Annotated in this window: 52 protein-coding genes and 1 riboswitch (2 of these 53 running past the window's edge); of the genes, 23 read left to right on the top strand and 29 right to left on the bottom strand. The window is 73.4% G+C overall.

The features are described from left to right. From ACFYXE_RS28005 to ACFYXE_RS27990, 4 genes are all read right to left on the bottom strand, one after another. Positions 1-3,132, bottom strand: partial view of a hypothetical protein gene (locus ACFYXE_RS28005; RefSeq protein WP_389316746.1) — the 5' portion only. It extends 1,497 nt beyond the left edge of the window; only the first 3,132 of its 4,629 coding nucleotides appear in the window; the start codon lies at positions 3,130-3,132; its stop codon lies off the left edge, out of view. A gap of 79 nt (positions 3,133-3,211) precedes the next feature. Further along, positions 3,212-4,105, bottom strand: a complete 894-nt coding sequence (locus tag ACFYXE_RS28000; protein ID WP_361170229.1) for a hypothetical protein — start codon at positions 4,103-4,105, stop codon at positions 3,212-3,214. Positions 4,106-4,229: 124 nt separating this feature from the next. Beyond that, a complete protein-coding gene (locus tag ACFYXE_RS27995; RefSeq protein WP_389316741.1) occupies positions 4,230-5,756 on the bottom strand; it encodes a hypothetical protein in 1,527 nt (508 codons plus the stop codon). Between the two features lie 58 nt (positions 5,757-5,814). Further along, positions 5,815-6,507 (bottom strand): GntR family transcriptional regulator, encoded by a 693-nt coding sequence (locus ACFYXE_RS27990; RefSeq protein WP_389316738.1) that lies wholly within the window; start codon positions 6,505-6,507, stop codon positions 5,815-5,817. Positions 6,508-6,724: 217 nt separating this feature from the next. On the opposite strand from ACFYXE_RS27990, the gene ACFYXE_RS27985 reads away from it, so the two are divergent. From ACFYXE_RS27985 to ACFYXE_RS27965, 5 genes are all read left to right on the top strand, one after another. Next, on the top strand, positions 6,725-8,026 hold the full coding sequence (locus ACFYXE_RS27985; RefSeq protein ID WP_389316735.1) for an MFS transporter: 1,302 nt from the start codon (positions 6,725-6,727) through the stop codon (positions 8,024-8,026). Further along, positions 8,023-8,796 (top strand): putative hydro-lyase, encoded by a 774-nt coding sequence (locus ACFYXE_RS27980; RefSeq protein ID WP_389316732.1) that lies wholly within the window; start codon positions 8,023-8,025, stop codon positions 8,794-8,796. The genes ACFYXE_RS27985 and ACFYXE_RS27980 overlap by 4 nt, the downstream gene beginning before the upstream one ends. Before the next feature lie 147 nt (positions 8,797-8,943). Next, the gene (locus ACFYXE_RS27975) at positions 8,944-9,708 is read left to right on the top strand and encodes a 5-oxoprolinase subunit PxpA (RefSeq protein WP_361170243.1); all 765 of its coding nucleotides are present in this window, start codon (positions 8,944-8,946) and stop codon (positions 9,706-9,708) included. Then, on the top strand, positions 9,705-10,361 hold the full coding sequence (locus ACFYXE_RS27970) for an allophanate hydrolase subunit 1 (protein WP_389316728.1): 657 nt from the start codon (positions 9,705-9,707) through the stop codon (positions 10,359-10,361). The genes ACFYXE_RS27975 and ACFYXE_RS27970 overlap by 4 nt, the downstream gene beginning before the upstream one ends. After that, positions 10,358-11,227 (top strand): biotin-dependent carboxyltransferase family protein, encoded by an 870-nt coding sequence (locus tag ACFYXE_RS27965; RefSeq protein WP_389316725.1) that lies wholly within the window; start codon positions 10,358-10,360, stop codon positions 11,225-11,227. The genes ACFYXE_RS27970 and ACFYXE_RS27965 overlap by 4 nt, the downstream gene beginning before the upstream one ends. Positions 11,228-11,245: 18 nt before the next feature. On the opposite strand, the gene ACFYXE_RS27960 is transcribed toward ACFYXE_RS27965, so the two are convergent. Then, complete coding sequence (locus tag ACFYXE_RS27960) at positions 11,246-12,664, bottom strand: HEAT repeat domain-containing protein (protein WP_389316722.1); 1,419 nt, start codon at positions 12,662-12,664, stop codon at positions 11,246-11,248. Between the two features lie 302 nt (positions 12,665-12,966). Further along, entirely contained in the window at positions 12,967-13,359 is a 393-nt protein-coding gene (locus tag ACFYXE_RS27955; RefSeq protein WP_389316719.1) for an ankyrin repeat domain-containing protein, read from the bottom strand. A 273-nt stretch (positions 13,360-13,632) separates the two neighbouring features. Here ACFYXE_RS27955 and ACFYXE_RS27950 point away from each other — a divergent pair, with 273 nt between their 5' ends. After that, on the top strand, positions 13,633-13,827 hold the full coding sequence (locus ACFYXE_RS27950; RefSeq protein ID WP_018534760.1) for a hypothetical protein: 195 nt from the start codon (positions 13,633-13,635) through the stop codon (positions 13,825-13,827). 37 nt (positions 13,828-13,864) lie between these two features. Then, on the top strand, positions 13,865-15,451 hold the full coding sequence (locus ACFYXE_RS27945; RefSeq protein ID WP_389316716.1) for an ATP-binding protein: 1,587 nt from the start codon (positions 13,865-13,867) through the stop codon (positions 15,449-15,451). A 40-nt stretch (positions 15,452-15,491) separates the two neighbouring features. Here the strand turns inward: ACFYXE_RS27945 and ACFYXE_RS27940 are convergent, their stop codons facing one another. Further along, positions 15,492-16,988, bottom strand: a complete 1,497-nt coding sequence (locus ACFYXE_RS27940) for a PLP-dependent aminotransferase family protein (RefSeq protein ID WP_389316713.1) — start codon at positions 16,986-16,988, stop codon at positions 15,492-15,494. Positions 16,989-17,090: 102 nt separating this feature from the next. Here ACFYXE_RS27940 and ACFYXE_RS27935 point away from each other — a divergent pair, with 102 nt between their 5' ends. The 4 genes from ACFYXE_RS27935 to ACFYXE_RS27920 all read left to right on the top strand — a co-directional run bounded on the left by ACFYXE_RS27935 (position 17,091) and on the right by ACFYXE_RS27920 (position 20,563). Further along, the gene (locus ACFYXE_RS27935) at positions 17,091-17,762 is read left to right on the top strand and encodes a YitT family protein (RefSeq protein WP_389316710.1); all 672 of its coding nucleotides are present in this window, start codon (positions 17,091-17,093) and stop codon (positions 17,760-17,762) included. Continuing rightward, positions 17,759-18,526 carry a glycerophosphodiester phosphodiesterase gene (locus ACFYXE_RS27930; RefSeq protein WP_389316707.1) on the top strand — a complete coding sequence of 256 codons (768 nt, stop codon included), beginning with the start codon at positions 17,759-17,761 and terminating at the stop codon, positions 18,524-18,526. The genes ACFYXE_RS27935 and ACFYXE_RS27930 overlap by 4 nt, the downstream gene beginning before the upstream one ends. A gap of 46 nt (positions 18,527-18,572) precedes the next feature. Next, a complete protein-coding gene (locus ACFYXE_RS27925; protein ID WP_389316704.1) occupies positions 18,573-19,931 on the top strand; it encodes an MFS transporter in 1,359 nt (452 codons plus the stop codon). Between the two features lie 257 nt (positions 19,932-20,188). Continuing rightward, positions 20,189-20,563, top strand: coding sequence for an RNA polymerase-binding protein RbpA (locus ACFYXE_RS27920; protein ID WP_030360404.1), 375 nt, complete (start codon positions 20,189-20,191; stop codon positions 20,561-20,563). Positions 20,564-20,896: 333 nt separating this feature from the next. On the opposite strand, the gene fxsA is transcribed toward ACFYXE_RS27920, so the two are convergent. The 4 genes from fxsA to ACFYXE_RS27900 form a co-directional block, all read right to left on the bottom strand. Beyond that, positions 20,897-21,472, bottom strand: coding sequence for an FxsA family membrane protein (fxsA, locus tag ACFYXE_RS27915; protein ID WP_389316700.1), 576 nt, complete (start codon positions 21,470-21,472; stop codon positions 20,897-20,899). 64 nt (positions 21,473-21,536) lie between these two features. Then, positions 21,537-22,328, bottom strand: a complete 792-nt coding sequence (locus ACFYXE_RS27910) for a polyprenol monophosphomannose synthase (RefSeq protein WP_361179526.1) — start codon at positions 22,326-22,328, stop codon at positions 21,537-21,539. Positions 22,329-22,855: 527 nt separating this feature from the next. Continuing rightward, a complete protein-coding gene (locus tag ACFYXE_RS27905; protein ID WP_389316696.1) occupies positions 22,856-24,499 on the bottom strand; it encodes an amidohydrolase in 1,644 nt (547 codons plus the stop codon). Between the two features lie 42 nt (positions 24,500-24,541). Next, a complete protein-coding gene (locus ACFYXE_RS27900) occupies positions 24,542-24,982 on the bottom strand; it encodes an Lrp/AsnC family transcriptional regulator (RefSeq protein WP_030789227.1) in 441 nt (146 codons plus the stop codon). A gap of 416 nt (positions 24,983-25,398) precedes the next feature. Here ACFYXE_RS27900 and ACFYXE_RS27895 point away from each other — a divergent pair, with 416 nt between their 5' ends. Beyond that, positions 25,399-25,827: a hypothetical protein gene (locus tag ACFYXE_RS27895; RefSeq protein ID WP_361179518.1), complete on the top strand. Its 429-nt coding sequence runs from the start codon at positions 25,399-25,401 to the stop codon at positions 25,825-25,827. A gap of 15 nt (positions 25,828-25,842) precedes the next feature. On the opposite strand, the gene ACFYXE_RS27890 is transcribed toward ACFYXE_RS27895, so the two are convergent. The 4 genes from ACFYXE_RS27890 to ACFYXE_RS27875 all read right to left on the bottom strand — a co-directional run bounded on the left by ACFYXE_RS27890 (position 25,843) and on the right by ACFYXE_RS27875 (position 30,073). Beyond that, positions 25,843-26,943, bottom strand: a complete 1,101-nt coding sequence (locus ACFYXE_RS27890) for a phosphotransferase family protein (protein WP_361179516.1) — start codon at positions 26,941-26,943, stop codon at positions 25,843-25,845. Positions 26,944-26,972: 29 nt separating this feature from the next. Continuing rightward, complete coding sequence (locus ACFYXE_RS27885; RefSeq protein ID WP_389316691.1) at positions 26,973-28,100, bottom strand: hypothetical protein; 1,128 nt, start codon at positions 28,098-28,100, stop codon at positions 26,973-26,975. Between the two features lie 439 nt (positions 28,101-28,539). Continuing rightward, positions 28,540-28,743 (bottom strand): hypothetical protein, encoded by a 204-nt coding sequence (locus ACFYXE_RS27880; RefSeq protein WP_389316688.1) that lies wholly within the window; start codon positions 28,741-28,743, stop codon positions 28,540-28,542. A gap of 154 nt (positions 28,744-28,897) precedes the next feature. Further along, complete coding sequence (locus ACFYXE_RS27875) at positions 28,898-30,073, bottom strand: acyl-CoA dehydrogenase family protein (RefSeq protein ID WP_389316685.1); 1,176 nt, start codon at positions 30,071-30,073, stop codon at positions 28,898-28,900. A gap of 347 nt (positions 30,074-30,420) precedes the next feature. Between ACFYXE_RS27875 and ACFYXE_RS27870 the strand changes: the two genes are divergently transcribed. Then, positions 30,421-31,665, top strand: coding sequence for a glycoside hydrolase family 18 protein (locus ACFYXE_RS27870; RefSeq protein WP_361179509.1), 1,245 nt, complete (start codon positions 30,421-30,423; stop codon positions 31,663-31,665). A 68-nt stretch (positions 31,666-31,733) separates the two neighbouring features. Here ACFYXE_RS27870 and ACFYXE_RS27865 read toward each other — a convergent pair whose 3' ends face one another. Further along, positions 31,734-32,357, bottom strand: coding sequence for a TetR/AcrR family transcriptional regulator (locus tag ACFYXE_RS27865; RefSeq protein ID WP_389316681.1), 624 nt, complete (start codon positions 32,355-32,357; stop codon positions 31,734-31,736). 141 nt (positions 32,358-32,498) lie between these two features. Here ACFYXE_RS27865 and ACFYXE_RS27860 point away from each other — a divergent pair, with 141 nt between their 5' ends. From ACFYXE_RS27860 to ACFYXE_RS27850, 3 genes are read left to right on the top strand one after another with little or no spacing between them, the layout of a single operon-like run. Then, positions 32,499-33,113, top strand: a complete 615-nt coding sequence (locus tag ACFYXE_RS27860; protein WP_361179505.1) for a DUF6230 family protein — start codon at positions 32,499-32,501, stop codon at positions 33,111-33,113. Continuing rightward, entirely contained in the window at positions 33,104-34,084 is a 981-nt protein-coding gene (locus tag ACFYXE_RS27855) for a DUF6114 domain-containing protein (RefSeq protein WP_389316677.1), read from the top strand. The genes ACFYXE_RS27860 and ACFYXE_RS27855 overlap by 10 nt, the downstream gene beginning before the upstream one ends. Continuing rightward, entirely contained in the window at positions 34,081-34,992 is a 912-nt protein-coding gene (locus tag ACFYXE_RS27850) for a hypothetical protein (RefSeq protein WP_389316674.1), read from the top strand. Before ACFYXE_RS27855 ends, ACFYXE_RS27850 begins: the two co-directional genes overlap by 4 nt. Here the strand turns inward: ACFYXE_RS27850 and ACFYXE_RS27845 are convergent. Continuing rightward, entirely contained in the window at positions 34,970-35,116 is a 147-nt protein-coding gene (locus ACFYXE_RS27845) for an SCO1431 family membrane protein (RefSeq protein ID WP_389316670.1), read from the bottom strand. The two genes, ACFYXE_RS27850 and ACFYXE_RS27845, sit on opposite strands and share 23 nt — an antisense overlap. 220 nt (positions 35,117-35,336) lie before the next feature. Between ACFYXE_RS27845 and ACFYXE_RS27840 the strand changes: the two genes are divergently transcribed. Beyond that, entirely contained in the window at positions 35,337-36,818 is a 1,482-nt protein-coding gene (locus ACFYXE_RS27840; RefSeq protein WP_361179497.1) for a M1 family metallopeptidase, read from the top strand. A 77-nt stretch (positions 36,819-36,895) separates the two neighbouring features. Next, the gene (locus tag ACFYXE_RS27835; protein WP_361179494.1) at positions 36,896-37,087 is read left to right on the top strand and encodes a CsbD family protein; all 192 of its coding nucleotides are present in this window, start codon (positions 36,896-36,898) and stop codon (positions 37,085-37,087) included. Positions 37,088-37,147: 60 nt separating this feature from the next. Here ACFYXE_RS27835 and ACFYXE_RS27830 read toward each other — a convergent pair whose 3' ends face one another. Continuing rightward, positions 37,148-38,584, bottom strand: a complete 1,437-nt coding sequence (locus ACFYXE_RS27830; RefSeq protein WP_389316665.1) for a peptidase C39 family protein — start codon at positions 38,582-38,584, stop codon at positions 37,148-37,150. A gap of 220 nt (positions 38,585-38,804) precedes the next feature. Between ACFYXE_RS27830 and ACFYXE_RS27825 the strand changes: the two genes are divergently transcribed. Both ACFYXE_RS27825 and ACFYXE_RS27820 read left to right on the top strand, forming a co-directional pair. Continuing rightward, positions 38,805-39,452: a uridine kinase gene (locus tag ACFYXE_RS27825; protein WP_389316662.1), complete on the top strand. Its 648-nt coding sequence runs from the start codon at positions 38,805-38,807 to the stop codon at positions 39,450-39,452. A gap of 457 nt (positions 39,453-39,909) precedes the next feature. Continuing rightward, on the top strand, positions 39,910-41,829 hold the full coding sequence (locus ACFYXE_RS27820) for an AAA family ATPase (protein ID WP_389316659.1): 1,920 nt from the start codon (positions 39,910-39,912) through the stop codon (positions 41,827-41,829). Between the two features lie 79 nt (positions 41,830-41,908). Here ACFYXE_RS27820 and ACFYXE_RS27815 read toward each other — a convergent pair whose 3' ends face one another. From ACFYXE_RS27815 to ribD, 10 genes are all read right to left on the bottom strand, one after another. Next, entirely contained in the window at positions 41,909-42,994 is a 1,086-nt protein-coding gene (locus ACFYXE_RS27815) for a hemolysin family protein (RefSeq protein ID WP_389316656.1), read from the bottom strand. Then, positions 42,991-44,367 (bottom strand): hemolysin family protein, encoded by a 1,377-nt coding sequence (locus ACFYXE_RS27810; RefSeq protein WP_361176951.1) that lies wholly within the window; start codon positions 44,365-44,367, stop codon positions 42,991-42,993. Before ACFYXE_RS27810 ends, ACFYXE_RS27815 begins: the two co-directional genes overlap by 4 nt. A gap of 218 nt (positions 44,368-44,585) precedes the next feature. Next, complete coding sequence (locus tag ACFYXE_RS27805; protein ID WP_361176949.1) at positions 44,586-45,041, bottom strand: PH domain-containing protein; 456 nt, start codon at positions 45,039-45,041, stop codon at positions 44,586-44,588. A gap of 21 nt (positions 45,042-45,062) precedes the next feature. After that, entirely contained in the window at positions 45,063-45,911 is an 849-nt protein-coding gene (gene hisG / locus ACFYXE_RS27800; protein WP_361176947.1) for an ATP phosphoribosyltransferase, read from the bottom strand. A gap of 56 nt (positions 45,912-45,967) precedes the next feature. After that, complete coding sequence (locus tag ACFYXE_RS27795) at positions 45,968-46,240, bottom strand: phosphoribosyl-ATP diphosphatase (protein WP_389316650.1); 273 nt, start codon at positions 46,238-46,240, stop codon at positions 45,968-45,970. A 35-nt stretch (positions 46,241-46,275) separates the two neighbouring features. Further along, on the bottom strand, positions 46,276-46,761 hold the full coding sequence (ribH, locus tag ACFYXE_RS27790) for a 6,7-dimethyl-8-ribityllumazine synthase (protein ID WP_361176945.1): 486 nt from the start codon (positions 46,759-46,761) through the stop codon (positions 46,276-46,278). Positions 46,762-46,798: 37 nt separating this feature from the next. Beyond that, positions 46,799-48,100, bottom strand: coding sequence for a bifunctional 3,4-dihydroxy-2-butanone-4-phosphate synthase/GTP cyclohydrolase II (locus ACFYXE_RS27785; RefSeq protein WP_361176943.1), 1,302 nt, complete (start codon positions 48,098-48,100; stop codon positions 46,799-46,801). Continuing rightward, positions 48,097-48,684 (bottom strand): nicotinamide mononucleotide transporter family protein, encoded by a 588-nt coding sequence (locus tag ACFYXE_RS27780; RefSeq protein WP_361176957.1) that lies wholly within the window; start codon positions 48,682-48,684, stop codon positions 48,097-48,099. Before ACFYXE_RS27780 ends, ACFYXE_RS27785 begins: the two co-directional genes overlap by 4 nt. Positions 48,685-48,740: 56 nt before the next feature. Beyond that, entirely contained in the window at positions 48,741-49,361 is a 621-nt protein-coding gene (locus ACFYXE_RS27775) for a riboflavin synthase (RefSeq protein ID WP_389316644.1), read from the bottom strand. 1 nt (position 49,362) lies between these two features. After that, positions 49,363-50,418, bottom strand: coding sequence for a bifunctional diaminohydroxyphosphoribosylaminopyrimidine deaminase/5-amino-6-(5-phosphoribosylamino)uracil reductase RibD (gene ribD, locus ACFYXE_RS27770; RefSeq protein WP_389316853.1), 1,056 nt, complete (start codon positions 50,416-50,418; stop codon positions 49,363-49,365). 213 nt (positions 50,419-50,631) lie between these two features. Next, a riboswitch (FMN riboswitch) is annotated at positions 50,632-50,762 on the bottom strand. Between the two features lie 272 nt (positions 50,763-51,034). Between ribD and ACFYXE_RS27765 the strand changes: the two genes are divergently transcribed. The 3 genes from ACFYXE_RS27765 to ACFYXE_RS27755 are packed head-to-tail and all read left to right on the top strand — an operon-like array spanning position 51,035 to position 54,561. Then, a complete protein-coding gene (locus ACFYXE_RS27765) occupies positions 51,035-53,362 on the top strand; it encodes a chitinase C-terminal domain-containing protein (protein WP_389316641.1) in 2,328 nt (775 codons plus the stop codon). 45 nt (positions 53,363-53,407) lie between these two features. After that, positions 53,408-54,301 (top strand): RNA polymerase sigma-70 factor, encoded by an 894-nt coding sequence (locus ACFYXE_RS27760; protein WP_389316638.1) that lies wholly within the window; start codon positions 53,408-53,410, stop codon positions 54,299-54,301. Beyond that, positions 54,298-54,561 carry a hypothetical protein gene (locus ACFYXE_RS27755; RefSeq protein ID WP_389316635.1) on the top strand — a complete coding sequence of 88 codons (264 nt, stop codon included), beginning with the start codon at positions 54,298-54,300 and terminating at the stop codon, positions 54,559-54,561. The genes ACFYXE_RS27760 and ACFYXE_RS27755 overlap by 4 nt, the downstream gene beginning before the upstream one ends. 355 nt (positions 54,562-54,916) lie before the next feature. On the opposite strand, the gene ACFYXE_RS27750 is transcribed toward ACFYXE_RS27755, so the two are convergent. Beyond that, positions 54,917-56,051, bottom strand: partial view of an ROK family transcriptional regulator gene (locus ACFYXE_RS27750; protein WP_361176935.1) — the 3' portion only. It continues 41 nt past the right edge of the window; the window shows 1,135 of its 1,176 coding nt (coding positions 42-1,176); the start codon falls outside the window, past its right edge; its stop codon occupies positions 54,917-54,919.

Below are 56,051 nucleotides of genomic sequence, written 5' to 3'. Positions count from 1 at the left end.
GCGGGTGCGGACCTTGTTGCTGAGCCGGTCGAGCTCGGCGAGGGCGGCGCTCTCGTCGCTCTCGGCACGGGCCTGTTCGGCGCGCAGGTCGGCGCCGACGCCCACCTTCTCGTAGAGCTGGGAGGCCGCGCGGTAGGCCTCGCGCAGGGCGGGCAGCGACGACTTGGGGGCCTCGCTGTCCGCCGGCACGTCCTCGGGGGCGCCGGCGATCTCGGCGCGCTCGGCGCGCAGCGCGCGGGCGGTGCGGCGGGCGTCGTCGGCGGTGCGCTGGGCGGCGCGGCGGTCCTCGTCGGCGGCGCGGGCGCGGTCCAGGCAGGTCTGGGCGCGGGCCTCGGACTCGACGGCGTCGTCGGCCAGTTCGCGCAGCTTGGCCTGCCAGCCGGCCCGCTCGCGCAGGCGGAAGGCGAGCCCCGCGAGGGCGTCGGCGGCGCGGCGGGAGCGCTGGGCGGCCTCCTGCCGCTCGTCCCGTACCCGGGTCGCTTCGCCCGCCGCCTCGTCGGCTTCCGCGCGCGCGGTGCGGGCCTCGGCGAGCTCGGCCTCGGCCTCCTCGGCGAAGGCGCGGGCTTCCTCGGCGGCGGTGGCCAGTTCGGCCAGGCGGCCGCTCGGGCAGCCGGTGCGCCAGGAGGCGAGGCGGGCGGCGAGCTCGCGGTCCTTGCCGAGCCGGACGGCCAGCGCCCGGATCTCCTCGTCGCGCTGCCCGGCCCGGGCGCGCAGTGCCTGGCGCTCCTCGTCGGCGGCGTGCTCGTCGTGCATGGCCGGATTCGGCGGTACGAGGAAGACGCCGGTGTCGGCCGCCTGCTCGCCCGGGGTGGGGGCGAGGAGGGCGGCGGCGGTGCCCACGGCGACGGCGGAGCGGGGCAGCAGGGCGGCGTCGGCGAGGGCGTCCCGCGCGCGGGCGTGCGTGTCGGGGTCGGTGATGACCACGCCGTCCACCAGCTCGGGCCGGGCGGCGAGCACGCGCGCATGGTCGGCGGGGTCGACGGCCTGGGCGAGGTAGCGCCAGCCGGGCAGGGCGGGGATGCCGTGCTCGCCGAGGAACTCGACGGTGGCGAGGACGTCGGGGCCCGGCGGGAGCAGGCCGCCGTCGCCGAGGGCGCCCAGGATGCGGGAGTCGTCGGCGGCCGCGGTGCGCAGGTCGAACAGCTGGCGCTCGGCGGAGGCCACGCCCTCGTCGAGCAGGGCCCGCAGGTCGTCCGCGCAGCGGTCGAGCTCCGCCACGGTCAGGGCGCCGGCGCCGGGCCCGGTGGCGTCGGCTCCCTGGCGGGGCAGCGGGACGGTGCCGCTGCCGGTGGGCAGGCTGAGCAGCTCGGCGAGCCGCTCCTCGCGGGCGATGGCCTCGGCGGCGCGGCGCTCGGCGTCGTGGGCGGTCCCGGCGGCGGTCGCGGCGTCCGAGGCGCGGGCGGCGGTCAGTTCGGCACGGGCCTCGGCCGCGGCCGCCTCCTTGGCGTGGTCGGTGGCGCGGCGGGCGGCCTCGCGCGCGGTGTCCCAGGCGGCGACGGTGGTCTTCTCGGCGTCGCTCGCGGCGAGGGCGGCGCGGGCCGGGTCGGCGTCGGGCGCGGTGTCGTCGAGCCAGCCCGCGCGGACGGCCTCCTCGGTCTCCTGCTCGACCTCGGCGAGGCGCTGCTTGAGGTGTCCCGCCTCGCTGCGGGCGCGCTGGGCCTCGGTGGCGGCGACGGTGGCGTCGCGGTGGGATGCCTCGCCGGTCTCCTGGAGGGCGGCGGAGCGCTCCTCCTCCTCGTTGGCGTGGTTCTCCGCGCCTTCGGCGGCGGTGTGCAGGGCGCGGACCAGGTCGGAGGCGGCCTTGGCACGGGCGGCGAGCGCGGGTGCCGCGTCCCGCTCGGCCTCGCGGATGGCGACGGCGACGCGCGCGGAGCGGTCGGCGGCGGCGCGGTGCCGCAGCACGGCTTCGGCGGCCTGCCAGGCGGAGTGCAGGGTGCGCGCGTCGGCGAGCTCGCGGCGCTGGGCGGCGGCGGCCTTCTCGGCGACGGTGAGGGCCAGGGAGGCGTGCCGGTAGGCCAGTTCGGCGGAGATGAGGGCGCTCTTGCCGCGGGCCCGCTCGGCCTCGGTGACGGTGTGGGCGGCGGCGGTGACCTGCTCGGCGAGGTCGGCGACGCGGCCCCGCTCCGCGACGGCGCGGGCGGAGAGCCTGCGGGCCAGGGTGCGGGTGCGGCGCTCGGCGCCCGCGTGCACGTCCCGCGCGCGGGCCCGGGTGTCGGCGGCGTCGACGATGCGGCCGAGCAGGTCGACGGAGCCCGCGGTGAAGTCCCGCTCGGCCATCAGCTCGGCGCGGCGGCCGAGTTTGTTGCCGAAGCCGTGCACGAGGTCGGCGAGGCCGTCCGTGTCGCGGGTGTCGGTGACCGCGCGCAGCAGCAGGTCGGTGAAGTCGGAGTCCTTCTTGACGGCGAAGAGGCCGGCGGCCTCACCTTCGTCGGCGTTCATCTCGCGCTGGTAGCGGAAGAGTTCGGGGTCGAGGCCGAGGTCGCCGAGGTGTTCGTTCCACCGGTCGTGGATCTCTTCCCAGTGGACTTCGAGGTGGGGGTACGCCTTGACCGCGTCGGTCAGGGCGTCGCGGAAGCCCTTCATGGTGCGCCGCCGCCCCTGGGCTCCGGAGGCGCCCTCCGCCGACGGGCGCACGGCGGTGGACTCGGCGACGGGCAGCGAATCCAGGCTGAGGCCGGGGCCGGGCCGGAAGGAGTACCAGGCCTCGGCGAACTTGCGGGGGTCGTTGGAGACCTGGCGGCCGCGCCACTCGCTGACCTTGCCGACGACGACGCACTCCCCGGTCAGGGTGTGCTGCCACTCCAGGGCGACGTGCCCGCAGTCGTCGGCGAGCAGGAACTTGCGCAGCACGCCGGAGCTGGCGCCGCCGAGGGTGTTGCGGTGGCCGGGCAGCATCACCGAGAAGATCAGCTTGAGCAGGACGGACTTGCCGCCGCCGTTCTCCAGGAAGAGCACGCCCGCGGGCGCGGGGCGGCGCGGCGGGCCGACCGGCTCCTCCTCGAAGAACTCCGCCTGGGTCGGGGCGGGGTCGGGGACCTCCGCGCCGACGCCGCGCAGGTCGAGCACGGTGTCGGCGTAGCGCGCACCGGCCGGACCGATGGAGTAGAGGCGGACCCGGGACAGCTCGTACATGGCGGCGGACTCTCGTCGTAAGTCGTGCGGGGAGGAAGGTGGGGGCGGGCCCGCGCGGTGGGGCCCGGGCGGGGCGGTGTCAGGAGTGGAACGGCAGCCCGGCGTCGGCGGCCAGCTCCAGGTCGTCGGGGTCCTCGGGCGGCAGCAGCGTCGCCGAGCCGTCCGTGACCGGGACGACGCCGAGCTCCAGGAGTTCCGCCATGGCCGCGCTGCCCGCCATGTCGCGGACCTGGAGCTGGTAGCGGGCCGTGGTGCGGTACGTCCCTCCGGAGTCGTCGCCGGTGCGCTGCAGGAATCCGGACTCGGTGAGGAAGGCGGCGGCCTTGCCGACGATGCCGGTGGTCGATCCGGCGAGGCGGCGGGCGTCCTTGGTGGCGCCGGTCGAGCTGCGGCGCGCCCAGATCCGCCAGGCCGCCTCGAGGCCCGGGGCGTCGGTGGCGGGGTCGGTGTTCTCGCCCTGCTCCTCGGCGCGCTCCTCCAGGCGGTGGCAGGCCTGGCGGACGAACGCGTCGACGCCGTTGACCGTGACGCGGCCGATGTAGCCGTCGTCGGCGAGGTCCTCCGGGCGCGGGAACGCCATGGCGGCGACGGCCAGGTGGGCGAGGCCGTGCAGGAAGCGGTCGGTGGAGTCGGTGGCCGCGCGGCGGGCGTAGTCGCCCATGCGGACGGCGAAGACGGAGTCCTCGGCGGCGGTCACGGCCATCCCCGCGCGCGGGGACACCTCGAGGACGACGAGCCCGAGGCCAGTGGCGACGGCGTCGGCGAGCCGGGCGAAGGGCGGGTCCTCGCGGTAGCGGCGGAGCAGCTCGGCGTACTCCTGGTCGCGGGCGGGCTGCAGCTTGGGCTGGAGGCCGAAGGCGACGAGCCGCGCGGCGTCGGCGGCGTCGGCCGGGGTGACGGGCGCGGGGGCGGCGGGCGCCGCCGTGGAGTCCGGCTCGCCCCACGCGGCGTGCTCTGCGGGGTGGTCGGTCACGGCGTGTGCTCCTTGTGGCGGTCGTGGGGCTTGTCGGGGTGGTGGGGGTGGTGCGGGTGGGCGCCGCGGGGGCGCGCGGGGGTCCGGGTCATGGTCACGCCGCTTCCGTACGGCCGGGTCATGGTCACGCCGCTTCCGTACGGCCGGCGGCCATGCCGGCGGCGTCCAGGAGGGCCGTGCCGACGATGAGGTCGGCGCCGCCGAACTCCGCGTCGTCGAGCTGGGTGCCGTCGTCCACGGCGAAGAGCAGCTTCTCCTCGCCCTGGCGGTAGGCGGTGCCGACCGGCGGGCTCGCCGCGTGCACGGACAGCAGGGCGACGAGGTAGGGCAGTTCGGGGTCGCGGCGGCGGGCGTCGGCGAGCAGGCCGGACAGGCGGCGGGGCGCGTCGGCCGGCAGGTCGAGCAGCTCCATGGCGCTCGCGAGCTGCTCCTCGCTGAAGCGGCTGTCGTCCGGGGTGGCGATGAGGTCGGGCTCGGGCATCTCCGCGCCGAGGTGCTCGCGCTCGACGGGCGGGGTGAGCAGTATGTCGACGAGGTCGCCCACGCGGACGGACACGGGGGTGCGCAGGCCGGTGCCGCGCGCGAAGAAGGCGTCGGTCACCTGGATCGCCTGCTCGGCGGGGAGCGGCAGGAGGGGCGCGACCAGCTGGCCGTAGAGGTCGAGGCCCGCGCGCGCGGTGGGGGTGGCGAAGGCCTGCCGGTCCTGTTCGGCGCGGAACAGGGGGCCGGCCTCCAGGAGGCGGGACTGCAGCTGGGTGTGGCGGCGGATGCAGTCCTTGACGATGTCGACGAGCTCGGCGGCGCGGCGCTTCTGCTCGGGGTCCTCGGACTCGTCGCGGGCCTTGCGGATGTTGGTCAGGATGGCGTTCTCGTGGCGGTAGCGGTCGGCGACGTGGTCGAGCGCCTCCGCGATCATGTCGGGGACGGCCTGGAGCCAGTCCACCGCGCGGACGTTGCGCCGGGTGGCGTCGAGGGCCTTGCGCAGGGTTTCCGAGTACTGCACGGTGCGGTAGCGGGCCTGCTCGGCGGCGAGCTGGGCGTCGGCGAGCCTGCCGCGGCTGATCAGGACCTCCAGCTTCACCTCGGCGGCGATCTGGGCGCTGGTGACGTCCGTGTCGAGGGCGCCCACCAGGACGTTGACCGCCTCGTCGGTGGTGCGCAGGTACACCCCGCCGCCGTAGCCGGCGACCTCTTCGAGCAGTTTGAAGTCGTAGTCCCTGCGGACGTAGGTGCCGTCCGGGGCGAAGGTGCCGTACACGGCGCGGAAGCCGCGGTCGACACTGCCCACGTTGATCAGGTTCTCCAGGACCCAGCGGGCCACGCGCTCGTGCTCGGCGGCGGGGCGGTGCGGGGCCTGGGCGGCCACGCGCGGGAGCAGCCTGGCGACGATCTGCTCGTGGTCGGCGCCGGTGTCGAAGTCCATGTTCAGCGTGACGAGGTCGATGGCGGAGAGCGCCACCTCCGCCATCGCGTACACCGTGTACTCACCGGCGAGGTTGGCCTTGCGCACGTCGAGGTCGTGCAGCGGAGCCGTGCAGGCGAGGGCGCGCAGGCGGCGCGCCAGGCCCTCGTCGGCAGCCGGGCCCGGGGCGGGCCGCGGCCCCGCGCTGAGCTGGGGCGGAGCGGTGTCCGTTGCGGCAGGCGAAGTCACGGTGCACAGACTAGGTCCTCGGTCTGACAACGGTCGAAACGGCGCAGAAGCGACCGGCTCAGCCACCCGCGCCGACGCGCCGTCCGTACACCTCGACGAGGCCTTCGAGCGAGTCTTCGAGGTAGTCGGCGAGCAGCCGTTCGGCCTGCGCGGCGTCGCCCGCCCGCAGCCGGGCCAGGATCTGCTTGTTGCGCTCCAGGTACGGCTCGTGGAGGCGGCGCGGATCGTCCACCACGTGGAAGGCCAGGCGCAGTTCGGCGAAGACGCTGCGCATCAGCTCGTCGGTGCGGGCGCTGCCCGCGAGGGCGACGAGCTCGCGGTGGAAGTGGATGTTGGCGGTGGAGACGGCCTTCCACTCCTGGTCGGCGGCGGCCCGTACGCCCTCGGCGACGGCGTCCGCCACCGTGTCGAGGGCGAACGGCGGGGTGCCGAGGCCGCGGACCACGGCGCACTCCACGAGCCTGCGGGTGCGGTAGATGTCCTGGACGTCCTCGACCGAGAGGACCCGCACGAAGACGCCTCGGTTGAGCTGGTGCTCCAGGAGGCGTTCGTGGGTGAGCAGCCGGAAGGCCTCGCGCAGGGTGTTGCGGGAGACGCCGAGCGCCCCGCCGATGCTGTCCTCGGAGAGCCGGGTGCCGGGCGGGAAGTAGCCCTCGGCGATGCGGCTCCGGAGGATGTCCGAGACGCGCTCGGCCGTGCTGGTGCGCCCCAGGAGCGCCCGGTCGTCGGAGAGTCCGCCCACTTCCGTCATGCCCGCAGTCGTCCCTCCGCCGTGCGCCCGGTCATGCCCGGATTCAATCGCAGAGCGAAGAACGAAACAACACGGGTATTGAGGGATCGTTCAACGATCCTCTACCTTGTCGGCACGGCGCGGCTCCGGCCCGCCGCTGCGGCTCGTCCCCCCACCCGCTCCGGCGGCCCGGAACCGCAGGCTCCAGCACCCCCCGTCCCCTTCCTGCGAGGTGCCCATGAGCACGACCCCACCACCCCGTACCGTCCCGCCCGGCATACGCCCCGACCAGGGCGAACACCCCGACGACAGCGGCGCGTTCGGCTGGCTGCGCGCCCTCGGTCCGCGCGGTCGCCGCGCCTTCGGCGGTGCGTTCGGCGGCTATGCCCTCGACTCGTACGACTACTTCACGCTGCCGCTGAGCATGGTGGCGCTCGCCGCGTACTTCGGCCTGGACAGCGGTCAGACCGGGCTCTTCACCACCGTCACGCTCGTGGTCTCCGCCGTGGGCGGCGCCGTCGCGGGCGTGGTCGCCGACCGGGTCGGCCGCGTCAAGGCGCTGATGATCACCGTCGTCACGTACGCGGTCTTCACCGTGGCCTGCGGGTTCGCGCCCAACTACGAGACGCTGCTGATCTTCCGCGCCCTCCAGGGGCTCGGTTTCGGCGGCGAGTGGGCGGTCGGCGCGATCCTGGTCGCCGAGTACGCCACCGCCAAGAACCGCGGCCGCACCCTGGGCGCGATCCAGAGCGCCTGGGCCGTGGGCTGGGGCCTCGCGGTGATCGTCTACACCGTGGTGTTCCAGTTCATGGACGACGACGTCGCCTGGCGCGTGATGTTCTGGACCGGCGCCCTGCCCGCGCTGCTGGTGATCTACGTACGCCGCAACGTGCACGACGCCCCGGAGGCGGCCGAGGAGCGCCGCCTGAGCACCGACAAGGGGTCGTTCACGGCCATCTTCAGGCCGGGGCTGCTGCGCACCACGTTCTTCGCGGTGCTGCTGTCCACCGGGGTGCAGGGCGGCTACTACACCCTGGCCACCTGGGTGCCCACGTACCTGAAGAGCGAGCGCGGCCTGACCGTCGTGAACACCGGCGGCTATCTGACGTTCCTGATCTCCGGTGCCTTCCTCGGCTACCTGACCGGCGGCTACCTCACCGACAAGCTCGGCCGCAAGCGCAACATCACGCTGTTCGCGTTCCTCTCCGCGGCCAGCATCCTCGCCTACACGAACATCCCGGACGGCGCCAACGGCCTCCTCCTCGTGCTCGGATTCCCGCTGGGCTTCTGCATGTCGGCGATCTTCAGCGGTTTCGGTTCGTTCCTCAGCGAGCTGTACCCGGCGGCCGTGCGCGGCACCGGGCAGGGCTTCACGTACAACACGGGCCGCGCGGTCGGCGCCGTGTTCCCCACCATGGTCGGGTTCCTCGCCGACAGCTGGGGCGTGGGCGGCGCGCTGGTCTTCGGCGCGGTGGGGTACGCGCTGGCCGTCGTCGCCCTCCTGGGGCTGCCCGAGACCCGGGGGAGGGAGCTGCCGTGAGCAGGTCCGCGAAGGCGGCCCGTGCGGCGTTCCGCGCGGGTGAGAGCGGCCCCACGGCGGGGCGGGCGGCCGGCTTCACCCAGGCCAACCTCATCTCCGTCCCCGCCGACTGGGCGTACGAGATGCTGCTGTTCTGCCAGCGCAACCCCAAGCCCTGCCCGGTGCTCGACGTCACGGACGCGGGCTCCTGGACCACCCCGCTCGCCCCGGGCGCCGACCTGCGCACGGATCTGCCGCTCTACCGGGTGTGGAAGCACGGCGAGTTGACCGAGGAGCCCACCGATGTCGTCGGGCACTGGCGCGAGGATCTGGTGACGTTCCTGCTCGGCTGCAGCTTCACCTTCGAGTGGGCGCTCGCCGCCTCCGGGGTGCCGCTGCGCCACATCGAGCAAGGGCGCAACGTCCCGATGTACGTGACCGCGCGACCCTGCCGGCCCGCGGGCCGCCTGCACGGCCCCATGGTGGTGTCGATGCGCCCGGTGCCGCCCCGGCACCTGGCCGACGCGATCAGGGAGAGCTCCCTGATGCCCGCCGTGCACGGCGCCCCGGTGCACTGCGGCGACCCCGCCGGGCTCGGCATCGCGCACCTGGACCGCCCGGACTTCGGCGACGCGGTGGCCCCGGAGCCGGACGACATCCCGGTGTTCTGGGCCTGCGGCGTGACACCGCAAGCCGCCGTCATGGCATCCCGGCCGCCCTTCGCGATCACCCACGCGCCGGGGCGGATGTTCGTCACCGACGCCCGGGACGAGCAGTACCGCGTCCTGTGACCGCCCGGCGGCCGCCCGCGCCGCCTCTTCCCCGAGCAGCACGTCCGCACCGCCAAGAGAACCGCACCGCCAAGAGAACCGCACCACAAGAGAACCCCACCGCAAGAGCACCGCGCCGCACCACGAGAGCCACGGGAGAACCACGCCATGAGCACGGCCCCCATCGACCTCAACGCCGACCTCGGCGAGGGCTTCGGCCGCTGGCACCTGACCGACGACGAGGAGTTGCTGTCCGTCGTCACCAGCGCCAACGTGGCCTGCGGCTTCCACGCCGGGGACCCGGCGACCATGCGCCGGGTGTGCGAGCGCGCCGCCGAGCGCGGGGTGCGGATCGGCGCCCAGGTCTCCTACCGCGACCTGGCGGGCTTCGGCCGGCGCGCCATGGACGTGCCGGCCGACGAGCTGGCCGCCGAAGTGGCGTACCAGATCGGCGCCTTGGAGGTGTTCGCGCGGGCGGCGGGCACGCGCGTGTCGTACGTGAAGCCGCACGGCGCGCTGTACAACCGTGTCGTCCACGACGAGGAACAGGCCCGCGCGGTCGTCGACGGAGTACGCCTCGCGGACGACACACTGCCCGTCCTGGGGCTGCCCGGGTCGCGTTTCCTGGCGACGGCGGGCCGGGCCGGACTGCCGGTCGTGACCGAGGCGTTCGCGGACCGCGCCTACACGGACGAGGGCACGCTGGTCCCCCGGAGCGGTGAGGGGGCGGTCGTCACGGAGGCGGACGCCGTCGTCACGCGGTCGGTGGGCCTGGCCAGGGACGGCGTCGTCACCTCCCGCGCGGGCAACGAGATCGCGGTCCGCGCCCGGTCGCTGTGTCTGCACGGGGACACCCCGGGAGCGGTGCGGCTGGCCCGCAGGGTGCGGGCGGCGCTCACGGCGGCGGGCGTGCGGGTGGAGGCCTTCGCATGAGGGTCCTGCCGGTCGGCGACCGCGCCCTGCTCGTCGAACTCGCCGACGGCACCGAGGCGCAGGCGCTGCACGCCGAACTGCTGCGCCGCCGTGCCGCGGGCACGCTGCGGGTACGGGAGATCGTCCCCGCGGCCCGCACGGTGCTCCTCGACGGCCTCGACGGAGCCGACGGCCCCGACGGGCCCGGCCGTCTCGCGGCGGAGCTGCCCGGCTGGGAGATCCCGCCGCTGCCCCCGCATGCCGGGGCGGTCGTGGAGATACCGGTGCGGTACGACGGGCCGGATCTCGCGGAGGTCGCGGCGCACTGGGGTGTGCCCGTGACCGAGGTGGCGCGGATCCACGCCGCGACCGAGTTCCGGGTCGCCTTCTGCGGGTTCGCCCCCGGTTTCGGCTATCTGACCGGTCTGCCGGAGCGGTGTGCGGTGCCGCGCCGGGCCACACCGCGGACCGCCGTGCCCGTGGGCAGCGTCGCCCTGGCCGGGCCGTACACCGGCGTCTACCCCCGGGCCTCGCCGGGCGGCTGGCAGCTGATCGGCTCGACGGACCGCGTGCTGTGGGACCACGCGCGCGAGCCCGCCGCGCTGCTCTCCCCCGGCGTACGCGTCCGCTTCGTGCCCGAGGACACCCGGGCCCCCGCCCAGGAGGCCCGATGACCGACCGCGCCTTCGCCGTCGTGCGGTCCGGAGCGCTGACCACCGTGCAGGACCTGGGGCGCCCGGGACACGCGCACCTCGGGGTGCCCCGCTCCGGGGCCCTGGATCCGCCCGCCGCCCGCCTGGTCAACCGGCTGGTCGGCAATCCGTCCGACGCCGCCGTCCTGGAGACCACCCTGGACGGCTGTGCCGTCCGGCCGCGCCGTGCCGTCACGGTCGCCGTCGGCGGCGCGCCGTGCCCGGTGACGGTGGGCGGCCGGCCAGCGCCCTGGGGCGCGCCGGTGCGGGTGCCGGCCGGGGCGGTCCTCGATGTCGGGGCCGCCGTCTCCGGAGTGCGCTGCTACGTCGCGTTCGACGGCGGCGTGGCGGTCGACCCGGTCCTCGGCAGCCGCTCCACGGATCTGCTCTCCGGGCTCGGCCCGCCCCCGCTCGCGGACGGCGCCGTCCTGCCGCTGGGGTGCCCGGTCCCGGCGCACGCGCGCGTGGACATCGTCCCGCAGCCCGCGCCGCCCCGGGAGCTGGTGCTCGGGGTGACGCCCGGTCCGCGCGCCGACTGGTTCACCGCGGCGGCGCGGGCGACGCTCACCACGCGCGCGTACCGGGTCTCGTCCGCGAGCAACCGCATCGGCCTGCGGACCGAGGGCCCCGCCCTTGAGCGGATGTCCGAGGGCGAACTGCCCAGTGAAGGCATGGTGCTCGGCGCCGTCCAGGTGCCGCCGGACGGCAGGCCCGTGGTCTTCCTGGCCGACCATCCGACCACCGGGGGCTACCCGGTGATCGCGGTCGTCCGCGCCCGTGACCTGGCCGCCGCGGCCCAGGCCCGGCCGGGCACGCCCGTGCGCTTCGTCCCGGCCGGGCGGCGCTGAGGCGGCGCGGCCCCGGGGTCACACCGCCGGCGCGTCGGGCCCGATCCTGCTGCGGACGGCGTCCTGTACGTCGTCCTCCTCGGCGGGGTCCGAGGCGAGCCTGCGGAGGCGGTTGACCACGCGGGCGTCACCGGTCTCGGCGTGCCGTGCGGCGACCTCGCGGGTGGACTCCTCGCAGTCCCACAGGCACTCGACGGCGAAGCCGGCCGCGAAGGAGGGGTCGGTGGCGGCGAGCGCGCGGGCGGCGCGGCCACGGAGGTGGGAGGAGGCGGTCTCGCGGTAGACGTGCCGCAGGACGGGGGCGGCGCAGGCGATGCCGAGGCGTCCCGCGCCGTCGACGAGGGTCCACAGGGTCGGGGCGTCGGGCCCTTCGCCGCGGACGGCCTCGCGCAGTGCGGCGAGGACGAGCTTGCTGTCCTGGGCGCCGCCCCGGCAGGCGAGCATCCGCCCGGCGGCGGCTCCCAGGGCGTCGGGGCGGTAGGCCCAGCACCGGGCGCGCTCGACGGCGGCGACGCTGCGCATCCGTTCGAAGGCGGCGGTCGCGGCCTCCACGACGACGTGGGAGGGGTCCTCGGCGGCGTACTCGATGAGGTCGAGGACGTCGGGGTCGTGGGCGTCGGCCAGGTAGCGCAGGGCGGTGCCGCGCGCCCCGTCCGAGCCGTGCCGGGCGGCCGTGAGGATCTCGGGCCGGTCCTCGGGCCCGGCGACGGCGGCCAGGCAGCGGGCGGCGGGCACGTAGAGCACGGCGCCGCGCTCCAGGCCTTCCTGGGCCCAGTCGAGGACGGCCTGGACGCTCCATTCGGGGCGTGGCCCCGCAGGTCGCATCTGGCGCTGCCATCGGTCGAAGGAGCCCTGCTCCCGTGCGGCGCGCACGCGGGCGCCGATGTCGGGGCGGGGGTCCGCCTCCCACAGGCTCCAGGGCCGTGGTTCGTAGGCGTCGCGGACGGCGGCGGCCAGGTCGGCCTCGCCCTCGGCGTCGGGGGCGAAGCGCGCGAGGACGGGGGCGGCGAGGGCGCGCAGGCCCGCGTCGTCGTCCCGCAGCGCCAGCTCGTCCAGGGCCCACGCCCAGTTGGAGCCGAACGCCGCGTACCTGCGCAGCAGTTCGAGGGCGTCCTGCCTGCCGTACGAGGCGAGATGGCCGAGGACGGCCAGGGCGAGGCCGGTGCGGGAGTCGTCCGTGTCCAGGACGTCCTCGGCACCGAAGAGGTGGCCCTCGATCTCACCGAGCCCGCCGTGCAGGTCCAGGTAGAGCCGGGCGTAGTACAGCGAACGGTTCTCCACCTGCCAGTCGTGGCGGGGGTCGTTCAGCACGCAGTGGTCGAGGGCGGCGAGCGCCTCCGAGCGTGGGGCGGTGAGTGCGTGCAGGGTGCCGTCACCGCGGCCCCTCTGCAGCAGGCCGAGCAGCGTACCGCTGGGCGCTATGACCGGATCGAACATGGGAAACAGCCTCACATCAAGCGTCGACGCAACCGGGAATCACGCAATTACCTGGCCGTGCGCCAACACGTCGGGCCGCCCGCCGTCTCTTGCTTGTCGAAGACCATCTTCCTCTGCCTCTCGTCGGTGGCCCAAGGGGTCCCGGACGGGAGGTCCGGGGGCGGGCCGCTCACGGTCCACGCGGTGCGGCACCAGCTGCCCCACCGTCGCGTCCGTGAATCACGTCGTCATGATGACCCGGCGGTCATGTCCGCCGCGACCACATTTCCAGCGCCCCCGTTGCTGCTGGTCAGGTACCCCGCTCAGGCGGTCCCGAACAGCTGAAGAAGCTCCACCTTTCCGAACATCCGTGCGGTGTCGACGGCCGACGGCGTCCCCGCCGACGGATCGGCGCCGCCGTCGAGGAGGGCGCGGATCACCGCGTCCTCCCCCTTGAAGACGGCCCCCGCGAGCGGCGTCTGCCCCCGGTCGTTGGCGCGGTTGGTGTCCGCACCCCGCTCCACGAGGGCCCGGACCGCGCCGGCGTGCCCGTGGTAGGCCGCGAGCATCACCAGCGTGTCGCCGCTGCCGTTCGTGAGGTCCACCGGGACGCCCGCCTCGACGTAGGCGGCGAGCGCCGCGGCATCGCCCTGGCGCGCCAGATCGAAGATCTTGGTCGCCAAGTCCACGACCTCCTGGTCGGGGGCTTCGCTCATGAGGGCGTCCGCCTTTCTGGGTGAGCCGTCGGCGCGGCCGTACGAGTGAATCGACAGGGTACTGCCCCCACGGGTACATGACCCGGTCCCCCCGCGGCAAAGATCACGCGGGGCGCGGGAGGCCCCCGGACCACTCCCCCATGGCCCAACAGGGCTCCGCCATTCGAGGGAAATCCCGCGAAATTAACCCATTTGCACCTTTTATCGTATGGATACATGCTGTGAGCCTGGAAGAACTCATGGTGACTGTCCCCATCAACCAGGAGAACCCTCATGATCCTGTCCATCTCAGGCGTCGTGCTGCTCGGAATCATCGTCTTCCTCTTCTTCCGCAAGGACGGGCTCAAGGCGTCGCACGCGCTGGTCTGCGCGCTCTTCGGCTTCTACCTCGCGGGCACCGCCATCGCCCCGAGCATCAAGGCCGGCGGCGCGAGCCTGGCGAGCCTCCTCGGCGGGATCAAGTTCTGACACCCCTGCCTTTCGTACGCACCTTCAGGAGACAGACGTGGCCAGGCGCCCACTCCCCCGCATTCTGAGCACCGGCACCGCATCCATCGCCAGGAGCCGGGAGCTGGCACGGTCGGCGGCCGACAACGCCACCGATGTTCTCCATCCGCTCATCACGATCACTCGTGGACTGCGCCGGCTGGCCGCCGCCGGGCGGCGCAAGTGGGCGGACACCCCGAAGGACAAGCGCGGGCCACTGCTGTTCCTGGTGGCCTCCGTGGTCCTCGTCGTGGCGCTCGTCCCCTACGGGCCCGTGCTCGCCGCCATCATCCTGATGGCGGCCGCGGCCTGGACCGGCCGCGAGCGCCCCGCACCCGAGCCCACCGGCCCGGACGACGCCCAGGTCCAGCGCCTGCAGTCCCTCTACGAGGCGCTCGTCCCGTACTTCTCCGTCCCGGAGGACCCCGCCCCGCTCTTCGCGCACGGCGGGGAGTGGGACAAGGCACTGACGGACTACGCCTTCGACGACTCCGGGCGGATCTCCCGGCTCGTGATCCACTACCCGGCCTACTTCACGGACGGCGAGGCCGAGTCCCGCGCGCGGATCGAGCAGTTGCTGCACGCCAAGTCGGGCCGCGGCCGCGAGTACCACTTCGGGTGGGACGAGGAGGGCAACCAGCTCACGATCACGGTGCTGTCCCCGCTGCCCACCGACATCGCCGCCCAGCGCTTCGTCACCGCCCCCGGCGAGACCGTCCTCGGCTTCACCGACGAGACCGGTGTCCAGCGCACCCTGCCGGTGACCGACGGCGAGGAGCAGCGCGACGTACCCCCCGTCGTGTGGCGCACCGGCATCCGCTCCACCGAGCCCCACCTGCTGATCGCGGGCGAGCCGGGCAGCGGCACCACCACGCTGCTGCGCTCCCTCGCGCTGCAGGCCCTGCGGTACGGCGACGTCCTGGTCGTCGAGGGCAGCGGCACCGGCGACTACGCCTGCCTGACCGGACGGGACGGCGTCCTGGCCATCGAGTGCGGCCTCGCCGGGGCGCTGGCCAGCCTCGAATGGGCCGCGCACGAGACGGAGCGCAGGCTCATCGCGGCGAACCGGGCCCGCCAGGCGGGCCACCCGCCGCCGGAGGACACCAAGCGCCCGCTCTGGATCCTCCTCGACCGCCCCAGCGCGCTCGGCCACCTCGCCGCGGCCGACGGCCGCAAGGACCCCCAGTCCCTGCTGCAGGTCCCGCTGCGGCACGGCAGGGCGGCCCATGTCACGGTCGTCGTGGCGGACCAGCTGGACAGCCTGGACGCGCTGAGCGACCCGGTCCACCAGCACACCCGCGCGCGCGTGGTGCTGGGTCCCGCCACACCCGACCAGCTGGAGGACGTCCTCGGCGTGCCGCCGCACACGACCCCCACGGCGGACGTCCCGCCCGGCCGTGGTTACGCCCGCCTGGGCACCGGCCCGGTGCACCGCCTCCAGGTGCCCGCGACGCCCGACCCCTACGACGACGCGACCAGCGAGGCACACCGCCGCGCCGTCATGGAGCTGCTGCCGGAACGGAGCACTCCGCCGGACGCCGCTGACACCGCGGTGGACACCGCCCCCGAAGCCACGGAGGCGGAACCGGTCCCCGCCGAGAGCTGACCCACCGAGCCCCGCGGCCGTCGCCCGCGGGGCTCGGGGCTCAGGCGACGAACGGGTGTGCCACCTGGGTGCCCGCGCCCGCACCCGTCTCCACGAGGCGGGCCGCGGCGGCCAGCCGGACCGCGGCCTCGTCCGCCACGGCGCCCCCCACGGTGAACGGCAGCCGCACGTACCCCTCGAAGGCCCCGTCGACCCCGAACCGCGGCCCCGACGGCACCCTGACCCCCACCCGCTCGCCCACCTCGGCGAGCCGCGATCCCGAGAGTCCGCCGGTCCGCACCCACAGGGTCAGGCCGCCCTTGGGCACCTCGAACTCCCAGCCGGGCAGCTCGCGCCGCACGGCGGCGACCAGGGCGTCCCGGTTCTCCCTGGCCTGCGCCCTGCGCACGTCGACGGCGGCCTGCCAGCCACCGGTGTTGAGCAGCCAGTTCACGGCGAGCTGTTCGAGGACGGGGGTGCCGAGGTCGGCGTACGCGCGGGCCGCGACGAGGCTGCGGATCACGTCCGGGGCGGCCCGCACCCAGCCGATGCGCATGCCGGCCCAGAACGCCTTGCTCGCCGAACCGACCGTGATGACGGTGGAGCCCGCGGGATCGAACCCGCAGACCGGGCGCGGCACGTCGAGGTCCGGGTCGAGGCCGAGCTCGCTCATCGTCTCGTCGACGACCAGGACCGTGCCCGCCGAGCGGGCCGCCTCGACGAGCTGCCGGCGCTGGTCCTCGGTCGCGAGCGCGCCCGTGGGGTTGTGGAAGTCCGCGACGACGTAGGCGAGGCGGGGCGCCGCGTCCCGCAGGACCTGCCGCCAGCGGTCCATGTCCCAGCCCCGCAGCCCCTCGGCCATGGCGACGGGCACGAGCCGCGCGCCCGCCTCGCGCATCAGCTGGAGGATGTTGGCGTACGAGGGGGACTCCACGGCGATGCGTTCGCCGCGGCCGGCGAAGAGGTGACAGATCGCGTCGATGGCGCCCATCGCCCCGGTGGTGACCATGATCTGTTCGGGCATGGTCGGGATCCCGCGCGCGGTGTAGCGCTCGGCGAGCATCTCGCGCAGCGCGGGCAGCCCCGCCGGGTAGTCGCCGTGCGTGTGGGCGTACGGCGGCAGGGCCTCCAGGGCGCCCTGGACGGAGCGGGTCAGCCACGGCTCGGGCGCGGGCAGTGCCGCGCAGCCCAGGTCGATCATGGAACCGAGGGCCTCGGGCGGCAGCGGTTCCAGGCCCCGCGCGGGCAGCGGGTTGCCGGCCGGGACGGCGGTCCAGCTGCCCGCTCCCCTGCGGGACTCCAGGAATCCCTCGGTGCGCAGTGCCTCGTAGGCGGCGGCCACGGTGGTGCGGCTGACGGCGAGGGCGACGGCGAGCTCGCGCTCGGCGGGCAGGCGCGCGGCGACCGGCACGCGCCCCTCGAGGACGAGCAGCCGGATGCCGTCCGCGAGGGCGCGGTAGGCCGGCGGGCGACGGCTGCCGGTGCCCGGGCGGTCCTGCTGGGAGGCGAGGAGGCGGGCGAGCTGCGTCGACCCCATCGCCGAAGTCCACTGAGCCATGATTCCCAGTCCACCTTCCTCGGATTGGCCATGGTTGGCTGCTTCGCGCAAGCCACACAGTGTCATGTGTCAGGCCACGACGACCACAGCAGGGGGCACCACTTGTCCGGCACCGCATCCGAGGCCACGAAGCGGCATCTGCCCCGCAGGCTGACGCAGCTCTACGTGGGCCTCGCTCTGTACGGCGTCAGTTCCGCGCTCCTGGTGGAGTCGGGCCTCGGCCTGGAGCCGTGGAACGTCCTGCACCAGGGGCTCGCGGAGCGCAGCGGCCTGTCGATCGGCACCGTGTCCATCATCGTGGGCGCCGCGGTCCTGCTGCTGTGGATCCCGCTCCGGCAGCGGCCGGGGCTCGGCACGGTCTCCAACGTCTTCGTCGTGGGCCTCGCGATGGACGGCGCGCTGGCCCTGCTGCCCGACGCGCACGGCCTGGCCTTCCGCATCCCGCTCCTGGTGGCCGGGATCGTCCTGAACGGCGCGGCGACCGGCCTCTACATCGCGGCCGCCTTCGGCCCCGGCCCCCGTGACGGCCTGATGACGGGCCTGCACCAGGGCACCGGCCGCTCCATCCGCCTGATGCGCACCCTGATCGAGGTGGCGGTGGTCGCCACCGGCTTCGCGCTCGGCGGCACCGTGGGCGTGGGCACCGTGCTCTACGCGCTCTCCATCGGCCCGCTCGCGCAGTTCTTCCTGCGGCTCTTCGCCGTCCCCGCGCCGCCCGCGCATGCCGCCGTGGCCTCCGGCGGTCCGTCGGAGCAGGCGATACTGCACCCGTGACCACGCGCGTACGCCACCCCTACCTCGATCACCCGGGCCCGCTCGCCCTCGCCCATCGCGGCGGCGCCGCGGACGGCCTGGAGAACACCGCCGCCGCCTTCCGGCGCGCCGCCGACCTCGGTTACCGCTACATGGAGACCGACGTGCACGCCACGGCCGACGGCCGGCTCGTGGCCTTCCACGACACGACGCTGGACCGGGTGACGGACGCGGCGGGCCGCATCACCGACCTGCCGTGGAGCGAGGTGCGCCACGCGCGCGTGGCGGGCGTCGAGCCGGTGCCCCTCTTCGAGGAGCTCCTGGAGTCCTTCCCCGAGGTGCGCTGGAACGTGGACGTGAAGGCGGAGCCCGCCCTCCTTCCGCTCGTCGACCTGATCCGCCGCACCGGCTCGTGGGACCGCGTCTGCGTCGGCTCGTTCTCCGAGGCACGCGTGGCCCGCGCCCGGCGCCTGGCCGGGCCGCGTCTGGCCACGTCCCTGGGCACCCGGGGCGTGGCGGCACTGCGCCTGCGGTCCTACGGGGTGCCCGCCGCCCCGCGCGCCTCCGCGGTCTGCGCCCAGGTGCCCGAGACGCACGGCGTGCTCCGGGTCGTCGACCGCCGCTTCGTGCGGGCGGCCCACGCGCGCGGACTGCAGGTCCACGTGTGGACGGTCAACGACGCCGAGCGGATGAGGGCGCTCCTCGACCTCGGCGTGGATGGCATAGTTTCCGATCACATCGAGACGCTGCGCGAGGTGCTGAAGGACCGGGGGACCTGGGTCTGACCGCCCGAGGGCGGCGGACGCACCACGGGGAACAGTGAGGTCACGGGTGGGCACCGACACCGTGAAGCCGGCGGCGGACGACGCCGACGTCACCGCACGACGACGCGAGCAGCGGGGCTGGTACTTCTACGACTGGGCCTGCTCGGTCTACTCGACGAGCGTCCTGACCGTCTTCCTCGGGCCCTACCTGACGGAGATCGCGAAGGCGGCCGCGGACCCCGAGGGATACGTGCACCCGCTGGGCGTCCCGGTCCGCGCGGGCTCCTTCTTCGCCTACACCGTGTCCGCGTCGGTCATCCTGTCGGTCTTCGTGATGCCGCTGGCCGCCGCGGCGGCGGACCGGACGGGCCGCAAGAAGCCGCTCCTGGCCGCCGCCGCGTACGTGGGGGCGGCCGCCACGGCGGGCATGTTCTTCCTGGACGGCGAGCGCTACCTCCTCGGCGGCTTCCTGCTGATCGTCGCGAACGCCTCGCTGGCCGTCTCGATGGTCCTCTACAACTCGTTCCTGCCGCAGATCGCCCGGCCTGAGGAGCGCGACGCGGTCTCCTCGCGCGGCTGGGCCTTCGGCTACGCGGCGGGCGCCCTCGTCCTGGTCGCCGACCTCGTCCTCTTCCTGGCCCACGACGGCTTCGGCGTCTCGGAGGGGACGGCGGTCCGCATCTGTCTGGCGTCGGCCGGAGTGTGGTGGGGCGCCTTCACCCTCGTACCGCTGAAGCGGCTGCGGGACCGCCGGATGCCGCCGTCCGGGGCGGGGGCGGCCCCGCGGGGCGGCCGGCAGCAGTTGCGGGCGACCGTGCGCGACATGCGCCGCCACCCGCACACCCTCGCGTTCCTGCTGGCGTACCTCGTCTACAACGACGGGGTGCAGACGGTGATCTCCCAGGCATCCGTCTACGGCTCCGAGGAGCTGGGACTCGGCCAGTCCACGCTGATCGTCGCGGTGCTGCTCGTACAGGTGCTCGCGGTGGCCGGGGCGCTCACCATGGGGCGGCTCGCCCGGACGTACGGGGCCAAGCGGACGATTCTGGGCTCCCTGGCGGCCTGGACGGTCACGATCGGCGCCGGATACTTCCTGCCGGCCGGCGCGCCCGCGTGGTTCTTCGTCCTGGCCGCCGGGATCGGCCTGGTCCTGGGCGGCACCCAGGCGCTGTCCCGCTCCCTCTTCTCGCACCTGGTGCCGCGCGGGAAGGAGGCCGAGTACTTCTCCGCGTACGAGATCAGCGACCGGGGCATGGCCTGGCTGGGACCGTTGATCTTCGGCCTCACGTATCAGCTCACGGGGAGCTACCGGGACGCGATCGTCTCGCTCGTGGCGTTCTTTTTGCTCGGTTTCGCCCTGCTCGCACGGGTTCCGGTGCGGCGTGCGGTGCGCGACGCGGGAAATCCCGTACCCCGTCGGATTTAGCAACTGAGGCCAAAGGCCGGTAGTGTACGCGTTTGGCCTGCCAGGCGGACCGTTACTGCGAGCTGAGGATTCAGAAACGCTGGGTGACATCTGCTGTTCAGATGTGACAAACCGGGCGCTGGTGGGTACAACAAGGGGCGGCATACGACGGCGACGCATGACCCTGAACGGGAATCTTTACCGCCGACCGGACGTTGACCGGATGACGACGACAGCGACACCTGTCCTGTGGGCGACAAGCCCGGGAGGCACGATTCATGAGTGAGCGAGCTCTTCGCGGCACGCGTCTCGTGGTGACAAGCTACGAGACCGACCGCGGCATCGACCTGGCTCCGCGCCAGGCCGTGGAGTACGCATGCCAGAACGGACATCGTTTCGAGATGCCGTTCTCGGTCGAGGCGGAGATCCCGCCGGAGTGGGAGTGCAAGGTCTGCGGGGCCCAGGCACTCCTGGTAGACGGCGACGGACCTGAGGAGAAGAAGGGCAAGCCGGCGCGTACGCACTGGGACATGCTCATGGAGCGCCGCACCCGTGAGGAGCTCGAAGAGGTCCTCGAGGAGCGCCTCGCGGTGCTCCGATCGGGCGCCATGAACATCGCGGTGCACCCGCGGGACAGCCGGAAGTCCGCCTGACGGCGACCTTCCGCGCTGGCCGCGCACCGCAACAGCGCAGCACAGCAGGACAAGAGGGCCGGGGGGGCGCGGCGCCCGGGGGGGGGGCCCGCCGCTCGAGGCCGGGCCTCGGCCGCGCGGGGGGCGCCGGACCCCCCCCCCCGCCCCCGCCGCCCCCCCCCCCCCCCCCCCCCCCCCCCCCCCCCCCCCCGCGGGGGGCGGCGCCCCCCCCCCCCCCCCCCCCCCCCGCCCCTCTTCTGCGCGGCCTGCGCGGCCCGCGCGCCTCTTCACGCGCCCCCCGCGCGGAACAGGTCCGTCCGCGAGCGGAGGGACCACTCGCGGACGGGGGTGGAATCAGTACGGCAGTTGCGGGTCGTCCGGGTGCGTGCGGCGCATCGGCGGCTCGTCGTCCCTGATGACCTCGCCCTGGACGACCTTGCCGTCGGGGCGGTGCATGCGCGCCTGCTGGAAGGCGTCACCGAGGCCGCCCGGCGTCGCCTCGCGCACCTTGCGCTCGAAGGTCCGCTCCGCATACCGCCCGAGGGCCTTCTGGACCGGCGGCACCAGCAGGACCAGCCCCAGGACGTCCGAGAGGAGACCGGGCAGGATCAGCAGCAGCCCGCCCAGCATCGTGAGCGCGCCGCCGCCCCCGCTCTCCCGGGACGGCGTGACGCCGCTCTGCTGCTCCCTGACCGCCTCGCTGAGCTTCTGGAAGGCCCGGCGGCCCGCGCGCTTGATCACGGCGGAGCCGAGCACGAGGCCGCCCACCAGGAGCAGGAAGACCACGAGCCCGCTCGTGGCCCCCGCCACGACGGTCAGCAGCCAGATTTCCAGGACCAGCCACGCGGCGATGCCGAGCGGCAGGAACCTCAGGGGCCCGGAGCGCCGGGGCCGGGCGGGTCTCATGGGAGGCGGTGCGCCAGTCGTCATGCTTCCAGTGTGCCTGGGACCGCCTCAGGCCGGGATAAGGGGATGATCAACAAGGAACCCGAGGTCAGGGCTGCTTGCGGCCGATGACCTTGCCGACCCGCTCGCCCACTCCCCAGGCGGTCACCCGCCACAGCGCCTCGACGACGATGTTCTGGCTCATCTTGCTGTCCCCGAGCTCCCGCTCGACGAAGGTGATGGGCACCTCGACGACGTGGTAGCCCGCCTTGACCGCGCGGCGGGCCAGGTCGACCTGGAAGCAGTAGCCCTGCGACTCGACCTCGCCGAGGCCGAGCCCTTCGAGGGTCTCGCGGCGGAAGGCGCGGTAGCCGCCCGTCACGTCGCGGATCGGCACGTCCAGCAGCAGCCGCGAGTAGGTGCTGCCGCCCCGGGAGATGAACTCGCGGTGTTTGGGCCAGTTGACGACCCGTCCGCCCGGCACCCAGCGCGAGCCGAGCACCAGGTCGGCGCCCTTGAGCGCGGTGAGCAGCCGGGGCAGCTCCTCCGGCTGGTGGGAGCCGTCGGCGTCCATCTCGACCAGGACGCCGTAGTCGTGGTCCAGGCCCCAGCGGAAGCCCGCGAGATAGGCGGCGCCGAGCCCTTCCTTGCCCTTGCGGTGCAGCACGTGGACCCGCTCGTCCTCGGCCGCGAGCTCATCGGCGATCTTGCCGGTGCCGTCGGGGCTGTTGTCGTCGGCGACCAGGACGTGCGCGTCCGGGACGGAAGCCCGCACCCGGCCGACGATGGACTTGATGTTCTCCGCCTCGTTGTAGGTCGGAATGATCACCAAGGCCGTGCCGAGCGGGCCGAACTGCCTCCCCTGGTCCCCTGCTTCGGGGACCCCTCCGCCGTCGTTCACTACTGCCCCTTCGTTCGTACGCAGAGGACCACCATAATGGCCGCGGCCTGCGGCTCAGCGGCGGCACGGAACTCGGGGCGCGCGTACCCGCCGGCGGACGGGACGCACCTGCTCGGGACGTACTGCGGATCGGGGCCCGGCGCCCTTCGGGCCGGCCTGGGACCCGCTGGCTGCGGATCGACCGAGAGCCGTTGTCTACTGAGCGTCCGGGCCCGACCCGGGTCACACCTGCCGATCCGGCTGATACGTTCCCTCGCCTCCGCGTCGCGGGCGCTGGACCTGGCTCCCAGTGGTGCTGCGCCGGTGCGGCACACCACCCGTGATCCAGCGGCATTCGACGACTGCGTGGAGGTTCGCCGGTCGGACGTCCTGTGGTGGACCCGGCCGAACCTACCGGCCCACGGCGGCTGTCTGTCAATACCCCTCTGATCTGCGGCTCCTTCACGGACCGCCAGGTCAGCGCCGAGGATTCGCAGGTCGTGCGACGCCGTGCGGGGCCGCGATCGGCGCCGCGCACCGCCGGGACATCACTCGTCCGGCCGCACGAACACGGGCCGTCCGGCCACCACCGTGCGCAGGCAGACGGGGAGTTCGGCGCCCGGCGACAGGTCGGGCAGCCCCGGCGTGCCGGAGCGCGGGTCGGTCGACCAGCGGGCCACCCGGTCGTCCGGCGCCTGCACCACCAGATCGGACGTGCGCCACACGGCGTAGTCCGCGGGCGCGCCCGGCACCAGGGTGCCCGCGTCGTCGCGTCCGACGGCCCGCCAGCCGCCGCGCGTGTGGGCGGTGAAGGCGGCGCGCACCGAGACCCGGTGCCCGGGCGTGCGGTGGAAGGCGGCGGCCCGCACGGTGCCCCACGGGTCGAGCGGCGTGACGGGGCTGTCCGAGCCGAAGGCCAGGGGCACGCCGGTGCGCAGGAGGGCCGCGTACGGGTTGAGGGTGCGGGCCCGCTCGGCGCCCAGGCGCTGGGCGTACATGCCGTCCTCGCCGCCCCACAGCGCGTCGAAGGCGGGCTGCACGGACGCGGTGAGGCCGAACTCGGCGAAGCCGGCGATCGTCTCGGGGGTGAGCATCTCGGCGTGCTCGACCCGGTGCCGGGCGGCCCGTACGCGGCCCAGGCCGACCTTCTCGGCGGCCGCGCGCATCCCGTCGACCACGGAGGCCACCGCGGCGTCCCCGATGGCGTGGAAGCCCGCCTGGAGGCCCGCCTGCGTGCACGCCACGACGTGCGCGGCGACCGCCTCGGTGTCCAGGTGCGCGGTGCCGGTGTGGGCGGCGTCGGCGTACGGCTCGTGCAGGCAGGCCGTGTGCGAGCCGAGGGCGCCGTCGACGAACAGGTCCCCGGCCGCGCCGACCGCGCCCAGTTCGCGGGCGCGCGCCACGTCCCGCTCCGCCCAGTAGCCCACGACGCGCGGCCCGGCCTCCTCGGCGGCGAGCCGCAGCAGCCCGGTGAAGTCGTCCTCGTCGGAGATCTCGGGGCCCGCGCACTCGTGCACGGAGCCGATGCCCAGCGAGGCGGCGTGCCGCAGCGCGGCGCGCTGGGCCTCGGTGCGCTGCGCCGGGGTCACGGCGGCGAGGGCGGCGGCGCGCACCCCGTGGTGGGCGTCGCCGGTCAGCGGGGCGTCCGGGTGGTAGCCGGCCCGCTCGGTGACGCCGGGCACCAGGTCGAGCAGCGCGGTGCTGACGACGGCCGAGTGGACGTCGATGCGGGAGAGGTAGAGCGGCCGGCCGCCGGCCGCCCCGTCGAGCTCCGCGCGCGTGAGGGGCCGGCCGCCGGGCCAGCGGGCGGCGTCCCAGCCGTGGCCGAGCAGGACGGTGTCGTGCGGGCGGGCGGCGGCGTGTTCGCGGACGAGAACGAGTGCGTCGGCGGCCGAGCGGGCCCCGGTGAGGTCCAGCCCGGTCAGCGCGAGCCCGGTGGCCGTGGTGTGCACGTGGGCGTCGGTGAACGCCGGGGTGACCAGGGCTCCTTCGAGGTCGACGATCTCGTCGACGCCGTCCGTGAAGGCGTCCGCGGCACCCTCGGAGCCGACCCAGGCGACATGCCCCCGTTCGACGACCATCGCGGTGGCGAACGGGTCGGCGGGGCTGTGGACGTCGCCGCCGCGCAACAGCACGGTGCGGTGGTTCTGGGCATCCGGGGCGTCGTTCCCGGGGGCGGTGCTCTGGCTCATGGGACCAGTCTCGCCCCTGTCGGCGGGCGGCCGACGCGGGGGTCACACCTGGGGCGGGCGCGCCTCGTACGGGGTGGACAGGACGACCGTGGTGCGGGTGGAGACGCCGGCGAGCGCCCGCAGGCGGCTGAGCAGGTGCTCCAGCTCCAGCGGGGTGGCCACGCGGACCTTGAGGATGTAGTTCTCGTCGCCCGCGACGCTGTGGCACGCCTCGATCTCGGGGACGCCCGCGAGCCGCTCGGCGATGTCGTCGGGGGCGCTGGGGTCGAACGGCTTCACCGAGATGAACGCGGTGAGCGGCAGCCCGACGGCCTCGGGGTCGACGACCGCGGCATAGCCGCGGATGACGCCCCGCTGCTCCAGGCGGCGCACCCGCTGGTGCACGGCAGACGTGGACAGGCCCGTGGCCTTGCCCAGGTCGGTGTAGCTCATCCGCCCGTCCTTGACGAGCAGCTGCACGATCTGTCGGTCCAGCTCCTCCATGCGGCGAACCTACAGGGCTCTTGATCCCCTCGGATACCTGAGCGACCGAAGGTCCCGCGCGTCGGTGACCTTGGGGCGGTGCGCCGGGTCGGGCCGCGGGCGGAGCATGGGAGGGACGCGCCGACCGCCGCGGGGGCGGGCGCGAGGAGGAGGTGACGGGCCATGAGGCACCTCACGACCGTGTTCATCGGGGCGCTGTTCACCGGGTGCGTGGGTTTCATCGTGTTCTGCGCCGAGCAGTACGCGTCGATCGCCGGAGGCCTGTGACCGGGCAACTCCTCCGGTCATGTGACGAACGACACATGGCTGTGACCGTGTCCGACGGGATGCAACGATTACCCCTACGACGGGACGGGAAGTGCTTGCTGTGGTCGAGGCCGCAGCGCCTTGTCGGCCCACCCGAGGGGGAGATTCCCATGCAGAATTTGAAGCGTCCCGGCCGGTCCGGCCGCGCCAAGCAGCAGCCGGCCGCCGAGCCCGAGCCGGAGGGTGTCGAACCGGCTGATGCCCTGTTCGACGCCTACGACACCTTCGAGATGTACCGGGTGAACTGCCCCGACTGCGGGCAGCCCATCGCGCTCCTCGCCGACGAGGACGTGCTGCCCGAGCACGCGCTGTGCCCCACCCCGTGGAATCCGTTCGGCCTGACGGCCTGCGCGGGCACCGGCCGTCCGGCCACGGACGCCCGGCCCGCCGACGCGTCGATGGAGGTCCAGGAGCAGGACACCGCCCTGCTGTTGACGCTCCCTCAGGGACTCGACTGGCGCACGCAGCCCTTCTCGCACGTGAACGGGCCGGGTTCGCGGCCCATTCGCGTGCCGCGGCAGGACCGGCCCGCCGCCTGATTCACCCGTCCTGATTCACCAGTAGGTGCCCTGCACCATGGCGGCCAGGCTGTCGTGGTGCAGGATCAGCGTGTCCGCGTCCTTCTCGGTGGCGGGCACCTCGGCCTCGCCGAAGTGCACCTGTCGGTAGGCGACGCGCAGCATGACGATCGCGTGCCGCAGCGCCGCGTACAGCGTGTGGAACTCCATGTCGCGCGGGGTGTGCCCGGTCGTCCGGGCGTAGGCCTCCTCGATGTGGTCGCGGCGCAGGAAGTCCGGCAGGCCGGGCTGGCCGAAGCCGACCGTCAGGTCCTGGAAGAAGCGGTGCAGGTAGATCATCCAGCCGAGGTCGACCTCGCGCGGCGCGAGCGAGGCCATCTCCCAGTCCAGGACGGCGGCGGGTTCGAAGCCGTCGTAGATGACGTTCCCGATCCGCGCGTCGCCCCAGTTCAGGACCGGATCGCCCTCGTCGTGCGGCCAGAGGTCCGCCAGCCGGTCGAAGGCGCTCTCGATGACGGGTGAGCGGGGCAGTCCCTCCACCACCCAGGCGTAGTAGGCGCGTTGGGCCTCGACGTGGCGGCGCAGCGGGCTGCCCTCGCCGGGCAGCGCGAGGAACTCCGCCTCGTCCGGCGGCACGTGGTCGTGCAGATGGGCGAGGAGCCGGACCGACGCCTCCTGGAGGTGTGCGCGTTCGGCGTCGGTCGCAGCGTGCAGCCAGTTGCCCTCGTACGTGTACGGCATGACGTCCGGCGGGACGTGCCCCTCGACCCGCTCCATGACGAAGAAGGGGGCGCCGAGCGGTCCCGGGTCGCGCTCGAGCCAGAGCACGCGGGGCACGGGCAGGTCGGTGCGCTCGGCCACCAGCCGCATGGTGCGGTACTGGCGCGGCATGTCGTAGACGGGGAAGATCGTGTACGCCGCCGGGTCGGCGGCCACGCGCAACGCGCAGTTCCTGAACGGCGCTTCGGGGTGTTCGACGGCGAAGAGCAGCGTCTCGCTCGACATGCCGTTGGACTCCGGCACGGTCACCTCGGCCGCCCGGGCGCCGGGCAGCTTGGTGTCGAGCCAGGCGGTGAGGCGGCGGGCGAGGTCGTCCGGTTCGCGGGTGGTGGTGCGGGGGCGGGGTGCCGTTGCCATGTCCGTGCTCCTTCCTCCTGTCCGCCCGGTCAGGGCGCCACGGAGTCGAATCCGGTGAACCCGCTCGGGTCGTGGCGGCCGAAGCTGCCGTGCTCGAAGATGCCGTAGCCGGTCTGCCCGTCGAGGGTGAACCGCGCGGCGTGGTCGATGACGCCGTATGCCGCGAGGGGGTGGGCGGCGGGGTCGGACAGGTCGTAGGTGCGGCGGTCGGTCCAGTCGCGGCCCCGCCAGGTGCCGTGCTGCCAGTCGTCGGCGGGCGGGTATCCGGCGCCCACGGCCAGGGGCAGCGAGGCGAGGACGTCCACGCCCAGTTCCAGCGGCTTGCGGCCGTCGGGGTCGGTGAGGTGGAGGACGGCACGCTCGGGGTGGCGGGTGCCGGGGCGGTAGGTGATGTCGGCCTGGGGCCAGCCGAGTTGGCGGTCGGGGCGGCCGGGGCGGACGAGGGTGGCGTCGTTCAGGGTGCGGTAGCCGTCGGCGTCCTCCTGGGCGATGACCATGAGGAAGCGGTCCTCGAAGCGCACCGGGCACCAGATCCAGTGGAAGCCCTCGGTGGCGAACTCCTCTTCGAGGCGCCCGCGTTCCTCGCCGGGGATGGGCCGCACGCCCCAGCTGCGGTCGCGGGTCGCGGTCCACTCCCCCGCGTTCACCGCGGTCTCCCGGCCGCCGGCCCTGATCACCCCGGAGGGCCGGCCGGCCTGGACGAAGCGGCGCCCTTCGAGGGAGAGCCGGTCCCCCCTGCGCTGGATGTGGTGCGGCTCCCACAGGGCGGGGAAGTCCGCGGTCCAGATGAGGTCGTACGAGAGGGACGCGGGGTCGTCCGGGTCGGCGGCGCACTCCAGACGGATGCGGCGCAGCGGCTCGTCGACCGTGATGGCCAGCGGGCCGACGCGGAGCGTCATCCGGTCCTCGCCGAGGGCGTCGCTGGCGCGTACGGCATGCAGCGTGTCCCCGGTGCGCAGAGTGGCGTACGCGTCGATGACGCCGGTGTTCGGATAGACGCCGAGCCCGAGGATGAGCAGGGCGCGGCCCTGGTGGTCGAAGAGGTGGAAGATGCACCGGTCGTAGGCGTTGCGGTCGCCCGTCGCAACGTGCTTCATCGACAGGGGGACCTGGTGCACGGGGTACTCGTCGAGCGGGACCGGACGGTCGTCTGCCACGGCAAACCTCCCTGGTCACACGGCAGTTGAGGCGCGCAGGGACGCGAGGCGCCCCGGCGCGGAGTTGACGGTACGTCAGTTCTCGGGCCGGAGCCAGAGACGCGTCGGGCCGTTCGCGGGGCCGCGGCGGGCACCGGCCGGGCCGCCCGCCTTCCGGCCGAGGGCCCGCGGGACCGGGCTGCCGCGCGAGGGCGTACGGCCGCCTCCTCACACCCGGGGGACGGGCGCACCCGCCCGCCATGAACAGACGCTCGATTCGCCGGGGCGGTGACCTCGGTGCGGCGGCGGGCGTTGGCCCGGTATGACCCCCACGGACATGGGCACGGACATGGGCCCGGCGCAGCTCCCCAGCGGCCGCAGACGGCGCACCCTGGTGGCGGTCCCCGCTGCCGCAGAATCGGTTCCCCAGCGGCCTCAGGGGCCCCCGCGGCACCAGCCGTCACACCAGCCGCACACGCCACCGCACCAGTCGGCCCGCCCGCCCCAGCCGCACCAGCAGATGCACCAGCCGATGCATCAGCAGCAGTCGGCGTTCGCGCCCCAGCAGCCGCACGCACCTCAGCAGCCGCTCCCGTACCCACACCCGCAACAGCAGCTGCACGCACACCCGCAGCCGCACCCCCCGCCGTACCAGCAGGGGCACGTCCAGGACCCGCCGATCTACGGCGCGCTCATCCGGCACTGGGCCGACCGCGGCCGGACGCTGCCCGGGCGCCACGACCCGGAGTGGGCGCTGCTCGTGGCGCCGCCGGTGCGCCACGGGCAGTTCGGCACCGGGCCGTTCGACCCGGGGCCGTTCAGCGCGAGTCGGGACCCGCGAGGTGACGTGCGATGACCATGCGCTGGATCTGATTGGTGCCCTCGACGATCTGCAGCACCTTGGCCTCGCGCATCAGGCGCTCCACGGGGAAGTCCGCGGTGTAGCCGTAGCCCCCGAGGACCTGCACGGCGTCCGTGGTCACCTTCATCGCGGTGTCCGTGCAGTGCAGCTTGGCCATGGCCGCCTGCTTGGCGAACGGCCGCCCCGCGTCGCGGAGCCGGGCCGCGGCCAGGTACAGCGCCCGGCCGGCCTCGATCTGCGTCGCCATGTCCGCGAGCATGAAGCGCAGGCCCTGGAAGTCCGCGATGGGCCTGCCGAACTGCTGCCGCTCGGTGGCGTACGCCACGGCCTCGTCGAGCGCCGCCTGGGCCACCCCGACGGCGCAGGCCGCGATGCCGAGCCGCCCCGAGTCGAGCGCGGAGAGCGCGATGGCGAAGCCCTGGCCCTCGTCACCGATGCGGCGGGCGTCCGGGACGCGCACGCCGTCGAAGTGGATCTGCGCGGTGGGCGAGCCCTTCATGCCCATCTTCTTCTCGGGCACCGCGGCGCTCAGCCCTTCGGCGTCGCCCGGCACCAGGAAGGCCGTGACACCCCGGGGGCCCTCGCCGCCGGTGCGCGCCATGACCGTGTAGAAGTCGGCGATGCCGCCGTGCGTGATCCACGCCTTGGTGCCGGAGATGACCCAGTCGCCGTCCTCGTCCCGCACGGCCTTGGTCCGCAGCGACGCCGCGTCGGATCCGGACGCGGGCTCGGAGAGGCAGTACGCGCCGAGGAGGCCGCCGCCGAGCATGGCGGGCAGGTGGTCGCTCTGCTGTTCCTTGCTGCCGTACCCGGCGAGGGCGTGGCAGGACAGGGTGTGGACGCTGACGCCGAGCCCCACGGTCAGGCGGGCCGCGGCGAGCTCCTCGAGGACCTGGAGGTAGACCTCGTAGGGCTGGTCGCCGCCGCCGAACTCCGCGTCGTAGGGCAGCCCGAGCAGTCCGGACCCGGAGAGCAGCGTGAAGACCTCGCGGGGGAAGCGCCCGGCGTCCTCCTCCTCGGCCGCGGCCGGGGCGATCTCGCGCTGGGCGATGTCCCGGACCAGCGAGAGCAGATCCCTGGCCTCATCCGTGGGCAGCTGACGGTCGACCGACTGCGTGATGTGGTCGGGCATGACGCTCTCCTCCCTGTGGGGCTGCGGCGGACGCCCGCGCTGGGTGGGGCGGCGCCGCCGGGAAACGTGCCGAGCCGGGGGGCTTGCTCCGGGTCACGGAGGCAGCTGACCAGCGGCTGTGGCGCGTTGAGTATGCCCGATCGACGGCAGCCCGTCACTAGTTAACGACCGCTTACTCGAAAGATAGCCGAAGATCGTCGATCGCGGCCCGATTGGTACGAACCATTGACCGCACTGGTCTAGTCCTCCTACTGTTCCCCCGAACGTCTTAACGCGTTCATGCCAATGGCTTCACGCAGGTCCACAGCACCACTTCCCCCTCCGGTTTCCCCCCACGAGGAGACACGATGCTCAGACCGCACACCTCCCGCGCCTCCTTCCGGGCGCTCGTCGCCACCACCTGTTGCGCCGTCCTCGGCGCCGGTCTGCTGGCGGGCGCGGGCAGCGCATCCGCCGAGCAGGACAAGAGCACCGCGACGAAGGCCGCGGCCGGTTCCAAGGTCGTCGGATACTTCACCGAGTGGGGTGTCTACGACCGCAATTACCACGTCAAGAACATCGAGACGTCCGGCTCGGCCGCCAAGCTCACGCACATCAACTACGCCTTCGGCAACGTCCAGGGCGGCAAGTGCACGATGGGCGACGCCTACGCGGCGACCGACAAGGCCTACACCGCCGACCAGGCCGTGGACGGCGTCGCCGACACCTGGGACCAGCCCCTGCGCGGCAACTTCAACCAGCTGCGCAAGCTGAAGAAGAAGCACCCGAACCTGAAGGTCCTCTGGTCCTTCGGCGGGTGGACCTGGTCCGGCGGCTTCACCGAGGCGGCGAAGAACCCCGCGGCCTTCGCCCAGTCCTGCTACGACCTGGTCGAGAACTCCAAGTGGGCCGACGTCTTCGACGGCATCGACATCGACTGGGAGTACCCCAACGCCTGCGGCCTGAGCTGCGACACCAGCGGGCGCGCGGCGTACAAGAACCTGATGTCCGCGGTCCGCGCGAAGTTCGGCTCCAAGAACCTCGTCACCGCGGCGATCCCGGCGGACGCCTCGGCGGGCGGCAAGCTCGACGCGGCCGACTACGGCGGCGCCGCGCAGTACGTCGACTGGTACAACCCGATGACGTACGACTACTTCGGCGCCTGGGACGCGAAGGGCCCGACCGCCCCGCACTCGCCGCTCACCTCGTACACCGGCATCCCGAAGGAGTCCTACAACTCCGACGCCACCATCAAGAAGCTCAAGGCGCTCGGGGTGCCGTCGCAGAAGCTGCTGCTCGGCCTCGGCTTCTACGGCCGCGGCTGGACCGGCGTCACGCAGAAGGCGCCCGGCGGCACCGCGACCGGCCCCGCCGCCGGCAAGTACGAGCAGGGCATCGACGACTACAAGGAACTGAAGACCAAGTGCCCGGCCAACGGCACCGTCGGCGGGACCGCGTACGCGCACTGCGGGAACAACTGGTGGAGCTACGACACCCCGGCGACCATCGCGGGGAAGATGAACTACAAGAACCAGCAGGGCCTCGGCGGCACGTTCTTCTGGGAGCTCAGCGGTGACACGTCCAACGGTGAGCTGATCAAGGCCATCAACTGACCTGACGTACGCACGAGTCGGGGGCGGGAGCCGGTGCGGCTCCCGCCCCCTTCGCGTGCGCGCGGGGCTCAGGGCCGGGGCGGCGCCGGGTACGAGGGCTCGAAGTCCTCGATCACCCGCAGGGTGTCCCCGAGGGTGCGCACCAGCAGCGCGCCGACCGTCTCGCGGGACAGCTCCCGGTGGCCGATCCAGTCCAGCGTGACGCCCTCCACGCTGGAGAACCAGCCCAGCAGCGCGGTGCGCGCCAGCCGCGGGATGTCCTTGCGGCCGTACGCCCCCTCGGCGATCGCCGTGACGAGGGCCTCGCGCACCCCGTCGCGTATGGCGTGCACCTCGGCGTCGAAGCCGACGCCGCCGCTGATGATCGTGCGGTACGCCGCCTGGTGGTGCTCGGCGTAGCGCAGATAGCCGTCGATGGTGCGCTGCACGCGCTCGACGGGCGGCAGGTCGTCGTGGCGTCCGGCGCGCGCGACCAGGTCGGCCACCGAGTCCTCGATGATCGCCAGGTAGTAGCCGCGCTTGGACTTGAAGTAGTAGTAGATCAGCCCTTTGGCGACGCCCGCGTGCCGCGCGATGTCGTCCATCGACAGGGCGTCGTAGGACGTGTCGGCGAACAGCTTCCGGCCGATGGCGATGAGTTCGGCACGGCGCGCCGCGGAGCGGTCGGTACCGCGCTGTTGACTATTATTCAATTTCGGCCCTAGTCTCCAACTGCCTCGGGATGTCCGCAGTATGGCAGAACAGTGCCGCCTGCCGGTCGGCTCCCGACCGCACATCACGCACTCCCCTTTCGCACGCTTTGACGCCGCGGAACGACGTACGGGAGGAAGACAGTGAGCGCAGCACGCACCGCGTTACGCGAGGGCAGAACCTCCTGGAAGAAGACGGCCGTGGTGGCCCTGCCGGCGGTCCTGGCCGTCGGTGTGATGGCCTCCGTGATGGCCGAGGGCGCGCTCGCCGCGTCCTTCGCCGTCTCCGGCACCAGCTTCCAGGTGTCGTCCGGCAAACTGACGAGCCAGGGCCTGTCCTCGTACGTCCAGACGGACCGGGACGTCGACGGCAAGGGGCACCCGGTGGCGCTCCTGGGCATCGGTGACGCCACCCTGTCCGACATCTGCCAGGCCGCCGAGGTGAAGACCCCGGTGGGCACCGTCGTGTTCAAGCTGACCGCGGGCGGGGACGCCGGCGAGGTGACCGCGAGCAACCTCATCATCGACGGCGAGGACCTGGTCGGCGACGCCCGCTTCGGCACCGCACAGATCGGCCGGGACGCCTCGACGCTCGACGAGGTGCCCGGGGTCAAGGGCGAGCGGGGCAAGTTCGGCCTGCAGGCCGGGGACATCACCGTCTCCGGGGTGAAGTCGCACGCCTGGTCGGCGACCGGCGGCAACTTCCGGCTCAAGGGCATGAAGGTCGACGTCAGCCTCGGCGGCAAGAAGTGCTTCTGACCGGCGGCGGCCGGGGCGGTGTCCGGGCCTTCCGCAAGGACGGCGGCGGCTGGCTCGACCGGCGCCTGCCGTGGCCCGAACAGCGCCGGGTCGTCCGCAGATGGCGGCGCACCCGGCCGTTCTGGGGCGGGCTGCTGCTGATGCTCGGCGGCGCCGAGATGCTCCTGATCCCGCTCTCCCCGCTGACGGTCCTGGTCAGCCTGGGGCTCGGCGGGATCGCGGCGCTCGGCATCGGGATCGCGCTGGTCGTGGCGGGTCTCTTCCTGTGGCTGCTGCCGCACACGCACCACTACGTCAGCGTCAACGCGCTGATCCTTTCGGTGATCTCGTTCGCCGCCACGAACCTCGGCGGGTTCCTCGTCGGCATGCTCCTCGGCATCGCGGGCAGCGCCATGGGCTTCGGCTGGACGCCCGTGCCGCAGGACGCCGAGGAGGACCCGGCCCGGCCCCGCGTCCGGGACGGGCAGGGCACCCGCACGCTCGGCGTCCTGCTGCCCGTGCTGCTCGTCGCGGGGATCGTCGGGCACGGCAGTCCGGCGCGGGCGGCGCCCGCGGAGACGATCGAGGCGGCGCGCGTGCCGCCAACCGTCACCACGACGCTCTTCGCGCCCCAGGGCTTCCTGGTGGCGGGCGTCACCGAGATCCCGACCGCGGACGGGCCGCTGAAGGTCATGGTGCTGCGGATGAAGGCCGCCTCGCTCACCGACTACCGGCTCAGGACCCGCGACGGCAGCCGGGAACTCGCCCTGGGCGCCGACACGTTGGACCTCGACGGCCGGGTCACGCTGTATCTGACCAAGTTCCGCGGGTGCCTGGAGGGCATCCTCTGCCTCACCTTCACGCCCGACAGGCTGCCGGTGCCGCCCCTGGTGCCGCCGTTCGTCTTCATGACGGACGTGAGCGCCGAACAGGCCCTGGTCTCCTCGGACTCGATCGTGGCGGGCGGTCTCTCACTGAAGGCCTCGGCATGATCCAGATCCAGGCCGCGCTGTTCTGGGCGTACGCGATCGGCGCGACGTTCGCCCTCTCGGCCGGGCGGCAGCTGCAGGTGTGGGAGCGGATCAACGCGGGTGAGGGCCCGCGCACGCGCAGCCGCGCCGCCAATCCCTACCTGGCGCTCACCGCGCTCTTCGCCGCCGTCCTGATGGTGCCGACCGGCCTCTTCCTGCTGTGGCAGAACCCCGCCTGGTCCACGATGCACGTGGCGGACGGCCACGACGGCGTGTGGGCGGGGTTCGTGCTGTTCTACGCGGGCGGCATCCCGGTCGCCGCCATCGTCGGATTCCTCGTCGCGCAGGGGCTGGTGCTGGTGGGGGCGGGCTACTGGGCCTACCTCCAGTGCGTGGGCGGCTACTTCCTGCTGTTCGGGACGCTGATCCACGGCTGGGACGGCACGGGCTACCGACGCTTCCTGTCCCCGCGCGCCGGGGACTTCGCCGACTGGCCCGAGGACAGCGTCGTCAACCACCTGCTGGACTTCCTGACGTCCGGGACGTTCCTCGCGCTGCTGCTCTTCGGCGCGGCCGTGATCGGCACCATGCTGGCCACCGAGATCGGCTGGCTCATGGAGGGCTGGTCGCTGCCGGGCGCCGACGAGGACCGCAAGGTGCCGCGGCTGCTCGCCGTAGCGATCGCGGGCGCGGGGGTCTACGGGCTGCCGTTCGCCGGCGCGCTCCTCGCCGACGGGCTGGTGCGGCTGGTCGGCGGCTGGCTCGGCCTGCCGCTGTTCGCGGTGGTGGCGGGCGTCACGCTGCTGCACGGGCGGTCGCCGGTGCGCTGGCTGTACGGCCTGGTCGGGGTCCCCGGACGGCACTGGCGGGCGGGCATCGACGACCCCGGCGATCAGGAGCGCGGCGTCAGAGCAGACCGGCCTGTGTGACGAGCATCGCGAGGACGACGACGAGGGTCCAGCCCGCGAGGTGCTCCAGGAGCTTGGGTCCGTCGTCCTGGGGGCCGCCGGTGCGGGCCTTCACTCGGACGGCGGTGGCAGAGGTCGCGGTCATGTCGTTCTCGCTGACGTTCGACGGGCAGGGCGTCCCCCACGGGATTCCCGGCCGTGGCTTCCCCCCACGGAACCTCTTCCACCTTGCCAGCCGCGGACGGGTTTGCGGGAGAGACCTTGGTCACGCCGCAACTCGGACGGAGGGCCCCGCGTCTCTGTACGGACGGCGGGGTATTCCTCCCGTCCGTTCGCCCGCGCACCGCACGACCGAGAGGTTCCCGATGAGCACGAACCGGACGACGCCCCGCCGCAGAGCGCGGCTCGCCCTCGCCGCCGCGATCACCGCGACGGCCGCCCTCACCACATCCGTCTCGCAGGCCGCCCCGGCCCCCGCCGAGAAGCCCTCGCCCGGCGCCCCCGGACTCGGCGACCCGATGTTCCCGCTGGACGGCAACGGCGGGTACCGGGTGGACCGCTACTACCTGGACTTCGACTGGCAGGCCCCCCGGACCCCGTTCGAGGCGACGACGACGATCACCGCGCACGCCACCCAGGCGCTGTCCCGCTTCAACCTGGACTTCGGCGGCAACACCCTGCACCGGGTGAGCGTCGACGGCTCCCCGGCCCGCACCGCGCGCGAGGGCGACGAGCTGACCGTCACGCCCAAGTCGCCCCTCGCCAAGGGCCGTTCCTTCACGGTCAAGGTGACCTACACCGCCGACCCGACCCAGACCCGGCACCGCGACGACGCGATCGAGGACTACGGCTGGATCCCCACGCCCGACGGCACGGTGGTCTACCCGCAGCCCAACGGCGCCCGGCTGATCTTCCCGGGCAACGACCACCCGAGCCAACGCGCGCCGATCACCTTCCGCATCACGACGCCGGCCGACCGCACGGCCGTGGCCAACGGCAAGCTGGTCGCGCGCACCGAGCGCCCCGACGGCCGGGTGCGCTGGACGTACGACTCCGAGCAGCCCCTGTCGACCCAGCTGGTGCAGCTCGCCGTCGGGAAGTTCCGCCTGATCGACGGCGCGGGGCCGGGCGGCATCCCGCTGCGGGACGTCGTCCCTGAGGACCTCGTCGACCCGACGGCCGCCTACCGGGCGCTCACCCCGGACCACCTGGCCTGGCTGCAGGAGAAGCTCGGCCCCTACCCCTTCGACCGCTACGGCGTGCTGGTCGGCGACACCGACCTCGCCGTGGCCCTGGAGACGCAGACCCTCTCGCTGGTGCCGAAGGCCGACCTGCTCGGCACCCGGGTCGACGCCGAGCGGAACCTGGTGCACGAGCTGACCCACCAGTGGTTCGGCGACAGCGTGGCCCTCAAGAGCTGGTCCGACCTGTGGCTGAGCGAGGGACACGCCCGCTTCTACGAGCGCGCGTACTCCCAGGAGCACGGCGGGGACAGTTTCGAGGCCGCCATGAAGACCGCCTACCAGGCCCACGACCAGTGGCGTCGCGACTACGGCGCCCCGGCCGAGCCCACCGAGCCGAACCTCTTCAAGCGCATGCGCTACGACGGCTCGGCGCTGGTCCTGTACGCGCTGCGCGAGCAGGTCGGCGACGCCGCGTTCCAGCGGATCGAGCGTGCCTGGCTCCACCGCTACGAGGGCCGCACGGCCGGCACCCGGCAGTTCATCGACCTGGCGTCGAAGGTCGCGGGCGAGGACCTGACGGACTTCCTCACCCCGTGGCTGTACGGCTCCAGGACCCCGCCGATGCCGGGCCACCCGGACTGGGTGGTGGACCCCGCGAGGTGACCGCCGGCACGCTCTCGACATGCGGTCCTCCCCCGCCCCTCATAGCGTGGAGGCGTCCCCGAACCAGAGGAGCCGTCATGGGCGACAGCGCCATGGACAAGGCAAAAGGCAAGGCCAAGGAAATGATGGGCAAGGCCACCGGCAACGACCGGATGGCGGCCGAGGGCAAGACCGACCAGGCCAAGGGCAAGGCCAAGGACGCCGCGGACAGCGTGCGCGACAAGGCCGAGGGCATGCGCGACTCGCTCCGAGGCGACGACGACAGCTGACCCGCCGCGTGGGCCCGCCCTCCCGTGAGGGCGGGCCCACGCGCGTCCCGGGGCCGCGCCTCAGCGCACCCCGACCGCGGCCAGCGCGCCGCGCTGACGGGCGGAGAGCTTCGTCGGGAAGTAGAGGTAACAGACGCCTCCGGTGCCCGAGACGACCTTGCCCGAGGCGTTGTGGCGCTGGGTGCGGAGCCAGATGTTCTCCCACTCCCGCCGCCGGTAGACACGGCGCACCGCCGGGTTGCTCGGTGACGCGGGATCGTTCGCGATCACGTCGCCGTCCGCGGTGAAGCCGATCACCGTCATCAGGTGGCCCGCCGTGCCGTAGCCCGCGCCGGTCAGCTCCTCCTTGAGGAACGACTGGGAGGTGATGGCCGGGATGCCCGCGGCGATCAGCGTCTCCAGCTCCGTGAGCGAGGTCAGCCGGGTCACCACGCCCTGGAGGTCCTTGTACGTCGAGGCGTACGCGGCGTTGAAGGGCCAGTTGCCGCAGCCGTTGTACTGGTAGTCGAAGGTGTACCGGGCGGCGTGGCACACCTGGGGGTCGGCGTAGGCGGGATCGACCCAGGCCAGCTGCTCGGCCGTGGGCCCGCGCCCCCAGTACTCGATGATCATCTGCGACGAGGTCGGGCTGCACCAGGCCTCGCCGCCGTTGTCGTACTCCGGGTACTGGCCCGCGTGGATCTCCTGCGAGTAGCGCGGGACCGTCAGCTCCTTGGCCAGGCCCGGCGTGGACGCGGGGACCGTGAAGCGGTCGGGGATCGCCGAGGCCATCGCGCCGAGCCGCCAGACCGTGGGGGTCTGGCTGGTGCCGGGCGTGCGGTACAGCGTGAGGCGCAACTGGTACGCGTCGATCCGCAGGCCCGTGCTCGCGTCGTCCAGGGAGAGCGTGTCCGTCCAGACCGTGGACCTGTCGTCGGTCTGGTCGTCGACCGAGGTCCGCCGGATGTCCTTCTCGGCGTCGTCGCCCGAGGTCCAGCGGCCCATCACGTACCAGGGCGTCTTCGTGCGGTCCGAGTAGGTGCCCCGCAGCTCGACCTGGAGCCAGGTGCCGGTCGGGGTGTGCGCGTTCCAGGACGCGATGACCTCGGTGGCGGGCACCGAGGAGCGGTGCGTGGGCCCGGTCCACCGGGCGTACTCCCAGGTGGCGGTCCTGCCGGTGTGCGGGTCGGCGTAGTCGGTGCGGCCCGCGGCCTTGCCGATGCGCAGGCCCGCGCGGGAGCCGGCGACGGCGGTGCCCTCGGCGGTGCCGGACCGCCAGTCCTCGTGCGAGGTCCAGAAACGGTTGTCCACCGGGCGGTCGGCGCGCGGGGCACGGCCCCGGCCCCCGGCGGCACCCGCGGCCAGGGCGGGGGCGGCGGTCACCGCGACGGCGGCCACCGTGGCGGCCGTGGCCAGCACGGATCTGCGCGACACCGCGTCGGCGCGGCCCGCGCCCGCGGCGCGCTCCGCTCGGTCGGTTCCTGTGCCTGCTCGGTCTGCTCGGGCTGCTCGGTCCATGAAGGGGACCCCCAGTCGACGTGGGTTTCCGGCGGGATCCGGAAGGGGCGGGTCGGATGCGCGGGCGCGCGGAAGGAAGGTGGGGCAACTATGGCCGGTCCCGGCCGACTTCTGCCAGCGTCCCGACCGCCGCCGCACACATCAATATTGGCCTCAACCAATGGCATGACCTGCGACGGCGCGCGGAACGCATTCTTCCGCGGTCGTACCCTTGCCCCTGATGACCGCACACGCGCCCACCCCGCTCCCCCGCCTCGCCGCCGCCCTGCGCCGTCTGCCGCCCTCCGTCGGCCCGGTCCGGCTCGTCGCCGTGGACGGGCACGCGGGCTCCGGCAAGTCGACGTTCGCCCGCCGGCTCGCCGAGGCGCTCGGCGGCGCGCCGGTGCTGCGGCTCGACGACATCGCGACCCACACCGAGCTGTTCGCCTGGACCGAGCGGCTGCGGCGCCAGGTCCTCGACCCGCTCTCCCGCGGCGAGACCGCGCACTACGCGACGTACGACTGGCACGAGCGCCGGTTCGGGCCCGCCGAGACGCCCCTGCCGCCCGCCCCCGTGGTGCTCGTCGAGGGCGTGGGCGCGGGCCGCCGGGCGCTGCGCCCGCACCTGGCCGCGGTGCTGTGGATGGACGTGCCGCACGAGGAGGCGTGGCAGCGGGGGCGCCGCCGGGACGGGACGGTCCAGAGCGACTTCTGGGACGGCTGGGAACCCGCGGAGCTCCAGCACTTCAGCGGGGATCCCTCGCGGCCCTTCGCCCACCTTTTGGTGCGACAGTGCCCGGAGGGATACGAGGTGATCCGGGGGCCGGGTGTGACGCCTGCGGGGACCGAATCCGTCACGGAGAGTGAAGGGCCGTCGGCGGTCCGCTGAACCTCCGGAATTCCACTTCCACTTGACCTCACGAGTTTTCGCGAGTGCCCCAACTCCGCTTGACCCGGGGCCCTTACAGGACTTACGTTCTGAATGTGCGGTCCTCCGGGATCGCCCGCAGTCCCGAAGCCCCCGGTTGTTCCCCCGTGATCGGGGGCTTCGTTCTGCCCCGAGCAGCCGCAAACCGGGCGCTGCGAGCCGCCGTTCGCTCACCGTCGGTCACCATCGGATGGCTCCTCCGTCGGCCCTTTCCGGCCGATCCCGCGGTGCGGCACCCTACGGCCGACCGCTCCCCCGCAGGTACGATGCTTATCGGTGCGCCTTTTCGGACGGCCGCTCTGCGCATCGAGGCAACTCCCGTCCGCAGCACAGTGGTTCAGCGCAGTGGTTCAGCGCAGTCGCCGGCGGGCAGAGGTCCGGCGGTACGCAAACGGGGGCACGGTTTGTGGGGGACCTGATGGACTTCGACGCGGTGGGCTCACCCGCCCCGGCCGACCTCGCCTGGCTGAGGGGCGTCGACGCCTACACGATGGGCGCCTATCCGCAGGCGGAGGAGGAATTCCGGACGGCGGTCCGGATGGATCCCGGGATGGCGGACGGCTGGCTCGGCCTGCACGCGCTGCGCATCGACACGACGACGGCGCTGCTGCGGATGTTCCAGCACCGGGACCGGTTCGGCGAGCAGCGCACCCGGCACGCCCGCGCCCTCAACTCCTGGTACTGGCTCGGCTGGTGGGTGCAGCCCGTCCTGGAGAGCACCCGCGACCTGCTGCTCGCGCACGCCTCGCACTGGCTGGACGGCCGCCATGTGCCCGAGCTCGACCGGGCGTTGGCGGGACTGCCGCCGGTCGACGCGGATCCGCAGGTGCGCTTCCTGCACGCCTGCCGCTCCTACCTGGTCAAGGACTGGGAGCAGTTGGTGCGGCACACCGACCCGCTGATCGACGACCCGATGCTGGGCATCGAGGCGGGCCTCTTCGGCGGCATGGCCCGGGTGCGCCTGGAGACGTACGGCCAGGCCGAGCCGCTGCTGTCCGCCGCCCTGATGCGCTGTCGCAGCGAACAGCCGCAGCGCAAGGAGCTGCGCTACTGGCTGGCCCGCGCGCACGAGGGCACCGGACGCTCCGCGGCCGCCCTGCCGCTGTACCGCGCGGTGCACCGGGTGGACGCGTCCTTCATGGACACCTCGGCCCGGCTCGCGGCCATCGCCGAGGGCGACGGGTACGACGAGGCGGCCGACCTCGCCGCCGCGATCAGCCTGTCCGGGGCGGGCCAGGACATGCTGGAGAGCCCCGACGGCATGGACGCGCTGTTCGGCACGGAGGGCCGGGACCTGAAGGTCACCGACTCCCAACTGCCCGCGGGCACGGGCCCGTCGGCCCCGCCGGGGCCCGCGGGGCCCGCCGTCCCCTCCGGCCCCGCCGAGACCGACGGGGTCCGGGAGAAGGCGATCATCCCCATCAAGCCGGGCCCGCCCCAGCTGCCGCCCGGCCCCACCGACCCCGCGCTCCTGGAGGCCGCCCTCTCCGAACTGGAGGGCATGGTGGGCATGGAGCCGGTCAAGCGCCAGGTCAAGGCGCTCTCCGCACAGCTGAACATGGCGCGCCTGCGGGCCGCCCAGGGCCTTCCCGTACAGCCGCCGAAACGACACTTCGTCTTCTCCGGCCCCTCCGGCACCGGCAAGACCACGGTCGCCCGCATCCTCGGCCGGGTCTTCTACGCGCTCGGCCTGCTCGGCGGCGACCACCTGGTGGAGGCCCAGCGCGCCGATCTCGTCGGCGAGTACCTGGGCCAGACCGCGGTGAAGGCCAACGAGCTCATCGACTCGGCGATCGGCGGGGTCCTCTTCGTCGACGAGGCGTACTCCCTGTCCAACTCGGGCTACGGCAAGGGCGACGCCTACGGGGACGAGGCCCTGCAGGTCCTGCTCAAGCGCGCCGAGGACAACCGCGACCACCTCGTGGTGATCCTCGCGGGCTACCCCGAGGGCATGGACCGGCTGCTCGCCGCCAACCCCGGCCTGTCCTCGCGCTTCACGACCCGCGTCGACTTCCCCTCGTACCGCCCGCTGGAACTGACCGCGATCGGCGAGGTCCTCGCGGCCGACAACGGCGACGTGTGGGACGAGGAGGCGCTGGAGGAGCTGCGCTCCATCAGCGGGCACGTCGTCGACCAGTCCTGGATCGACGAGCTCGGCAACGGCCGCTTCCTGCGCACCCTGTACGAGAAGAGCTGCGCCTACCGCGACCTGCGGCTGTCCGGCTATCCGGGCGCCCCGGACCGTGACGACCTCGCCACGCTGCGGCTGCCCGACCTGATGCAGGCCTACGGAGAAGTGCTCTCCGGCCGGGGCCCGCAGGACACGCCCGGCATCTGACCGCGCCGCCGCACCCCGGCAGAACGCCGACGCCGGCGAGGAACGCTCTCCTCGCGGGCGTCGGCGCGGGCGGCGGCCGTCAGCCCACCGGACCCGCGGCGAGCACGGTGTCCCTGGCCTCCTCCGGCGGGGTCCGCGGCAGCGTGACGCGGTGCGCCGGGTCACGGACCTCGCCGACGAGGAGTTCCAGGACGTCCTCCAGGGCGACCAGGCCGAGCACCCGGCCGGAGGCGTCGGCGACCTGCGCGAGATGCGTCGCCGCGCGGCGCATCACGGTCAGGGCGTCGTCCAGCGGGAGTTCGGCGCGCAGCGTGGTCATCGGGCGCCACACCTGCTGCGGCACGGCCCGGTCGGTGTCCTCCAGGTCCAGGACGTCCTTGACGTGGAGGTAGCCCATGAAGGCGCCGTTCTCCGCGCGGACCGGGAAGCGGGAGTAGCCGGTGCGCCCGGTGAGCCCTATGACCTGGGCAGGAGTGACCGAGGGGCCCACGGTCACCAGGGACGCCCGGTCGAGCAGCACGTCGGTGACCGGGCGCGAGCCCAGTTCGAGGGCGTCCTCGAGACGCTCCTGCTCCTCGGGGTCGAGCAGTCCGGCCTGGCCCGAGTCCTCGACGAGGCGGCCCAGCTGCACGCTGGTGAACACCGCCTCCACCTCGTCCTTGGGCTCCACCCGGAAGAGCCGCAGGACGACCCGGGCGCACGCCCCGAGCGCCACGGTCACCGGACGGCACAGCCGCGCGAAGGCGACCAGGCCGGGGCTGAACCAGAGGGCGGTCTTCTCCGGGGCCGCCATCGCGAGGTTCTTCGGGACCATCTCGCCGATGACGAGGTGCAGGAAGACGACGACGGCCAGCGCGATCACGTACCCGAGGGGGTGGATCATCCCCGCGGGCAGGTGGGCCGCCTCGAAGACCGGCTCCAGGAGGTGGGCGACCGTCGGCTCGGCGACCGCGCCGAGCGTCAGCGAGCAGACGGTGATGCCGAACTGGGCGGCCGCCATCATCTGCGGCAGGTGCTCCAGGCCGTAGAGGACCTGGCGGGCCCGCTTGGACGCCAGCGGCTCGATCTGGCTGCGGCGCACCGACACGAGGGCGAACTCGGCGCCCACGAAGAAGCCGTTGGCGAGCACCAGCAGGACGGCGAAGAGAAGTTGCAGCACGCTCATCGGATGGCCTCCACGGCATCCACGGCGGCGGGGGCGGCCCCCGCGGCGCCGGCCTGTACGGCACCGGCTTCCCGGGTGCGCACCAGCCGCACCCGCTCCGCGCGGTAGTGCCCGACCTGGCGCACCGACAGGCGCCAGCCGGGGAGTTCGGTGCGGTCGCCGGGGGCCGGGATGCGGCCGAGCAGGTCGGCCACGAGTCCGGCCACGGTCTCGTACGGCCCCTCGGGGACGTCGAGCCCTATCCGCTGGAGCGTGTCGACGCGACAGCTGCCGTCGGCGTCCCAGGCGGCCCGGCCGTCCTCGGCCGGCGCGGGGCACAGGTCGGGCAGGTCGAGCCGGTCGTGCTCGTCGCGGACCTCGCCGACGAGCTCCTCGACGATGTCCTCCAGGGTGACGACGCCCGCCGTGCCGCCGTACTCGTCGACGACGACGGCTATGGGCTGCTCGCTGCGCAGCCGCTCCAGGAGGGGCTGCACGGGCAGCGTCTCGGGGACGAGCACCGGGGGCTGCGCGATGCGGCCCACGGACGTGCGCAGGCGTGCCTCGGCGGCCACCGCGAGGGCGTCCTTGAGGTGCACCATGCCGACGATCTCGTCGATGCGCTCGTCGTAGACGGGGAAGCGGGACAGGCCGGTGGCCCGGGTCAGGTTCACCACGTCCTCGGCGGTCGCCGAGGACTGCAGGGCGCTGACCTTCACGCGCGGCGTCATCACGTGCTGCGCGGTGAGCTCGCCGAGGGAGAGGGTGCGCACGAACAGGTCCGCGGTGTCCTGCTCCAGGGCACCGGCCTGGGCCGAGTGCCGGGCCAGGGAGACCAGTTCGCCCGGGGTGCGGGCCGAGGCCAGCTCCTCGGCGGGTTCGACGCCGAGCATGCGCACGAGCCGGTTGGCGACGGTGTTCAGGAGCGCGATCACGGGCCGGAAGAGGCGCGCGAAGACGTGCTGCGGGCCGGCGACGAAGCGCGCGACCTGCAGCGGCCTGGACACCGCCCAGTTCTTGGGCACCAGCTCGCCGATCACCATCTGCACGGCGGAGGCGAGCAGCATGCCGACCACCACGGAGACACCGCCGACGGCGCCCTCGGGGACGCCGACCGCCGTGAACGGGCCCGCGAGCAGCCGCGCGAGGGCCGGTTCGGCGAGCATGCCGACGACGAGCGAGGTGATGGTGATGCCGAGTTGGGTGCCGGAGAGCTGGAAGGACAGCTCCTTGAGGGCGCTGACGACCGTACGGGCCCTTCGGTCGCCGTCGGCCGCGGCCTTCTCCGCGTCCGGCCGCTCGACGGTGACGAGGCCGAACTCGGCCGCCACGAAGAAGCCGTTGGCGAGAATCAGCAGGAATGCCGCCCCGAGAAGCAGCAGGGGCACTGTCATGCCGCCGCCTCTCCGGTCGGGCCGGTCCCGGTATGTCGGGAGGGGGCGGCGCAGGTACTACAGGACGATCCGTCCATCGCCGGAGGGAGTCACTCCTCGGGTAGCAGGAGCCCCCGGGGGCCGGGCGGGCCCGTCAGGGGCGGGGCGGCACTCCGTGTGTGCCCCGCCACCAGATTAATCAAGACCGGGCACGGAACGTCCAGCCCCTGTCCGGCGGGTCAGTCCCGGTCGCCGGGAACCGCGCGGGCGTCGGCGAGCGCACGCAGGGCGCGGGCGTCGCCGATGGCCTGCTTCTTGGCGATGCCCGGCTGGATGCCGAGCGCGGGCAGGCTGGTGCCGTCGCTCAGGTTCAGGAACACCCAAGGGTCGCCGGGACGCAGGTTGACCTGCACGATCTCGGCCCAGGCCAGGCGGCGGCTGGTCGCGATGTTGACGACGGTGACGCCGGACTCGTCGGCGACGACCTTGGGCCTGCTCAGCAGCACGAGCACGCCGAGGAGCAGCGCGCCGGTGAAGACGAAGCTGGTGCGCTCCCCCGGGCTCAGGCCCGGGAGCAGGAAGGCGATCGCCGAGATCACCACGAAGATCGCGACGCCCGCGGTGAGCAGGACGGCACGGGTCCGCGTCGGCCGGAAGGTGACCGGCAGGGCGGGCGGGGCGGTGTGGTCGGACATGAGGCGGGGGCTCCGGCCGGGTCAGAGGCGGCAGGCGTGGATGGCCGTGGTCAGGATGGCCCGCGCGCCGAGGGCGTACAGGTCGTCCATGACGCGCTGGGCCTCCTTGGCGGGGACCATGGAACGCACGGCGACCCAGCCCTCGTTGTGCAGCGGGGAGATCGTCGGCGACTCCAGGCCGGGGGTGAGCGCGACGGCGCGCTCCAGGTGCTCGGCGCGGCAGTCGTAGTCCATCATCACGTACGACCTGGCGACCAGGACGCCCTGCAGGCGGCGCAGGAACTGCTGGACCTTGGGGTTGTCGTCCTCGGCGCCGGTGCGCCGGATGACGACGGCCTCGGACTTCATGATCGGGTCGCCGAAGACCTCCAGGCCCGCGTTGCGCAGCGAGGTGCCGGTCTCCACGACGTCCGCGATGACCTGGGCGACGCCCAGCTCGATGGCGGTCTCCACGGCGCCGTCCAGGTGGACGACGGAGGCGTCGACGCCCTGCTCCGCGAGGTGCTTGGCGACGATGCCCTCGTAGGAGGTGGCCACGGTCCGGCCCGCGAGGTCCTTGATGCTGCTCGCGGTGCCCGGCTTCGCGGCGAAGCGGAAGGTGGAGCGGGCGAAGCCGAGCGGCAGGATCGCCTCGGCGTCGGCGCCGGAGTCGATCAGCAGGTCCTCGCCGGTGATGCCGATGTCGAGGCGGCCGGTCGCGACGTAGATCGCGATGTCCTTGGGCCGCAGGTAGAAGAACTCGACCTCGTTCCCGGGGTCGACGAGGACGAGTTCCTTGGACTCCTTGCGCTGCTGGTATCCGGCCTCATGGAGCATCGCCGACGCAGGTCCGGACAGTGAACCCTTGTTGGGGACGGCGATGCGCAGCATGAGGCGGGATTCCTTTGCGTGATGGGTTGGTTGAGCGGGTGCGGTGGACGTACGGCTCAGAGGTGGGCGTAGACGTCGTCGAGGGAGATGCCGCGGGCGACCATCATCACCTGGACGTGGTAGAGCAGCTGCGAGATCTCCTCGGCGGCGGCTTCCTTGCCCTCGTACTCGGCGGCCATCCAGACCTCGGCGGCCTCCTCGACGACCTTCTTGCCGATGGCATGGACGCCCTTGTCGACCAGCTCGGCGGTGCGGGAGGTCGTGGGGTCGCCGTTGACGGCCTTGTGCTGGAGCTCGGTGAAGAGCTCCTCGAAAGTCTTCTTGGACATGATGGACGCCACTCTACGCGGCCGGGCGGTCCCCCTCAGCGCCAGGGTTCGGAGACGGTGCGCAGCGTGGTCGCGGTGGCCACAGCCGCGGTGACCGCCTCGTGGCCCTTGTCCTCGCGGGATCCCTCGATGCCGGCGCGGTCCAGGGCCTGCTCCTCGGTGTCGCAGGTCAGGACGCCGAAGCCGATGGGCACGCCGGTGTCCACGGAGACCTGGGTGAGGCCCTGGGTGACGCCCTGGCACACGTACTCGAAGTGCGGGGTGCCGCCGCGGATGACGACGCCGAGCGCGACGATCGCGTCGTAGCCCCGCTCGGCGAGGACCTTGGCGACGACGGGCAGCTCGAAGCTGCCGGGCACGCGCAGCACGGTCGGCTCGCTGATGCCCAGCTCGTTCAGGGCGCGCAGGGCGCCGTCGACCAGGCCGTCCATGACCTTCTCGTGCCACTGGGCGGCGACCACCGCGACCCGCAGGTCGCCGCAGTTCTTCACGCTCAGTTCGGGTGCACCCTTGCCGCTCACGCGCTTCTCCTTCAGGTTCTCTGACCGTGCTCGGTTGTTACTGGTTGCCGCAGGCGGACACGTCGGTGGCGTCCAGCCAGGGCAGGTCGTGCCCCATCCGGTCCCGCTTGGTGCGCAGGTACCGCAGGTTGTGCTCGCCGGCCTCGACGGGCATGGGCTCGCGCCCGGTGACCGTCAGGCCGTGCCGACGGACCGCGTCGGTCTTGTCGGGGTTGTTGGTCATCAGCCGCACGCCCCGCACGCCGAGGTCGCGCAGGATCTGCGCGCCCGCGCCGTAGTCCCGGGAGTCGGCGGGCAGGCCGAGCTCCAGGTTGGCGTCCAGGGTGTCGCTGCCGCGCTCCTGGAGTTCGTAGGCGCGCAGCTTGGAGAGCAGGCCGATGCCGCGGCCCTCGTGGCCGCGCAGGTAGACCACCACGCCGCGGCCCTCCTCGGTGATGCGCCGCATGGACGCCTCCAGCTGCGGGCCGCAGTCGCAGCGCAGCGAGTGGAAGACGTCGCCGGTCAGGCACTCGGAGTGCAGGCGGGCCAGGACGTCCTCGCCGTCGCCGAGGTCGCCGTGGACCAGGGCGACGTGCTCGACGCCGTCGACGGTGGAGCGGTAGCCGTACGCCGTGAAGTCGCCGAAGGCGGTGGGCAGGCTGACCTCGGCCTCGCGGCGCACGGTGGGCTCCGAGGAGCGGCGGTAGGCGATCAGGTCCTCGATGGAGATGATCGTCAGGCCGTGCTTGCGGGCGAAGGGGACGAGCTCGGGCAGCCGCAGCATCGTGCCGTCCTCGCCGGCGATCTCCACGATGGCCCCGGCCGGGCGCAGGCCCGCGAGCCGGGCGAGGTCGACGGCGGCCTCCGTGTGGCCGTTGCGCACGAGCACGCCGCCGGGCTTGGCGCGCAGCGGGAAGATGTGTCCCGGGCGCACGAAGTCGTCCGCCGCGGCGTCGCCCGTGGCCAGCAGCCGCAGGGTGGTGGCGCGGTCGGCGGCCGAGATGCCGGTGCTCACGCCGTGCGCGGCACCGGCGTCGACGGAGACGGTGAAGGCGGTGCTCATCGACTCGGTGTTGTGCTCGACCATCTGCGGGAGCCGGAGCCGCTCCAGTTCGGCGGCCTCCATGGGCGCGCAGATCAGGCCGCGGCACTCGCTCATCATGAAGGCGACGATCTCGGGGGTGGCCTTCTCGGCGGCGATGACGAGGTCGCCCTCGTTCTCGCGGTCCTCGTCGTCGACGACCACGACGGGCCGGCCCGCCGCGATGTCGCGGACGGCCTGGGCGACCGGGTCCAGGGCGAGGCTGTGCGGGTCTGCTGCGGGGGTGGCGGCGCTGCGCCAGACCGGTGCCACGGTCATGCCGGGACTCCTTCCATGACGGGCTGCGAGGCCGCGGCGCGGGAGCGCAGCCACCAGTCGCGCATGCCCCAGAGGACGAGGGCGAGATAGACGACGTAGACGAGGCCGGAGAAGGCGAGGCCGCTGCTGAAGGCGAGCGGCACGCCGACGACGTCGACGAGCAGCCAGGCGAACCAGAACTCGACGAGTCCGCGGGCCTGGGCGACCATCGCGGCGAGCGTGCCGACGAAGATGTACGCGTCGGGCCAGGGGTTCCAGGACAGCGAGGGGACGGCGCTGAACAGGGCGCCGACGGCGAGCGTGCCCGCGGCGGTGCCGCCGAGCAGCAGCCCGCGCTCCTTCCAGGTGGCGAACCGGATGGCGATGGAGCCGTCCTGCGCCTGCTGCCGGCCGCGCGTCCACTGCCGCCAGCCCCACAGCGCGACGCCGATGACCAGGAGCTGCTTGCCGACGCCGCCGGACAGGTGCGCCGAGGTGTAGGCGGCGACGAGGATGACGCCGGACAGGAACTGGGCGGGCCAGGTCCATATGGAGCGCCGCCAGCCGAGCGCCAGGGCGACGAGGCCGACGGTGTTGCCGATCATGTCGGACCACAGGATGTGCTGGTCGAAGGCGGTGAACGCCTCCGCGTTGAGCCAGTTCACCGGGAGGCCTCCTCGGACGGCAGGTGGGCGCGGTCGCCGAGCAGGCGCTCGACGTACTTGGCGATGACGTCGACCTCGAGGTTGACGGGGTCGCCGGGCTGCTTGACGCCGAGGGTGGTCAGCGCGAGCGTCGTGGGGATGAGGCTGATGGTGAAGTAGTCGGGTCCGGCGTCGACCACGGTGAGGCTGACGCCGTCGACCGTGATGGAGCCCTTCTCCACGACGTAGCGGGCGAGGTCGGCGGGGAGGGAGACCTTGACGATCTCCCAGTTGTCGGACGGCTTGCGCTCGACGATCTCGCCGGTGCCGTCGACGTGGCCCTGCACGATGTGTCCGCCCAGGCGCGCGCCGACCGCGGTGGGGCGCTCCAGGTTGACGCGGGAGCCGACGGTGAGCGCGCCGAGGCTGGAGCGGTTGAGCGTCTCGGCCATCACGTCCGCGGTGAATTCGTCGCCCTCGTGCTCCACGACCGTCAGACAGACGCCGTTGACGGCGATGGAGTCGCCGTGCCGGGCGCCCTCGGTGACGACGGGGCCGCGCAGGCGGAAGCGGGAGGCGTCGGGAAGGTTCTCGACGGCGGTGATCTCGCCCAGCTCTTCGACGATTCCGGTGAACACTTCAGTGCTCCTTCGCTACGAGGGTCGCGGTGATGCGCAGGTCGGGGCCGATACGGACGGTCTCGCTCACGTCGAGCCGCAACGCTTCGGTGAGGGTGGTGATTCCGCCGCCGGTCAGGGCGGCGGGTCCGGCGCCGAGCAGGACGGGCGCGAGATAGCCGACGACGCGGTCGACGGCGCCGGCGGCGACGAAGGCACCGGCGAGGGTCGGGCCGCCTTCGAGGAGGACGGACCGCACACCGCGCGCGTGCAGCGCGTCGAGCAGCGCCAGGACGTCCAACCCGCCCTCGGCGCGCGGCAGTCGCAGGGTCTCGGCCCGGTGCGCGGGCGTCGCGTCGTCGGCGACGGCGACGAGGGTGGGGGCGGCGTCGTCCAGCACGCGGGCGCCCGGCGTGACGGCGGTGCCGTGCGTGTCGACGACGACGCGCAGCGGCTGCACGGCGCCCTCGACGCCGCGGACGGCCAGGTGCGGGTCGTCGGCGCGCTGGGTGCCCGCGCCGACGACGACGGCGTCGCAGGTGGCGCGCAGCCGGTGCACGTCGGCGCGGGCCTCGGCGGAGGTGATCCAGCGGCTCGTGCCGTCGGCGGCGGCGGTGCGGCCGTCGAGGGTGGCGGCGTACTTCCAGGTGACGTGGGGGCGGCCGAGCCGTACGGAGGTCAGCCAGGCGGCGTTCCCCTCGGCGGCCGCCGCCTCGCACAGGCCCTGTTCCGCCGGGATGCCGGCCGCGCGCAGGGTGTGGGCGCCGCCGGTGGCGGTGGGGTCGGGGTCGGCGACCGCGTAGACCACTCGGGCGATCCCGGCCTCGATGAGGGCCTGCGCGCAGGGGCCGGTGCGGCCGGTGTGGTTGCAGGGTTCGAGGGTGACGAGCGCGGTGCCGCCGCGGGCCCGGTCACCGGCCGCGCGCAGGGCGTGCACCTCGGCGTGCGGGCCGCCCGCCCGCCGGTGCCAGCCCTCGCCGACCTGCTCGCCCGCGGCGTCGAGGATGACGCAGCCGACGACGGGGTTGGGGCTGGTGGCGCCGAGGGCGCGGGCGGCGAGCGCGATCGCGCGCCGCATGGCGGCTGCTTCGGCTGCGGCGGTGGCCACCGGGTTCTCCTGCCTCTTCGGGCACGAACTCCGGGGCCTGTCGATGACGACAGAACGTACGGACAGCGACACCTGCAGCGACGCCGACGCCGGACGGACACCCGTCCCGGGAAAATCCCGGGAACCGCCCCTGGCAAGGCCAGGAACGAGTCACTACGGCGGCGTGCATGAAATGCCCGCCCGCCGCGCACTGCCTCCCATCCGGACTTTCACCGTCGGTCCAGGAATTTCACCTGGTCAACCGGCCACTGGAGGTGACCGGGTCGCGGACTGTAACCGCCGGTTCGGAATTACACCGACCCCGGAGTGCGCTGCTTCTGGTACGAGGCCAGTGTGCCACGCCTGATCGAGGGCCATGCGAGTGACCAAGTGTGGTCTGGGTCACAGGAGCGCCGACACGGGGGCGCGTTCGACCAACTTGGTCCAGACCTATTGACGCACTGGTCTAGTCCTCTTAATCTCTGCGTCACCTCAGAGGAGCCGGAGCCGACGGTGTGCGCACGCCGGGGCCCCAGAACGATTCACATCTGTGCCAGTTGTGTTGTTCCGCCCCGTTCGTGTTCCGCACCGCACCAGGAGGCCCCCCTTGTCGTCCCCCAACCGCGCGAGACCCACCCTGCTCGCGACCGGCACGGCCGTCGCCGGCCTGCTGCTCGGCCTGGTCTCCGGCGGCGCGGCACCGGCCGCAGCCGCCGACGACGCGTCCTGTCGCCCCGACGGCCTCTACCAGACGCCCGGCGTGAACGTCCCCTACTGCTCCGTCTACGACAGCGCGGGCCGCGAGAAGATGGGCGCCGACCACCAGCGCCGCACCATCGGCTACTTCACCGGCTGGCGCACCGGCAAGAACGGCGAGCCCGCCTACCTCGCCAAGGACATCCCGTGGGACAAGATCACCCACATCAACTACGCCTTCGCGCACATCGACAAGGACAACAAGCTCTCGGTCGGCGCCGACGGCGAGAAGAACGCCGCCACCGGCATGACCTGGCCCGGTGTCGCGGGCGCCGAGATGGACCCGGCGCTGCCCTACAAGGGCCACTTCAACCTGCTGACCAAGTACAAGAAGCAGCACCCGAACGTCAAGACGCTGATCTCGGTGGGCGGTTGGGCCGAGACCGGCGGCTACTTCGGTGACGACGGCAAGCGCGTCAACTCCGGCGGCTTCTACTCGATGGCCACCAACGCGGACGGCTCGGTCAACCAGGCGGGCATCGACACCTTCGCCGACTCCGCGGTCTCCTTCATCAAGAAGTACGGCTTCAACGGCGTCGACATCGACTACGAGTACCCGACCACGATGAAGGACGCGGGCAACCCGCTCGACTACTCGATCTCCAACGCCCGCCGCGCAGGGCTGGTCAAGGGCTACGCGGCCCTCATGAAGTCCCTGCGCCAGAAGCTCGACCGGGCGGGCGCGGCCGACGGCAAGCACTACATGCTGACCGTCGCGGCCCCCTCCTCCGGCTATCTGCTGCGCGGCATGGAGACCTTCCAGGTCCAGAAGTACCTCGACTACGTCAACATCATGTCGTACGACCTGCACGGCGCCTGGAACGAGTACGTCGGACCCAACGCCTCGCTCTTCGACGACGGCAAGGACGCCGAGCTCGCGGCCGCCAACGTCTACGGCAGCTCCCAGTACGGCGGCATCGGCTACCTCAACACCGACTGGGCCTACCACTACTTCCGCGGCTCGATGCCGGCCGGCCGCATCAACATCGGCCTGCCGTACTACACCCGCGGCTTCAAGAACGTGCAGGGCGGCACCGACGGCCTGTGGGGCAAGGCGCCCGCCACCAGCTGCCCGGCCGGGTCCGGCCTGACCAAGTGCGGTGACGGCGCGGTCGGCATCGACAACCTCTGGCACGACAAGGACGACAACGGCAAGGAGTCCCCGGCGGGCTCCAACCCGATGTGGCACGCGAAGAACCTGGAGAAGGGGATCGTCGGCGACTACGTCACCAAGTACGGCTTCCCCGCGGACACCAAGCTGACCGGCAGCTACGCCCGCAAGTACAGCTCCTCACTGGTCGCGCCGTGGCTGTGGAACGCGGACAAGAAGGTCTTCCTGTCCACCGAGGACGAGGAGTCGGTGGCGAAGAAGGCCGACTACGTGGTCGACCGGGGCATCGGCGGCACGATGATCTGGGAGATGGCGGGCGACTACCGCTGGAACGCCACGAAGGGCCAGTACGAGATGGGCGACACGCTCACCTCGCTGATGTATGACAAGTTCAAGGCCGCCACCCCCTACGGCGCCAAGGTCTCCAACAAGGAACTGCCCACCAAGGCCGTCGACATCGGCGTGGAGTTCGGCGACTTCAAGCTCGGCGACTCCAACTACCCGATCACGCCCAAGGTGAAGATCACCAACAACACGAAGACGGCACTGCCCGGCGGCACCGAGTTCCAGTTCGACTACTCCACCGCGGCCCCGGCCAACGCCTCCGACCAGTCCGGCTTCGGCACCAAGGTGATCAGCAGCGACCACACCGGCAGCAACGTCGGCGGTCTGAAGGGCGACTTCCACCGGGTCTCGCTGAAGCTGCCGGCCTGGCAGTCGCTGGCCCCCGGCGCGTCCGTGGACCTCTCCTTCAACTACTACCTGCCGGTGTCCACGCCGTGGAACTGGACGGTGAACATCAGCGGCACGACGTACGCGCTCGCCGGTGACCTGGCGCGCGGCACCACGCTCGTCGAGCCGGGCACGGGCACCGGGCCGACCGACCCGACCGACCCGCCGGCGCCGGGCAAGTGCACCGCGCCCGCCTGGGCCGCGAGCAGCGAGTACGGCTCCGGGACGTCCGTGTCCCACAAGTCGCACACCTGGAAGGCCAAGTGGTGGACGAAGGGCGACGAGCCCGGGGCCGGCGGCGAATGGGGGGTCTGGCAGGATCTCGGCGCCTGCTGACCGGCCTTCCGTGCTCACGCCCGCGGGGTTTGACACCCTGGGGGCGTGAGCACCGCAGCGGCACTGGCCGAGGAGTTCGAGTCCCACCGCCCCCGGATGTTCGGCCTGGCCTACCGGATACTCGGTTCCGCACAGGAGGCCGAGGACACCGTGCAGGACGCGTACCTGCGCTGGAGCGGCGCGCGGCGCGCGGAGATCGAGCGGCCCGCCGCCTGGCTGGCCAAGACCGTCACCCACCTCTGCCTGACCCGGCTGACCTCGGCCCGCGCCCGGCGCGAGCAGTACGTGGGGACCTGGCTGCCGGAGCCGGTGGTCACCTCCGGGGGCACGCTCGGGCCGCTGGAGTCGGCGGAGCAGCGGGACGCGGTCTCCATGGCCCTGCTCGTCCTCCTGGAGCGGCTCACACCCAAGGAGCGCGCGGTCTACGTCCTGCGGGAGGCGTTCGCCTACAGCCACCGGGACATCGCGGACGCCCTGGACGCGAGCGAGGCCAACTGCCGTCAGCTGTACCGCAGGGCGGCCCGCGCGGTCGCCGAGGCGCGCTCCCGCTTCGAGCCGGGGCACCGGTTGCGCCGGCGGTTCGTCGAGTCGTTCATCGCGGCGGCCCGCGAGGGCGATGTCGCCGGGCTGGAGAAGATACTGGCCAGGGACGTGACGTGGTGGGGCGACGGCGGCGGCAAGGTCGCCGCGACCCGCACGCCGGTCCTCGGCCGCGAGAACGTGCTGCGGTTCCTGGTGGGCGTCATGGAGCGGGTCAGGACCGCGACGGACATCTCGTACGCCGAGGTCAACGGCGTGCCGGCGGTCGTCCTGCGCGACGCGGGCCGGCTGACGGCGATCACCGCCTTCGAGGGCGGCGACGGGGTGGTCACCGGGGTACGGTCGGTGGTCAATCCGGACAAGCTGGTGTTCGTGGAGCGCCAGCTCGCCGCCGCGTGAGGGCGAAGCAGCCTGGCGATGAGCTCGATCCTGGTGACCGGCGGCACCGGAACGCTCGGCCGCCCCGTGACCGCAGCTTCCCCGACCTGGCCCGCGCCTATCCGCGGGCGAGCGGCAAGCGGCGCGCGCTGCTGCGGATGCCGCTCGCGGGCCGGATCTACCGCGCGGCCCGCGCGGGCGGCCACCTGACACCCGAACGCGCGGTGGGCACGGGCACGTTCGAGGAGTACCTGGCGGCACGGTCGGCCCACCGCCGCTGACACGGGGCCGCCCGGCCCGCCCGGACGCCGGACGAGGGACCCGGCAGTGCCCGGCGCGCCGTGCGCAGCCCGCGTATCGGGCGGGCTCGGGGGATCTGCCGGTGCAGCGCCTGCGTATATCGGGCGGGCTCGGGAATGCGCCGGTGCAGCGCGCCTGCGTACGGGACGGCCTCCAGGGATCTGCCGGTACAACGCCCGCACACCGGACGGACTCGCACAATCCGCCAGTACCGGCGCCCGCCTACCGGGCGGACTCACAAAATCCGCCAGTGCCAGCGCGCCTGCCTCCCAGGCGTCGCCGGGCCGGCGCCAGTCGGCGGACACGGCCGACGCAGGGCGCACCGGACCGCCCCGCTCAGCGTCCGGGCGGCGGTCCGAAGACCTCGTCCTGCGCCGCGTCCCGCGCGGCGAGGAGCGCGCCGCGCAGCACCGCGGCGCCGCCGAGCGTGCCGGCCCTGACCTCGGTGCGCAGCGGCGACATGGCGGCGACCCGGTCGGTGACGCGGTCGGCGAGCGCGGTCCCGCCCGCGCGGCCCACCTCGCCGCCGAGCACGACACAGCCGGGGTCGAGGATCGCGGTCATGGCGGCGGCGCCGACGGCGACCCGGTCGGCGACGGCGTCCAGGAAGGCGCCCTCCCCCGCCTCGACCGCGTGCCGCACCAGCCCCGCGGCCGTCATCCCGGCCCGCAGCAGGCCGTGTTCGGCGCCCAGGTCGCACAGCGCGGCCGCGCAGGCCAGCGAGTGGAAGCCGCCGTCGCAGCCGGTGGCGGACGGCAGCGATCCGGTGCCCGGCACGGGCAGGAAGCCGATCTCGCCGGTGCCGCCGGACGCGCCCCTGCGCAGCACCCCGTCGAGCACGACGGCGGCGCCGACGCCGTCGCCGAGCCAGAGGAGCACGAAGGTGTCCCGGCCGTGCGCGGCGCCGTCCCGCTGTTCGGCGCGGGCGGCGAGGTTGGTCTCGTTCTCCACCAGGACACGCGCGCCGATGCGCTCGTGCAGGACGCCGGCGAGGCGGCGGTGCCAGGCGGGCAACGAGGACGTGTCGTGCAGGTCGCCGGTGGCCGGGTCGATGAGGCCGGGCGCGCCGATGCCGACGGTGTGCAGGCGCTGGACGCCGCCCTCCCGGGCCGTGCGCTCCACGAGGGCGACGGCACGCTCGACGGCCGGTTCGGTGCCCTGGTCGCCGCCGATGGGTGCGGAGGCCTCGGCGAGGACCGCGCCGAGCAGGTCGGTGACGACGACCGAGACGCTCTCGGTGCGCACGTCGAGGGCGGCGAGGTGGGCCCGGTCGGCCACTATCCCGTAGAGCCGGGCGTTCGGGCCGCGCCGCCGCGCACCCGCCTCCCCGACCACGGTGATGAGCCCGGAGCCCTGCAGCCGCTCGACGAGGTCGGCGACCGAGGGCCGGGACAGGCCGGTGAGCTGCTTCAACTGGGTGGCCGTCAGGGGCCCTTCGCTCTGCAGGAGCCCCAGCGCGAGCCGGTCGTTG

The sequence above is a fragment of the Streptomyces sp. NPDC002564 genome, assembly GCF_042889645.1.
Taxonomy (GTDB): domain Bacteria; phylum Actinomycetota; class Actinomycetes; order Streptomycetales; family Streptomycetaceae; genus Streptomyces.
The sequence above is the reverse complement of the archived record's forward strand: the minus strand, read 5'-3'. Positions and strand labels throughout refer to the sequence as shown.

Excerpts from the sequence above, each read along its gene's own strand:
- ACFYXE_RS27890 (WP_361179516.1), bottom strand. The coding sequence starts at position 26,943 with ATGGCAACGGCACCCCGCCCCCGCACCACCACCCGCGAACCGGACGAC.
- ACFYXE_RS27900 (WP_030789227.1), bottom strand. The coding sequence starts at position 24,982 with ATGGAGGAGCTGGACCGACAGATCGTGCAGCTGCTCGTCAAGGACGGG.
- ACFYXE_RS27780 (WP_361176957.1), bottom strand. The coding sequence starts at position 48,684 with ATGATCGGCAACACCGTCGGCCTCGTCGCCCTGGCGCTCGGCTGGCGG.
- ACFYXE_RS27950 (WP_018534760.1), top strand. The coding sequence starts at position 13,633 with ATGATCCTGTCCATCTCAGGCGTCGTGCTGCTCGGAATCATCGTCTTC.
- ACFYXE_RS27835 (WP_361179494.1), top strand. The coding sequence starts at position 36,896 with ATGGGCGACAGCGCCATGGACAAGGCAAAAGGCAAGGCCAAGGAAATG.
- ACFYXE_RS27960 (WP_389316722.1), bottom strand. The coding sequence starts at position 12,664 with ATGTTCGATCCGGTCATAGCGCCCAGCGGTACGCTGCTCGGCCTGCTG.
- ACFYXE_RS27965 (WP_389316725.1), top strand. The coding sequence starts at position 10,358 with ATGACCGACCGCGCCTTCGCCGTCGTGCGGTCCGGAGCGCTGACCACC.
- ACFYXE_RS27870 (WP_361179509.1), top strand. The coding sequence starts at position 30,421 with ATGCTCAGACCGCACACCTCCCGCGCCTCCTTCCGGGCGCTCGTCGCC.
- ACFYXE_RS27990 (WP_389316738.1), bottom strand. The coding sequence starts at position 6,507 with ATGACGGAAGTGGGCGGACTCTCCGACGACCGGGCGCTCCTGGGGCGC.
- hisG (WP_361176947.1), bottom strand. The coding sequence starts at position 45,911 with ATGCTGCGCATCGCCGTCCCCAACAAGGGTTCACTGTCCGGACCTGCG.
- ACFYXE_RS27905 (WP_389316696.1), bottom strand. The coding sequence starts at position 24,499 with ATGAGCCAGAGCACCGCCCCCGGGAACGACGCCCCGGATGCCCAGAAC.
- ACFYXE_RS27955 (WP_389316719.1), bottom strand. The coding sequence starts at position 13,359 with ATGAGCGAAGCCCCCGACCAGGAGGTCGTGGACTTGGCGACCAAGATC.
- ACFYXE_RS27845 (WP_389316670.1), bottom strand. The coding sequence starts at position 35,116 with ATGACCGCGACCTCTGCCACCGCCGTCCGAGTGAAGGCCCGCACCGGC.
- ACFYXE_RS27895 (WP_361179518.1), top strand. The coding sequence starts at position 25,399 with ATGCAGAATTTGAAGCGTCCCGGCCGGTCCGGCCGCGCCAAGCAGCAG.
- ACFYXE_RS27830 (WP_389316665.1), bottom strand. The coding sequence starts at position 38,584 with ATGGACCGAGCAGCCCGAGCAGACCGAGCAGGCACAGGAACCGACCGA.
- ACFYXE_RS27850 (WP_389316674.1), top strand. The coding sequence starts at position 34,081 with ATGATCCAGATCCAGGCCGCGCTGTTCTGGGCGTACGCGATCGGCGCG.
- ribD (WP_389316853.1), bottom strand. The coding sequence starts at position 50,418 with ATGCGGCGCGCGATCGCGCTCGCCGCCCGCGCCCTCGGCGCCACCAGC.
- ACFYXE_RS27785 (WP_361176943.1), bottom strand. The coding sequence starts at position 48,100 with ATGACCGTGGCACCGGTCTGGCGCAGCGCCGCCACCCCCGCAGCAGAC.
- ACFYXE_RS27805 (WP_361176949.1), bottom strand. The coding sequence starts at position 45,041 with ATGTCCGACCACACCGCCCCGCCCGCCCTGCCGGTCACCTTCCGGCCG.
- ACFYXE_RS27940 (WP_389316713.1), bottom strand. The coding sequence starts at position 16,988 with ATGGCTCAGTGGACTTCGGCGATGGGGTCGACGCAGCTCGCCCGCCTC.
- ACFYXE_RS27795 (WP_389316650.1), bottom strand. The coding sequence starts at position 46,240 with ATGTCCAAGAAGACTTTCGAGGAGCTCTTCACCGAGCTCCAGCACAAG.
- fxsA (WP_389316700.1), bottom strand. The coding sequence starts at position 21,472 with ATGACGACTGGCGCACCGCCTCCCATGAGACCCGCCCGGCCCCGGCGC.
- ACFYXE_RS27985 (WP_389316735.1), top strand. The coding sequence starts at position 6,725 with ATGAGCACGACCCCACCACCCCGTACCGTCCCGCCCGGCATACGCCCC.
- ACFYXE_RS27820 (WP_389316659.1), top strand. The coding sequence starts at position 39,910 with ATGGACTTCGACGCGGTGGGCTCACCCGCCCCGGCCGACCTCGCCTGG.
- ACFYXE_RS27975 (WP_361170243.1), top strand. The coding sequence starts at position 8,944 with ATGAGCACGGCCCCCATCGACCTCAACGCCGACCTCGGCGAGGGCTTC.
- ACFYXE_RS27840 (WP_361179497.1), top strand. The coding sequence starts at position 35,337 with ATGAGCACGAACCGGACGACGCCCCGCCGCAGAGCGCGGCTCGCCCTC.
- ACFYXE_RS27875 (WP_389316685.1), bottom strand. The coding sequence starts at position 30,073 with ATGCCCGACCACATCACGCAGTCGGTCGACCGTCAGCTGCCCACGGAT.
- ACFYXE_RS27815 (WP_389316656.1), bottom strand. The coding sequence starts at position 42,994 with ATGAGCGTGCTGCAACTTCTCTTCGCCGTCCTGCTGGTGCTCGCCAAC.
- ACFYXE_RS27970 (WP_389316728.1), top strand. The coding sequence starts at position 9,705 with ATGAGGGTCCTGCCGGTCGGCGACCGCGCCCTGCTCGTCGAACTCGCC.
- ACFYXE_RS27825 (WP_389316662.1), top strand. The coding sequence starts at position 38,805 with ATGACCGCACACGCGCCCACCCCGCTCCCCCGCCTCGCCGCCGCCCTG.
- ACFYXE_RS27920 (WP_030360404.1), top strand. The coding sequence starts at position 20,189 with ATGAGTGAGCGAGCTCTTCGCGGCACGCGTCTCGTGGTGACAAGCTAC.
- ACFYXE_RS27810 (WP_361176951.1), bottom strand. The coding sequence starts at position 44,367 with ATGACAGTGCCCCTGCTGCTTCTCGGGGCGGCATTCCTGCTGATTCTC.